The 42400-nt window shown below is 56.5% G+C and carries 37 protein-coding genes and 1 tRNA gene; 16 read left to right on the top strand and 22 right to left on the bottom strand.

The window, feature by feature from the left end:
* Nucleotides 1-300 precede the first annotated feature (300 nt).
* The 14 genes from HFD92_RS20845 to msrP form a co-directional block, all read right to left on the bottom strand.
* Entirely contained in the window at nucleotides 301-1062 is a 762-nt protein-coding gene (locus HFD92_RS20845) for an amino acid ABC transporter ATP-binding protein (RefSeq protein WP_009087542.1), read from the bottom strand.
* A gap of 8 nt (nucleotides 1063-1070) precedes the next feature.
* Nucleotides 1071-2171: an amino acid ABC transporter permease gene (locus HFD92_RS20840; RefSeq protein ID WP_009087540.1), complete on the bottom strand. Its 1101-nt coding sequence runs from the start codon at nucleotides 2169-2171 to the stop codon at nucleotides 1071-1073.
* Between the two features lie 15 nt (nucleotides 2172-2186).
* Complete coding sequence (locus HFD92_RS20835) at nucleotides 2187-3365, bottom strand: amino acid ABC transporter permease (RefSeq protein WP_046102627.1); 1179 nt, start codon at nucleotides 3363-3365, stop codon at nucleotides 2187-2189.
* Between the two features lie 68 nt (nucleotides 3366-3433).
* Nucleotides 3434-4459, bottom strand: a complete 1026-nt coding sequence (locus HFD92_RS20830; protein WP_009087536.1) for an amino acid ABC transporter substrate-binding protein — start codon at nucleotides 4457-4459, stop codon at nucleotides 3434-3436.
* A gap of 544 nt (nucleotides 4460-5003) precedes the next feature.
* A complete protein-coding gene (gene fis, locus HFD92_RS20825) occupies nucleotides 5004-5300 on the bottom strand; it encodes a DNA-binding transcriptional regulator Fis (protein ID WP_003855228.1) in 297 nt (98 codons plus the stop codon).
* A gap of 23 nt (nucleotides 5301-5323) precedes the next feature.
* Complete coding sequence (dusB, locus tag HFD92_RS20820; protein WP_009087532.1) at nucleotides 5324-6289, bottom strand: tRNA dihydrouridine synthase DusB; 966 nt, start codon at nucleotides 6287-6289, stop codon at nucleotides 5324-5326.
* A 367-nt stretch (nucleotides 6290-6656) separates the two neighbouring features.
* A complete protein-coding gene (gene prmA, locus HFD92_RS20815) occupies nucleotides 6657-7538 on the bottom strand; it encodes a 50S ribosomal protein L11 methyltransferase (RefSeq protein ID WP_167429633.1) in 882 nt (293 codons plus the stop codon).
* Nucleotides 7539-7554: 16 nt separating this feature from the next.
* Entirely contained in the window at nucleotides 7555-9000 is a 1446-nt protein-coding gene (gene panF, locus HFD92_RS20810) for a sodium/pantothenate symporter (RefSeq protein WP_046102624.1), read from the bottom strand.
* Nucleotides 8990-9232, bottom strand: a complete 243-nt coding sequence (locus HFD92_RS20805; protein WP_009087527.1) for a YhdT family protein — start codon at nucleotides 9230-9232, stop codon at nucleotides 8990-8992. The genes panF and HFD92_RS20805 overlap by 11 nt, the downstream gene beginning before the upstream one ends.
* 73 nt (nucleotides 9233-9305) lie before the next feature.
* Complete coding sequence (accC, locus tag HFD92_RS20800; RefSeq protein ID WP_009087525.1) at nucleotides 9306-10655, bottom strand: acetyl-CoA carboxylase biotin carboxylase subunit; 1350 nt, start codon at nucleotides 10653-10655, stop codon at nucleotides 9306-9308.
* An 11-nt stretch (nucleotides 10656-10666) separates the two neighbouring features.
* Nucleotides 10667-11128, bottom strand: a complete 462-nt coding sequence (gene accB / locus HFD92_RS20795) for an acetyl-CoA carboxylase biotin carboxyl carrier protein (RefSeq protein WP_009087523.1) — start codon at nucleotides 11126-11128, stop codon at nucleotides 10667-10669.
* Nucleotides 11129-11153: 25 nt separating this feature from the next.
* Nucleotides 11154-11606 carry a type II 3-dehydroquinate dehydratase gene (aroQ, locus tag HFD92_RS20790; protein WP_009087521.1) on the bottom strand — a complete coding sequence of 151 codons (453 nt, stop codon included), beginning with the start codon at nucleotides 11604-11606 and terminating at the stop codon, nucleotides 11154-11156.
* Between the two features lie 232 nt (nucleotides 11607-11838).
* A complete protein-coding gene (gene msrQ, locus HFD92_RS20785; protein WP_046102638.1) occupies nucleotides 11839-12441 on the bottom strand; it encodes a protein-methionine-sulfoxide reductase heme-binding subunit MsrQ in 603 nt (200 codons plus the stop codon).
* A gap of 3 nt (nucleotides 12442-12444) precedes the next feature.
* On the bottom strand, nucleotides 12445-13449 hold the full coding sequence (gene msrP / locus HFD92_RS20780) for a protein-methionine-sulfoxide reductase catalytic subunit MsrP (RefSeq protein WP_167429632.1): 1005 nt from the start codon (nucleotides 13447-13449) through the stop codon (nucleotides 12445-12447).
* Nucleotides 13450-13733: 284 nt separating this feature from the next.
* Between msrP and csrD the strand changes: the two genes are divergently transcribed.
* The 8 genes from csrD (at nucleotide 13734) to tldD (ending at nucleotide 26243) form a co-directional block, all read left to right on the top strand.
* Nucleotides 13734-15683, top strand: a complete 1950-nt coding sequence (gene csrD / locus HFD92_RS20775) for an RNase E specificity factor CsrD (protein ID WP_058956523.1) — start codon at nucleotides 13734-13736, stop codon at nucleotides 15681-15683.
* 311 nt (nucleotides 15684-15994) lie between these two features.
* Nucleotides 15995-17038, top strand: a complete 1044-nt coding sequence (gene mreB, locus HFD92_RS20770; RefSeq protein WP_003855260.1) for a rod shape-determining protein MreB — start codon at nucleotides 15995-15997, stop codon at nucleotides 17036-17038.
* Nucleotides 17039-17185: 147 nt separating this feature from the next.
* Nucleotides 17186-18208, top strand: a complete 1023-nt coding sequence (gene mreC, locus HFD92_RS20765; RefSeq protein ID WP_009087515.1) for a rod shape-determining protein MreC — start codon at nucleotides 17186-17188, stop codon at nucleotides 18206-18208.
* Nucleotides 18205-18693: a rod shape-determining protein MreD gene (mreD, locus tag HFD92_RS20760; RefSeq protein ID WP_009087513.1), complete on the top strand. Its 489-nt coding sequence runs from the start codon at nucleotides 18205-18207 to the stop codon at nucleotides 18691-18693. Before mreC ends, mreD begins: the two co-directional genes overlap by 4 nt.
* Before the next feature lie 8 nt (nucleotides 18694-18701).
* On the top strand, nucleotides 18702-19295 hold the full coding sequence (locus HFD92_RS20755) for a nucleoside triphosphate pyrophosphatase (RefSeq protein WP_167429631.1): 594 nt from the start codon (nucleotides 18702-18704) through the stop codon (nucleotides 19293-19295).
* The gene (gene rng / locus HFD92_RS20750; RefSeq protein ID WP_009087509.1) at nucleotides 19285-20754 is read left to right on the top strand and encodes a ribonuclease G; all 1470 of its coding nucleotides are present in this window, start codon (nucleotides 19285-19287) and stop codon (nucleotides 20752-20754) included. Before HFD92_RS20755 ends, rng begins: the two co-directional genes overlap by 11 nt.
* A gap of 148 nt (nucleotides 20755-20902) precedes the next feature.
* The gene (gene yhdP, locus HFD92_RS20745; protein ID WP_167429630.1) at nucleotides 20903-24733 is read left to right on the top strand and encodes an AsmA2 domain-containing protein YhdP; all 3831 of its coding nucleotides are present in this window, start codon (nucleotides 20903-20905) and stop codon (nucleotides 24731-24733) included.
* 64 nt (nucleotides 24734-24797) lie between these two features.
* Nucleotides 24798-26243 carry a metalloprotease TldD gene (tldD, locus tag HFD92_RS20740; protein WP_167429629.1) on the top strand — a complete coding sequence of 482 codons (1446 nt, stop codon included), beginning with the start codon at nucleotides 24798-24800 and terminating at the stop codon, nucleotides 26241-26243.
* A 33-nt stretch (nucleotides 26244-26276) separates the two neighbouring features.
* On the opposite strand, the gene aaeR is transcribed toward tldD, so the two are convergent.
* On the bottom strand, nucleotides 26277-27194 hold the full coding sequence (aaeR, locus tag HFD92_RS20735) for an HTH-type transcriptional activator AaeR (protein ID WP_009087503.1): 918 nt from the start codon (nucleotides 27192-27194) through the stop codon (nucleotides 26277-26279).
* 232 nt (nucleotides 27195-27426) lie between these two features.
* On the opposite strand from aaeR, the gene aaeX reads away from it, so the two are divergent.
* The 5 genes from aaeX (at nucleotide 27427) to HFD92_RS20710 (ending at nucleotide 32422) form a co-directional block, all read left to right on the top strand.
* Nucleotides 27427-27630 carry a p-hydroxybenzoic acid efflux pump operon protein AaeX gene (aaeX, locus tag HFD92_RS20730; protein WP_009087501.1) on the top strand — a complete coding sequence of 68 codons (204 nt, stop codon included), beginning with the start codon at nucleotides 27427-27429 and terminating at the stop codon, nucleotides 27628-27630.
* Nucleotides 27631-27637: 7 nt separating this feature from the next.
* Nucleotides 27638-28570, top strand: coding sequence for a p-hydroxybenzoic acid efflux pump subunit AaeA (gene aaeA, locus HFD92_RS20725; protein WP_009087499.1), 933 nt, complete (start codon nucleotides 27638-27640; stop codon nucleotides 28568-28570).
* Between the two features lie 9 nt (nucleotides 28571-28579).
* A complete protein-coding gene (gene aaeB, locus HFD92_RS20720) occupies nucleotides 28580-30532 on the top strand; it encodes a p-hydroxybenzoic acid efflux pump subunit AaeB (protein ID WP_009087497.1) in 1953 nt (650 codons plus the stop codon).
* Between the two features lie 113 nt (nucleotides 30533-30645).
* Entirely contained in the window at nucleotides 30646-32097 is a 1452-nt protein-coding gene (locus HFD92_RS20715) for an NAD-dependent succinate-semialdehyde dehydrogenase (protein WP_167429628.1), read from the top strand.
* Between the two features lie 55 nt (nucleotides 32098-32152).
* A complete protein-coding gene (locus HFD92_RS20710; protein WP_009087492.1) occupies nucleotides 32153-32422 on the top strand; it encodes a hypothetical protein in 270 nt (89 codons plus the stop codon).
* 53 nt (nucleotides 32423-32475) lie between these two features.
* Here HFD92_RS20710 and yhcN (HFD92_RS20705) read toward each other — a convergent pair whose 3' ends face one another.
* The 4 genes from yhcN (HFD92_RS20705) to argR form a co-directional block, all read right to left on the bottom strand.
* Nucleotides 32476-32739, bottom strand: a complete 264-nt coding sequence (gene yhcN, locus HFD92_RS20705) for a peroxide/acid stress response protein YhcN (RefSeq protein ID WP_009087490.1) — start codon at nucleotides 32737-32739, stop codon at nucleotides 32476-32478.
* A 91-nt stretch (nucleotides 32740-32830) separates the two neighbouring features.
* Complete coding sequence (locus HFD92_RS20700) at nucleotides 32831-33094, bottom strand: YdgH/BhsA/McbA-like domain containing protein (RefSeq protein ID WP_009087488.1); 264 nt, start codon at nucleotides 33092-33094, stop codon at nucleotides 32831-32833.
* Nucleotides 33095-33168: 74 nt separating this feature from the next.
* Nucleotides 33169-33432 carry a peroxide/acid stress response protein YhcN gene (yhcN, locus tag HFD92_RS20695; protein WP_058956518.1) on the bottom strand — a complete coding sequence of 88 codons (264 nt, stop codon included), beginning with the start codon at nucleotides 33430-33432 and terminating at the stop codon, nucleotides 33169-33171.
* Nucleotides 33433-33940: 508 nt separating this feature from the next.
* Nucleotides 33941-34411 carry a transcriptional regulator ArgR gene (gene argR, locus HFD92_RS20690; protein ID WP_009087485.1) on the bottom strand — a complete coding sequence of 157 codons (471 nt, stop codon included), beginning with the start codon at nucleotides 34409-34411 and terminating at the stop codon, nucleotides 33941-33943.
* A 428-nt stretch (nucleotides 34412-34839) separates the two neighbouring features.
* Between argR and mdh the strand changes: the two genes are divergently transcribed.
* The gene (mdh, locus tag HFD92_RS20685; RefSeq protein ID WP_009087483.1) at nucleotides 34840-35778 is read left to right on the top strand and encodes a malate dehydrogenase; all 939 of its coding nucleotides are present in this window, start codon (nucleotides 34840-34842) and stop codon (nucleotides 35776-35778) included.
* Between the two features lie 271 nt (nucleotides 35779-36049).
* On the opposite strand, the gene mscM is transcribed toward mdh, so the two are convergent.
* The 3 genes from mscM to rsgA all read right to left on the bottom strand — a co-directional run bounded on the left by mscM (nucleotide 36050) and on the right by rsgA (nucleotide 41515).
* Nucleotides 36050-39382, bottom strand: a complete 3333-nt coding sequence (gene mscM, locus HFD92_RS20680; RefSeq protein ID WP_167429627.1) for a miniconductance mechanosensitive channel MscM — start codon at nucleotides 39380-39382, stop codon at nucleotides 36050-36052.
* 14 nt (nucleotides 39383-39396) lie between these two features.
* On the bottom strand, nucleotides 39397-40296 hold the full coding sequence (gene asd / locus HFD92_RS20675; protein WP_009087480.1) for an archaetidylserine decarboxylase: 900 nt from the start codon (nucleotides 40294-40296) through the stop codon (nucleotides 39397-39399).
* Nucleotides 40297-40465: 169 nt separating this feature from the next.
* The gene (gene rsgA / locus HFD92_RS20670) at nucleotides 40466-41515 is read right to left on the bottom strand and encodes a small ribosomal subunit biogenesis GTPase RsgA (RefSeq protein WP_009087478.1); all 1050 of its coding nucleotides are present in this window, start codon (nucleotides 41513-41515) and stop codon (nucleotides 40466-40468) included.
* A gap of 101 nt (nucleotides 41516-41616) precedes the next feature.
* Here rsgA and orn point away from each other — a divergent pair, with 101 nt between their 5' ends.
* The gene (gene orn / locus HFD92_RS20665) at nucleotides 41617-42165 is read left to right on the top strand and encodes an oligoribonuclease (RefSeq protein ID WP_009087476.1); all 549 of its coding nucleotides are present in this window, start codon (nucleotides 41617-41619) and stop codon (nucleotides 42163-42165) included.
* Between the two features lie 154 nt (nucleotides 42166-42319).
* Nucleotides 42320-42395 (top strand) — tRNA-Gly (locus HFD92_RS20660).
* The last annotated feature ends 5 nt before the right edge of the window (nucleotides 42396-42400 follow it).

Raw genomic sequence — 42400 nt, 5'->3', positions numbered from 1 at the left:
CTCAGAAGTGAAACGCCGTAGCGCCGATGGTAGTGTGGGGCCTCCCCATGCGAGAGTAGGGAACTGCCAGGCATCAAATAAGAGAGAGCCCTTCGCGTATGCGAAGGGCTTTTTTCGTTGTGGCTGCAGAAAATGGAGCAGCGCCTTTTCCGGTTATCAATAGTGATAGAAAAAGCCTAGTCGCCTCAGCCTGTGCTCCTGTGCTACCCAGCCCGGCCCGAACCCCCTTTACTGACCTTTATACGGGCCATAAAAAACCCGGCACCAGGCCGGGTTGGAAACAACGAGCAGTAGTGCCGGTCAGTGAATAACCTGAGACAAGAACGCCCGGGTCCGCTCCGATTTAGGATTCGCAAAGAACTCCTGCGGCGGAGCCATTTCAACGATCTCACCGCGATCCATAAAGATCACACGGTCTGCAACGGTGCGGGCAAAGCCCATCTCATGCGTCACGCACAGCATGGTCATCCCATCCTCTGCCAGACCAATCATGGTATCCAGTACCTCTTTTACCATCTCCGGATCCAGCGCCGAGGTTGGCTCATCAAACAGCATAATTTTTGGCTTCATGCAGAGTGAACGGGCAATAGCAACGCGCTGCTGCTGACCACCCGAAAGCTGACCGGGGAATTTATGGGCATGTTCCGCAATGCGCACGCGTTGCAGATAGTGCATGGCCAGCTCATCGGCTTCTTTTTTAGGTATCTTTCTCACCCACGTCGGGGCCAGTGTGCAGTTCTGCAGGACCGTCAGATGCGGAAACAGATTAAAGTGCTGAAAGACCATTCCTACTTCGGTGCGCACGCGTTCAATGTTACGGATGTCATCGTTAAGGTGAATACCGTCAACAACAATACGTCCCTGCTGATGCTCTTCCAGATGGTTAATACAGCGGATCGTGGTCGATTTGCCGGAACCAGAAGGCCCGCAAAGCACAATGCGTTCACGCGGCTTAACCTGCAGGTTAATGTCTTTCAGTACATGGAATTGTCCGTACCATTTATTCACGTTCTCAAGCGAAATCATCAACGCGTCGGAAGAGTGTGTCATAGAGTCAGTCATGTAAAACCTCAGTGCGATGTACGCCCGGTGTGAAAGCGCTTTTCCAGATACTGGCTGTAGCGCGACATGCTAAAACAGAAGATCCAATAGACCAGTGCAGCGAAGACGTAGCCTTCGGTCGACATGCCCAGCCAGGTGGGGTCCACCGTGGCCTGCTGAACGCTGCTGAACAGATCGAAAAGACCGATGATGATGACCAGGCTGGTATCTTTAAACAGAGCGATGATGGTATTTACCAGCCCGGGGATGGTGAGTTTCAGTGCCTGTGGCAGGATCACCAGCATCTGGGTTTTCCAGTAACCCAGCGCCAGAGACTCAGCCGCTTCATACTGACCTTTCGGCAACGCCTGCAATCCCCCGCGTACCACTTCCGCTACATAGGCGGACTGAAACAGAATGACGCCAACCAGGGCGCGCACCAGCTTATCGATGGTGGTGCCTTCAGACATAAACAGTGGCAGCATCACCGACGACATAAACAGCACGGTAATCAGCGGCACGCCGCGCCAGAACTCAATAAAGATAACCGACAGCGTGCGCACCACAGGCATACGGGAGCGACGGCCAAGAGCCAGCAGAATCCCCAGCGGCAGTGCGCCCGCGATCCCAACCGATGCAATAATCAGCGTCAGCGTTAATCCACCCCACTGGCGTGTCTCAACGCGCTCCAGTCCCAGATAGCCGCCATACAGCAGAAACCAGACAATCACCGGATAGATGACGGCCCAGGCAGCAATATAGCGCCCGCGGAAGGGCAGGCTTTTCAGGAACATCGGCACAATCGACACCAGGCCAATGATCAGCGCCAGGTTGATACGCCAGCGCAACTCATGCGGATAGAGGCCATACATGAACTGACCGAAACGGGCATGGATAAAGACCCAGCAGGCGCCCTCTTTCGTACAATCGGCGCGGGTAGAGCCGATCCAGTTAGCCTGAAAGACCAGCCAGTTCAGCGCAGGCGGGATCACATGCCAGATTATCCAGATGCACAACAGCGTCAGTAACGTGTTAAACCAGCTGGAAAAGAGATTTTTACGCGCCCAAAGCCAGGCGCGACTGACCGGCGTCGTCGGGACGGGGGTCGTTTCATGCGTAGTTACAGACATAGTCATCCCGTTCTCTTAACGCTCAACCAGCGCAATTTTGCGGTTGTAGACATTCATAAGCAGTGATATCAGCAGGCTGATGATCAGGTACACGCCCATCGTGATAGCAATCGTTTCGATGGCCTGGCCGGTCTGGTTCAGGACCGAGCCGGCAAACAGCGACACCATATCGGGATATCCGATAGCCGCGGCCAGTGAGGAGTTCTTCACGATGTTCAGGTACTGACTGGTCAGCGGAGGAATAATCACGCGCATCGCCTGAGGAATGATCACCTGACGCAGCGTCACCGGATTCGGCAGACCCAGCGAACGTGCGGCTTCGTGCTGACCGTGCGGTACCGACTGGATCCCGGAACGAATCACTTCCGCAATAAACGACGAGGTATAGATCGACAGAGCCAGCGTCAGTGCCGCCAGCTCCGGTATCATTACCGAGCCACCACGGAAATTGAATCCGCGCAGCTGCGGCACATCCCAGTGCGTTGCGGCGCCAAACCCAAGATGCGCCAGAACCGGAAAAAGAATCAGCATCGCAACGGCGGCAGGCCAGGTGCGACGTAACTCGCCGGTTTTCAGCTGATGCTGACGGTTGAAGCGGTAGAGACCATAGCTGATGGCTACGGCCAGAAGCAGCGCGATAACAAACGGCCAGCTCCCCGGAGCATAGGTCGGCCACGGTACATAGAGCCCGCGATTACTGACATAGGCCAGGTCAAACGCATTCAGCGCCTGTCGTGGGCCAGGCAGATTGCGCAATACCGCAAAGTACCAGAAGAAGATCTGCAGTAGTGGCGGGATATTACGGAAGGTTTCGATATAGATGGTCGAGAGTTTCCGCAGCAGCCAGTTGTCAGAAAGGCGGGATAATCCCACCGCGAATCCGAGAATGGAGGCGAAAACGATACAGAGTGCCGAGACCAGCAGTGTGTTGGTTAAGCCAACCAGAAACACGCGCGCGTAGGTATCGTCCTCGGTGTACTCAATCAGATGCTGAACGATACCGAAACCGGCAGTGCGCTCGAGAAAGCCAAATCCTGATGTAATGCCGCGATTGGCAAGGTTGATAATGGTGTTATGCACCAGATAACCCACCACACCAAGCACTGCGATAACGGCAATGAACTGATAAATCCAGGCGCGAACCGTGGGATTACCAAATGAAAAATCCCTTTTCACGGTTGGGCGTTGTGACATGTTGAAACCTCAGTAACGAAAGCTGTGGCAGGGCACCGCAGAAGGCGGTGCCCGATTGGCGAGGTCTGTTAACGTACCGGCGGAGCGTACTGAATACCGCCCTGGTTCCACAGCGCGTTCTGACCGCGTGCGATCTTCAGAGCACTGTCTTTACCGACGTTACGATCAAAGCTTTCCTGATAGTTGCCCACCTGCTTGATGATGTTGTAGGCCCACTTATTATCCAGCTTCAGATCTTTACCAAAGTCACCCTCAGCACCCAGCAGATGCGCCATATCTGGCGTGGTCGGCTTGGCTGTCATCTGATCAACATTCTTCGAGTTGATACCCATCTCTTCCGCATTCAGCATAGCGAAGAGCGACCATTTCACGATGGTGAACCAGTCATCATCACCACGACGCACCAGCGGCCCCAGGGGTTCTTTGGAGATCACTTCTGGCAGCACAATAAATTCGTCTGGTTTGCCCAGCTTAATGCGCAGTGCGTAAAGCTGAGACTGGTCAGAAGCCAGGGTATCACAGCGGCCGCTGTCCAGCGCTTTGGCTGATTCATCTGAACGGTCGAAGGTGACCGGCGTGTACTGCATTTTGTTGGCTTTAAAGAAGTCCGCGACGTTCAGCTCGGTATCGGTGCCTGCCTGAATACAGACGGTCGCGCCATCCAGCTCTTTCGCACTTTTCAGGCCCGCTTTCTGGTGAGTCAGGAAGCCGATGCCGTCGTAGTAGTTCACGCCCGCAAACAGGAAGCCCATGCCGCCATCACGTGAGGAGGTCCAGGTGGTATTACGAGAAAGCACATCCACTTCGCCTGACTGCAGCGCGGTGAAACGCTCTTTCGCGGTCAGTGGGGTGTATTTCACTTTGGTTGCATCGCCAAACACAGCAGCAGCCGTTGCCCGACACACATCCACATCGATACCGGTGAACTTGCCGCTGGCATCCGCATAGGAGAAGCCCGGCAAGCCGTCACTGATCCCACATTGAACAAAACCTTTTTTCTTAATTGCATCCAGTGTGGCGCCGGCGTGTGCTTGCTGAGTAACGGCAACCAGCGAGGCGGCAGCGATCAGCGTAGAGAGCATCATCTTTTTCATAAAGCATCCTGTGTGGCGGGATCGTATTGTTATGTTTGCGCACTTTAGTGTGCGTTTTCCTGTCTGTGGCGGTCAGCCATTCACGACTCTGCAAAGCTGATGCCAGGTTTGCAGGAGCCTGAATTTGTATGAAAGAACGGTTAATAATCGGAAGCACTTAGAAAGTTCCGCTAATATGGCGCACCAAAAGGAAGCAAAGCGAGTCGACCCGATCACATTTAGTGCAAATAGTTTCACTATATGGAAGCAATGTGAGCCTTCGCGCAGGCAGGCATGTATGAAGGAGACACGTTACTTTTTTAATGCGCGGAAAGTCACACACCCGGAGCGGAAGGGCGCTGTCAGGGGGCAGGGCATTCAGGTCAGCCTGTAATCCCGGCTGGGAGGAGGAAAAAGAGAGGGCGAAATATCACGTCTGCGATTGCAACTATAGTTACCATATGAGAGGCAACTGTTTCATCCCTGAGGTCACCGCTTTGTGCCATACCGCACAAATAAAAACGCCAGCCCGAAGGCTGGCGTGATTAACAGACAGAACTCAGAATCAGTTCATGCCGTATTTTTTCAATTTCTTACGCAGCGTACCGCGGTTGATACCCATCATCAGGGCAGCGCGGGTCTGGTTGCCACGGGTATACTGCATCACCATGTCCAACAGAGGCTGCTCGACTTCAGCCAAAACCAGCTCATACAGGTCGCTCACATCCTGACCATTCAGTTGAGCAAAATAGTTCTTCAGTGCCTGTTTAACCGAATCACGCAAAGGTTTTTGAGTTACCTGATCCTGTGAGTTAACGGTAGAAACGGTCAGTACGTCAGAATTTACGCGTTGTTCGAACATAGTTCTTTCAGCTCTTTATTTCGTTACGCAAGATTTTCGAAGTATGCCTCCAACGCCTCCAGCTGTTCGCTGGCATCCTCAATGGCGTTGAATGTGCGCCGAAACTGGTCATTCGGGGCGTGCTCCTGCAGATACCAGGAGACGTGCTTTCGCGCTATACGGTATCCCTTGCCTGAACCGTAAAAGTCGTGCAGCTCACGTATATGCGAAACAAGCAAGCGCTTGACCTCTGCCAGTGGCAGCGGAGCAAGCAGCTCCCCAGTGTCCAGATAATGCTGGATTTCCCGGAAGATCCACGGTCTTCCCTGAGCAGCGCGTCCTATCATCAGAGCATCGGCCCCTGTATAGTCGAGCACCGCTCTGGCTTTATGCGGGTCAGTTATGTCTCCATTCGCGATAATCGGAATGGAAACACTCTGCTTAACTGTCCGAATGCTGTCATATTCAGCTTCTCCGTTGAACAGGCAGGCACGAGTGCGGCCATGTATCGTCAGAGCCTGTATACCGCAGCGTTCAGCCAATTGGGCAATCGCGACACAGTTCCTGTTTTCAGGATCCCAGCCAGTACGAATTTTCAGCGTAACCGGCACGTTCACTGCATTAACCACTGCGGAGAGAATGGACTCCACCACGGCGGGATATTGCAGTAAGGCTGACCCCGCCATTTTGCGGTTAACCTTCTTGGCAGGGCATCCCATATTAATGTCGATAACCTGTGCACCAGCCTCGACATTAATGCGTGCAGCTTGCGCCATTTCGCTGGGATCGCAACCGGCAATCTGCACGGCGCGAATGCCTGGCTCATCACTGTGAACCATGCGCAAACGAGATTTGTCACTGGCCCAGACTTCGGGGTTCGAAGACAACATCTCAGAAACTGCCATACCTGCGCCCATTTCGTGACACAGCGTCCTGAATGGCCTGTCGGTAATACCGGCCATAGGCGCCGCAATCAGTCGATTTCTCAGCTGGAGGTTTCCAATACGCATGAAGTCAGAATGGCCATACTGTGTCTGCAAGGCGGCGTATATTACGCATTTTTGCAGGAAGATGAAAGGCCAAACTTTGAACAATCAGCAAGAAAGATCAATGAAATCCGGGTGATGATCGGGTGTGTTTTTAATTACACTTTAATATCAATAATTTACTGATTTATGCTGAAATTGTGAACAAAAGTTTTTCCAGAAAAGTACGGCAATTCGCCAGATAAAAAACGTCACATGCCGTGATTAACGGTACAACTCTCCATGCCTGCCTGGAAAAGCCCGCAACTTACGCTGCGGGCTGGCTGATTGTGCTGTTTAGCCTCGATGTGCCGGCTAGCGGCATCGCCGTGAGCTACGGCGGAGGCGGACTTCAGGATTTGATGCCGGTAATCCGGCACCACTCCTCTTTCACCGCAACCGGGTCAAGCGTGAACTGACTTTCATAGGCTTCGCAGACACCTTCAGCCTGACTCTCCAGCACGCCTGACAGGCCGAGGTGACCGCCAGACTTAGGCAGCACGCTGATCAGCGGTGCCAGCTCACGCAGCGGACCGGCCAGGATGTTGGCGACCACCACATCCGCCTGCAGGTTTTCAGGCTGCTGGTGGGGGAGATAGAGCGACAGACGATCGGACACGCCGTTGCGCTCAGCGTTATCGCGGCTGGCCTGAATCGCCTGCGGATCGATATCAATACCGATTGCCTGAGCCGCGCCAAGCTTAAGCGCCGCGATCGCCAGGATCCCCGAACCACAGCCAAAATCGATCACCGTTTTGCCCGTCAGATCCAGCCCGTCAAGCCAGGTAAGGCAGAGGGAGGTTGTCGGATGCGTGCCGGTGCCAAACGCCAGGCCTGGATCGAGCAGGACGTTGACCGCGTCCGGATCCGGCACATCGCGCCAGCTCGGACAGATCCAGAGGCGCTCACCGAAGCGCATCGGATGGAAGTTCTCCATCCACTCGCGCTCCCAGTCTTTGTCTTCGATCTGCTCGATCCGGTGACGGAAATCGGCGCCTAACAGCGGATGCTGCGCCAGTTCGGCGGTAATCAGGCTCATATCGGTTTCAGCATCGAACAGGCCGATAACATCGGTGTCGCCCCACAGGCGGGTCTCACCCGGCAGCGGTTCATAAACCGGGGTATCGTGCGTATCCTGGAAGGTCACTGAAACTGCACCGATATCCATCAGGGCATCGCTCAGCGTTTCCGCGTGTTCACCTGAGCTGTTAATTTTGATTTGAATCCACGGCATAACGTTTCTCTTTCCGTCAATGTTGCGGCGCGTCGACCGGTTGCGGCGCGCGTCCAAACAGGTTGCCCACTAAAAATGCCAGCAGGCTAAGAAGCAGGGAGGGCACGATGGGGTGAAAGCCCAGAATCTGCAGTTTCAGGCTCGCCAGAAACGCATAGCAGCCACCACCCACCACCATGCCGGTGATGGCACCTGCGGCATTGGCGCGTTCCCAGTAGAGACCGAGAACCAGCGGCCAGAGGAAGACCGCTTCAAGACCACCAAAGGCCAGCAGGTTAAGCCAGATAATCATATCGGGAGGATTCCATGCCGCGATCAGCAGCAGGAGACCCAGGGCGAAAGTAATGGTGCCAGATAACAGTCGCAGCCGCGCCTCATTTTCCATCTGGTGCGGGGCGACCCGCAGATAGAGGTCTTTGATCAGCGTCGCCGACGCCTGAAGCAGCTGGGCATTAATCGTCGACATAATGGCAGCCATGGGCGCGGCCAGAAACAGTCCGGCCGCTAACGGCGGCAGCACGGTAATCATCAGGGTCGGAATGACGCTGTCCGGCACGGTCAGATTCGGCAGTACCGCCCGGCCAAGCGCACCGGCCAGATGCATGCCCAGCATCAGCACCACCACCACAATGGTGCCCAGAATGATCGCCCGATGGACAGCCTTACTGTCTCTGTAGGAGATACAGCGCACCGCCGTGTGCGGTAACCCGATAACACCAAAGCAGACCAGCACGATAAATGAGCTGAGGAAGGTTGGGGTGATAACCTCTCCCGGTCCCTGCGGTGAGAGCAGTGCGGGGTCGATGTCATGCAGTTTCTGAACCGCCGTGCTCAGGCCGCCCGCCTGATGAATCACCGCAAACAGCAGCAGGAAGGTGCCAATCAGCATCACAACGCCCTGCATGGCGTCATTAAGCACGCTGGCGCGGAAGCCGCCAAACGCGGTGTAGAGGGCGATCGTTCCACCAAAAATCAGCAGGCCGGTGTCATACGGGATACCGGCAGCGGTTTCGAGCAGCCGCGCACCGCCAATAAACTGTACCGTCATGGCGCCGATAAACGCGATCAGCAGGCTCAGACTCGCCAGCCAGATCAGCAGCGGGCTACGATAGCGCGCATAGAGCATGTCATTCAGCGTGACCGCATTGTGCTGACGCGCCAGGATGGCGAACTTTTTCCCCAGCACCCCCAGCGAAAGCCAGACAGCGGGTACCTGCACCATCGCCAGCAGCACCCAGCCCAGCCCATATTTATAGGCGGCACCGGGCCCGCCTATAAATGAGCTGGCGCTGATATAGGTCGTGGTGATGGTCATTGCCAGCACAAATCCGCCCATGGAGCGGCTGCCGAGGAAATATTCCGTCAGGAAACTGCCCTCACGCCGTTTGCGAACGGCAAATACCGACAGTGCGGCGATCAGCACCAGATAAATCAGCAGCGGCAGGATAATTTCACTGTTCATTTTTCTCCTCCAGCGGCATGTCGCGAAAAATCACCCGCACCATCAGCCAGCACAAAAAAATGAAGAACAGGGGGGCAAACAGGCAGGAGAGTTCAAACCAGCGCGGCAGACCGGTGATGCCGGTGTCATTACCACCCAGCCAGGCGGAAAGCCCCCAGACAGCGAGCCAGAGCAGGGTGAGATAGAGCGACCAGCGCGCCTCTTTATGTGCCTGTATAAAACGAGCATCCATGATTCAACCTTAACGCCCAGCGGCAAAAGAAAAAGGCCGGATTAACCGGCCTCTGACTGACTCAGCGTTGCAATTACTTCTCGTGCAAGCCGAGTTTTTTCTCCAGATAGTGGATGTTGGTTCCACCGTGCTGGAAATTCTCGTCGGACATGATTTTCATCTGCAGGTCGACGTTGGTCTTGATACCGTCGATGATCAGTTCCGCCAGGGCATTTTTCATGCGGGCAATCGCCACGTCACGCGTTTCGCCATAGGTGATCAGCTTGCCAATCATGGAGTCATAATAAGGCGGCACGGTGTAACCGGAGTAAATGTGCGACTCCCAGCGCACGCCAAAACCGCCTGGCGCGTGGAAGCGGGTGATTTTACCCGGACTTGGCAGGAAGGTTACCGGATCTTCGGCGTTGATACGGCACTCGACCGCGTGTCCGCGAATGATCACATCATCCTGTTTGATCGACAGTGGCTGACCAGCCGCAATGCGCAGCTGCTCTTTGATCAGATCGACACCGGTGATCATCTCGGTCACCGGATGTTCCACCTGAATACGGGTGTTCATCTCGATGAAGTAGAATTCACCGTTTTCATACAGGAACTCGAAGGTACCTGCGCCGCGATAGCCAATTTCGATACAGGCTTTGGCACAGCGGTTGCCGATAAAGCTGCGCAGTTCCGGCGTAATGCCTGGCGCTGGCGCCTCTTCGACTACTTTCTGGTGACGACGCTGCATGGAGCAGTCACGTTCGCCCAGATAGATGGCGTTGCCCTGACCATCGGCCAGTACCTGAATCTCGATGTGGCGAGGATTCTCCAGATACTTCTCCATGTAAACCATGTCGTTGTTGAAAGCCGCTTTGGCTTCCGCTTTCGTCATGTTGATGGATTGTTCCAGATCTTTGTCGCTGCGCACAACGCGCATACCACGACCGCCGCCGCCGCCGGATGCTTTGATGATGACCGGATAACCGATGCGCTGAGCAAAGGCACGGTTTTTTTCCATATCATCAGTCAGCGAACCGTCAGAGCCTGGGACGGTCGGGACGCCCGCTTTCTTCATCGCATTGATCGCAGAAACCTTGTCACCCATCAGGCGAATGGTGTCCGCTTTCGGACCGATAAAGATAAAGCCAGAACGTTCAACCTGCTCGGCAAAATCGGCATTCTCAGAAAGGAAGCCGTAGCCTGGGTGAATCGCCACTGCGCCGGTGATCTCTGCAGCAGAGATCAGCGCCGGGATATTGAGGTAACTTTTGACTGACTGCGCCGGGCCGATGCAGACGGTTTCGTCTGCCAGCAGCACGTGCTTCAGGTCACGGTCCGCGCTTGAGTGAACCGCAACAGTCTTGATGCCCAGTTCTTTACAGGCACGAAGAATGCGCAGCGCGATCTCACCGCGGTTAGCAATAACAATTTTATCCAGCATGATCTGCCCCGTTACTCGATGATAACCAGTGGCTCGTCAAATTCGACCGGCTGACCGCTTTCAACCAGAATGGCTTTCACCACGCCGGATTTGTCAGCTTCGATCTGGTTCATCATTTTCATGGCTTCGACGATGCACAGCGTATCGCCCGCGTTCACTTTCTGACCGACTTCCACAAAGGCTTTCGCATCCGGGCTCGGCGTGCGGTAGAAGGTGCCTACCATGGGTGAACGCACGATGTGACCGCTGATCTCAGCCGGTGCGGCTTCGGCAACGGCTGCAACAGGGGCCACAGCGGTGGCCAGCGCAGGCTGTTGTACCGGTGCAGCGTAAGCCTGCTGCATAACCGGGTAACCTGCGTTTGCAGGTGCGCGGCTGATGCGAACGGACTCTTCACCTTCAGAGATTTCCAGCTCAGAAATGCCAGACTCTTCAACCAGTTCGATCAGTTTTTTAATTTTACGAATATCCATGAGTGGGGTTCCGTACTCAGTTTGATTAATTAGTTTGAGACAGGCGTTTTACTGCCGTTTGTAAAGCCCATGTGTAGCCGTCAGCGCCAAGCCCGCAAATCACGCCAGCAGAGACATCAGAAAGATAGGAGTGATGACGGAAGGGCTCGCGTGCATGCACATTGGAGAGATGAACCTCGATAAACGGTATTTCTACCGCTAACAGGGCATCACGCAGTGCGACACTGGTATGGGTAAACGCGGCAGGATTAATGATGATGTAATCCACATTGCCTTTGGCCTCATGAATGCGATCAATAAGCTGAAATTCAGCGTTGGTTTGCAGGTGGCTCAACTCCACATTCAGCTGGTCTGCCTGATGCGTTAAATCGTCAACGATCTGACGCAGCGTGGTATGACCATACTTCTCAGGTTCACGCGTTCCCAACAGGTTCAGGTTGGGTCCGTTTAAAAGCAGAATATGTAATTTATGCGCCATCTTGCTGCCATCTCCCGCAATCATTGAGGCATCGCGTAAAATACCTTGCGAATCTCCATTTGTCACCTTTCACGGTGAAAAAGAAGACCCGACGAGCAATAAAGCCGGGCATTATATCCGTTTCGTGTCATTTCGCAGCAAAATACTGGTCTTATCTGCGAAGATGATCGGATGTGGCCTGCGGGCCACATCTTTTATCAGAAAACAGCAGCGGAAAACAACGGGTGAGAGCCTAGCGGGGCCACCATTTGAGAAACTTTTTGTAACGCCAGGCTAACAGTATCGCAGCAAGCAGGGCGTAGATAAGTGGCTGGGGTGACAGGATTTTTACCGACCAGATATAGTGAACCGGCACCAGGATCGCGACAAGATAGACCGCGTTGTGCAGGGTTTGCCAGCGTTTTCCCAGCCTGCGCTGCGCGCGCTGAAACGAGGTCACCGCCAGGGCCAGCAGGATAAACCAGCTGATGATGCCCAGCGTGAGATAGGGACGGGAGATCAGCTCGCTGCCCAGCAGACGCAGATTGTCCGCACCCAGCTCCAGCAGGTAATAGCTCAGCAGATGAAGTGAGGCCCAGACAAATGTCCAGACGCCCAGCAGGCGGCGGGTGCGGATTAACAGCGGCTGCCTGCCGTAACGCGCTAGCGGTGAGACCAGCAGCGTTCCCAGCAGCAGTTTCAGCGCCATTCGTCCGGTAAAATGCTGAATATCTTTCGCCGGATCGGCACTCAGCCCCCCCTGCATCGCGGCAAAAATCAGATAAACCAGCGGCAGCAGGGCCGCCAGATGCAGGATCACCTTTAAACCGGTTATCTGTTTTAACGACAGGCGCACCACCTAGTAGTTCTCCCGTAAATCCAGACCGCGATAGAGCGAGGCGACCTGCTCGCCATAGCCATTAAACAGCAGGGTCGGCTGACGCTCGACCTTCAGGCTGCCGCCAGGGCCGATAAAACGCTCGGTGGCCTGCGACCAGCGCGGATGATTAACGTGGGGATTCACGTTGGCGTAAAAACCATACTCATCTGCGGCAATCTGGTTCCAGGTGGTCGGCGGCTGATTGCTGGTCAGCGTGATTTTTACGATCGATTTGATCCCTTTAAAGCCATATTTCCACGGCACCGTCAGGCGAATCGGTGCGCCATTCTGCGGGGGCAGCGCTTTGCCATAGACGCCGGTCGTCAGTATCGTCAGTGGATGCATCGCCTCATCCAGACGCAAACCTTCGACATAGGGATAGTTGAGACCACCGCCAATAAAGCGATCTTTCTGGCCCGGCATCTGCTCAGGATCGTAAAGCGTCTGAAAGGCGACGAAACGCGCTTTGCTGGTGGGTTCGGCCAGCGAAATCAGCTTGTTCAGTTCGAAGCCAATCCAGGGCACCACCATCGACCAGGCCTCCACGCAGCGCATGCGATAGATCCGCTGCTCCATGGCGAACCGTTTAAAGATGTCATCCATATCCAGGGTCAAGGGCTTCGCCACTTCCCCATCGATGGTCAGCTTCCAGGGCTCGGTTTTCAGCGTGCCGGCATTGGCGGCCGGATCGGCCTTATCCAGGCCAAACTCATAGAAGTTGTTATAGCCGGAGACCTTATCCGCCGGGGTCAGGGTCAGATCGGCCTGATACTGCGCCGGTTTAGTAAAGTCCAGCGGGCGGCCTGCCGGCGCTGGCGGGCGATCGTTTCCCTTAAACCAGCTGAGAATGTCGGCGTTTGCCACGCCAGGCACGCCGATGGCCGCGGCGCTCAGCCCCAGCGTTTTCAGCACCTGGCGGCGCTTCATATTAAAGATGCTTTCCGGCGTAACGTCGGCTTCAGTCAGGCAGGGTGTACGTTTCATGGGCCTTCTCCAGACAGATTCTTATCGACCAGCATGATGACTATCGCTGATGTCGGCCACTTTCGCTGCGAAAATGTGAAATTTCCTGGCTGGGCGGGGCGATGAGAATGCACTGAAAAGTGCCGGGGTTCACGTCAGCGAGACAATCCCGACGATATACTTCGGCTTCTGGCGTCCGGGCACTGCCGTCAGCGGTAAATTATGCTATTTTGCTCGCGTTTTCGTCAGGCTGACGGTACAAGGTTGGGTGATCCGGTTATCACCGCAGTAATACAGGCACAGGGATGCGATTAACCACAAAATTATCTGCGTTTATTACCTTTCTTAGCCTGCTGGCCATGTCACTGATGCTGGCTGGCTGCGCATTCAGTTTTTTCTGGTTCAGTCATCAGCGCGTGGAACATCGGGCACAGATCCTGGCGGTCCAGGTGGATCAGGCGATGCTCACCCAGACCCCGGATCAGCTGCATACCTGGCTCACTTCGATCATGCCAATCATGAATGCGGAGCAGATTTTACTGCACAACGGCAGGCAGACGCTCCTGACGCTCTCCCGCCATGAAAACCCGATGCTGGAAGATGAACCCAACCGCTTTATCCAGTTCGAGGTGCCGCTGATGCATCAGACCGGCTTACAGCTGCGGGTTGTCACCCTCGATCCTGCCAAAACCTGGCTACGCTCCATCACCGGCACCTCGACGCTGGGCATTCTGTTTACCATCATACTGGTCATGAGTCTGATGCTGCTGATGATGCATCGCTGGCTCAGCCGTCAGTGGCGTGGCATGGAGCATCTCGAAGTGCGGGCCGAGGCGATTATCAACGGCGAACGCGGCGTCATGCCGAAGCGCGGCGTGGATGAGTGGCCGCCCAGGGCGAGCCGCGCGCTGGATCTGTTGCTGGTGGATGTGCAGGAAGCCGCCGAACAGCGCGTGCGTATCGACACGCTAATCCGCACCTTTGCCGCCCAGGATGGCCGGACCGGCCTCAACAACCGACTCTTTTTCGACAATCAGCTGGCGACGCTGCTGGAAGATCAGGAAGATGTGGGCACCCACGGCGTGGTGATGATGGTGCGGCTGCCCGATCTGGATACCCTGCAGGAAACACTGGAGCCCGCGCTGGTCGACGAGTACCTCTTTAACTTCGTCAACATGCTCTCTACCTTTGTGCTGCGCTACCCAGGGGCGCTGCTGGCGCGCTATTTCCGCAGTGATTTTGCCGTGCTGCTGCCGCATCGCAGCCTTAAAGAGGCGAACAGCATTGCCGACCAGCTGATCAACGCGGTGGATTCACTGCCGCCGATGCGTCAGGTGAACCGTGATGATTTGATTCACATCGGCATCAGCGCGTGGCACAGCGGGCAGACCGTGCCGCAGGTGATGGAGAATGCCGAAATGGCCACCCGCCGCGCGGCGTTACTGGGCGGCAACAACTGGACCAACGGTGCAGGCAATCCGCAGGACGCCGGGCGGGGGAGTGTACGCTGGCGTACCCTGCTGGAGAATACGCTCAGCCGGGGTGGTCCGCGGCTCTATCACAAACCTGCCGTCAATATTGAAGGCAAGGTGCAGCACCGGGTGATGCTGACCCGCATCTTCGATGGCGACAAAGAGGTGCTGGCCGCCGAATATATGCCGCTGGTGCAGCAGCTGGGTATGGCGGATGCCTGGGATCGCCAGCTGATGACCCGCATTGCGGCCCTGTCTGAACTCTGGCCGGAAGAGACCCTGGTCATCCCGCTGACGATGTCCTCACTCCTGCAACGACCCTTTGTGCTCTGGCTGCAGAACATGCTGCTGCAGTGCCCGAAAGGACAAAGAAAACGATTTTTATTTGAACTTGCCGAGGCAGATGTCTGTCAACACATCAACCGCTTAACACCAGTATTCCGTGCGCTTAAGGCGTTTGGTTGTCGGGTGGCGGTGAATCAGGCCGGTTTAACCGTGGTGAGCAGCGCCTATATCCGGCAGCTGCCGCTGGAGCTGATCAAGCTCGATGCCGGCCTGGTGCGCAACATTGAGCGGCGCACTGAAAATCAGCTGTTTGTGCAGAGTCTGCTGGAAGTCTGTAAATCCACCGGCATTCAGGTGTTTGCCACCGGTGTTCGCACCCGATCGGAGTGGCAAACATTAGTGTCGCTGGGTATAGCAGGCGGGCAGGGTGACTTTTTTGCCCCTTCGCTTCCGGTTAACAGTAACGTGAAGAAGTATTCCCAACGTTACCGTATTTGATGAATTGTCGTCCTGATGACGGCAATTAGCGCTTTTTTGTCATGTTAAGTCTCGTCTGAGCCCACAACCCGACTGCCGGAAATGTTAAATTTTATGTCGGGAATGGAAAGGCGAAAGGCGGAGAAAAGCAGGAGTGGTGGCGTCTGGTCGCCATTCTGCCGATTTCTGTTACGGGTTCAGATGACTTAAACGCAATCAGGCCTCTTTTTTCACCGAAGCAGAACGTTTTTGCGCCTTGTGGCAGCTTCGTGTGGTTGGTAAAGTAAGCGGATTTTATTTTCCGCCCCCAGCTTGCAGGATTATCCCTTAGTATGTTTAAAAAATTTCGTGGCATGTTTTCCAATGACTTGTCCATTGACCTGGGTACCGCGAATACCCTGATTTACGTAAAAGGACAGGGCATCGTGCTGAACGAGCCTTCCGTGGTCGCTATTCGCCAGGATCGTGCCGGTTCGCCGAAAAGTGTCGCGGCCGTAGGTCATGACGCCAAACAGATGCTCGGCCGTACGCCAGGCAATATCGCCGCTATTCGTCCGATGAAAGATGGCGTTATCGCTGACTTTTTCGTTACCGAAAAGATGCTGCAGCACTTCATCAAGCAGGTTCACAGCAACAGCTTTATGCGTCCCAGCCCACGCGTGCTGGTCTGCGTTCCCGTCGGTGCCACCCAGGTAGAACGTCGTGCGATTCGTGAATCCGCTCAGGGCGCAGGCGCGCGTGAAGTCTTCCTGATTGAAGAGCCTATGGCTGCCGCAATCGGTGCAGGCCTGCCTGTTTCCGAAGCGACCGGTTCAATGGTAGTCGATATTGGTGGCGGTACCACCGAAGTGGCGGTGATCTCACTGAACGGCGTGGTTTACTCCTCCTCTGTCCGTATTGGTGGTGATCGCTTCGATGAAGCTATTATTAATTATGTGCGTCGTAACTACGGTTCACTGATTGGTGAAGCGACGGCAGAACGTATTAAGCATGAGATCGGTTCAGCTTATCCGGGCGATGAAGTCCGCGAAATTGAAGTGCGTGGCCGTAACCTGGCAGAAGGTGTACCGCGTGGCTTCACGCTGAACTCCAACGAAATTCTTGAAGCGCTGCAGGAGCCGTTAACCGGTATCGTTAGCGCGGTGATGGTTGCCCTTGAGCAGTGTCCGCCTGAGCTGGCCTCGGATATCTCCGAGCGCGGCATGGTGCTGACCGGTGGTGGTGCGTTACTGCGCAACCTGGATCGCCTGCTGATGGAAGAGACGGGCATTCCGGTTGTGGTTGCTGAAGATCCACTGACCTGTGTGGCACGCGGTGGCGGCAAGGCGCTGGAAATGATCGACATGCACGGCGGCGATTTGTTCAGCGAAGAATAATTGCCTCAACCGGTTAAGAACGCAACGATCATGCAGGGGAGTAGCATGTGAACCGGCGAAATCTGGCCGGTACAGTGCGTTCAGCCCAGGGAAGCGCGGTGGTCAGCCGCCGCTTCCTTACCCGTTGTCGAGGATCACGCAGATTATATGAAGCCGATTTTTAGCAGGGGGCCTTCCCTGCAGTTGCGTCTTTTCCTGGCGGTTGTCGTGGCGATTGCCATCATTATCGCCGACAGTCGTGTGGGGTCTTTTACCCAAATACGCAACTATCTGGATACGTCGGTCAGTCCGTTTTACTTCCTGGCGAATGGGCCACGTCAGCTGCTGGACGGCGTCTCAGAGTCGCTGGCATCCCGTCAGCAACTGGAGCAGGAAAACAAAGCGTTACGTCGTGAGCTCTTCCTGAAAAACAGTAACCTGCTAATGCTGGGGCAATATAAGCAGGAAAACGCACGCCTGCGTGAACTGCTGGGTTCACCGCTGCGTCAGGATGAGCAAAAGATGGTGACGCAGGTGATCTCTACCGGCACCGACCCTTACACCGACCAGGTGGTGATCGACAAAGGCAGCGTAAACGGTGTCTACGAAGGTCAGCCGGTCATCAGTGATAAGGGCGTGGTGGGGCAGGTCATCGCCGTCGGGCAGTTGACCAGCCGCGTTCTGCTGATCTGCGATGCGTCCCATGCGCTGCCGATTCAGGTGCTGCGGAATGATATCCGTGTGATCGCCGCCGGTAACGGCTGCACTGAAGATCTTCAGCTTGAGCATCTGCCGGGCAACACAGACATTCGCGTCGGTGATGTGCTGGTCACCTCCGGCATCGGGGGACGTTTCCCTGAAGGTTATCCGGTGGGTGTGGTCTCCTCTGTTAAAGTGGATACCCAGCGCGCTTACACGGTGATTCAGGCGCATCCGACTGCCGGTCTGCAGCGTCTGCGTTATCTGCTGTTGCTGTGGGGAGCGGATCGCAATGGCGATATGCCGTTACCGCAGGATGAAGTGCATCGCGTCGCGAACGAGCGTCTGATGCAGATGATGCCGCAGGTCTTACCGCCTGCCGGGGAGATGGGTCCGCCTGCGCCTTCTGCACAGATGGGACCGCCGGCCCCTTCTGGTAGCAGCAGCGGACAGAGCAGCAGCACCACGCGTTCACGCGGGGGCCAGCCTTGAGTCGATATCGTAGCCAGGGACGTTGGGTCATCTGGCTCTCTTTCCTGGTTGCGCTGATCCTGCAGATCATGCCGTGGCCGGATGAGATCTACATGTTCCGCCCCTCATGGCTGCTGCTGATTCTGATCTACTGGGTGCTCGCATTGCCGCACCGGGTCAATGTCGGCACCGGATTTATGCTCGGTGCCATCATGGATCTGATCGCCGGGTCCACACTCGGCGTGCGTGCCCTGGCGCTCAGCATCATCGCCTACCTTATCGCCTTTAAGTTCCAGTTATTCCGCAACTTAGCGTTGTGGCAGCAAGCGTTAATGGTTATGGTGCTGTCACTGGCGATGGATGTCATCGTCTTCTGGGCTGAATTCCTGGTAATCAACGTTTCATTCCGACCTGAAATTTTCTGGAGCAGTGTTGTCGACGGTATTCTCTGGCCCTGGCTATTCTTGTTAATGAGAAAAATTCGTCGTCAGTTCGCTGTTCAATAAGGAAATTTATGGTAACCCTTTATCTTGCTTCCGGTTCACCGCGTCGGCGTGAGCTGTTAACTCAGCTTGGGCTGACCTTCGAGCGCCTTGTGACGGACGTTGAAGAGCAGCGTCAGCCGGATGAAGCGGCAGAGGCCTATGTGCGCCGTCTGGCCAATGACAAAGCACAGGCTGGCGTCAGACTGGCCGCCCAGGATCTGCCGGTGCTGGGCGCCGATACCATCGTGGTGCTGAATGGCAGCGTGCTGGAGAAGCCGCGCGATGCTGACGATGCCCGCGAGATGCTGCGCAAACTTTCCGGACAGTCGCACCAGGTGATGACGGCGGTGGCGCTGGCCGATCGTCAGCAGGCGCTGGACTGCGTGGTGACGACGGATGTGACCTTCCGCACCTTAACCGCCACCGACATCGACGACTATATTGCGACCGGCGAACCGATGGATAAAGCGGGAGCCTACGGAATCCAGGGCAGGGGCGGAAATTTTGTCCGCAAAATTAATGGAAGCTACCACGCGGTGGTCGGATTACCTTTGGTTGAGACAGCGGAGTTACTCAGCCATTTCCAGTCACTGCGTGCCGTAAGGGGTCACCATGACGGCTGAATTACTGGTTAACGTCACGCCTTCTGAAACGCGGGTTGCCTATATCGACGGCGGCATCCTTCAGGAGATTCACATTGAACGTGAGGCGCGGCGCGGCATTGTGGGCAATATTTACAAGGGACGGGTAAGCCGTGTACTGCCCGGCATGCAGGCCGCCTTTGTCGATATCGGCCTGGAAAAAGCCGCCTTTCTGCACGCCTCAGACATCATGCCGCACACCGAGTGTGTCGCGGGTGACGAAAAGAAAAATTTTGTTGTTCGCGACATCGCCGAGCTGGTGCGCCAGGGTCAGGATCTGGTGGTGCAGGTGGTTAAAGATCCGCTGGGTACCAAAGGGGCCCGGCTGACCACCGACATCACGCTGCCGTCGCGTTATCTGGTCTTTATGCCGGGGGCATCGCATGTGGGTGTCTCTCAGCGCATTGAGAGTGAAAAAGAGCGCGAGCGGCTCAAAGCGGTGGTGGCAGACTACTGTGACGACCTGGGCGGCTTTATCATCCGTACCGCCGCAGAGGGGATCGGAGAAGAGGAGCTGGCGCAGGACGCCGCGTTTCTCAAGCGTCTCTGGACCAAAGTCAGCGAACGTAAAAAGCGTAACCAGACCCGCTGCCTGCTCTACGGTGAGCTGGCGCTGGCGCAGCGTATTCTGCGTGATTTTGCCGGGGCCGCCCTGGATCGCATCCGGGTCGACTCCCGTCTGACCTGTGAAATGCTGGTGGAGTTTACTGCGGAATATATTCCGGAGATGGCGGGTAAGCTGGAGCTCTACAATGGCAAACAGCCTATCTTTGACCTGTTTGACGTCGAAAATGAAATTCAGCGCTCGCTGGATCGTAAGGTTGAACTGAAGTCGGGTGGCTATCTGATCATCGATCAGACCGAAGCGATGACCACCATCGACATCAACACCGGTGCCTTCGTCGGCCACCGTAATCTGGATGAGACGATCTTTAACACCAATGTGGAAGCGACGCAGGCGATTGCCCGCCAGCTGCGACTGCGTAATCTGGGTGGCATCATCATCATCGACTTCATTGATATGAATAATGAAGATCATCGGCGCCGGGTGCTGCATTCGCTGGAGAGCGCACTCAGCAAGGATCGGGTGAAAACCGGGATTAATGGCTTCTCGGCGCTGGGGCTGGTGGAGATGACGCGCAAGCGAACCCGCGAAAGCATCGAGCATATCCTCTGTCAGGATTGCCCGGTCTGTAAGGGACGCGGCACGCTGAAAACGGTTGAGACGGTCTGCTATGAGATTATGCGTGAGATTGTCCGCGTTCATCACGCCTACGATTCCGATCGCTTCCTGGTCTATGTTTCGCCGACGGTGGGGGAGGCGCTGAAAAGCGATGAGTCTCATGCCCTGGCGGAGGTCGAAATCTTTGTCGGCAAGCAGGTTAAAGTGCATGTCGAAGCGCTTTACACTCAGGAGCAGTTTGACGTTGTCATGATGTAACGCCGGCCCGCGCACTGGTTTCTCCGGCTGCCGGGCTGAAAAAACGCCCTTGTTTGGGATAAAATGCGTGTTTTACCGCTTTTGTCTGAAGACGGTCGGGTACGAGAGCCAACTATCCGTCGTTTGCGGAACACAAGGAGAGGCGTGAGTGAGGCAGTTGCCGAGGATTTTGTTACTGCTGGTCGCGGCAATCATCGTGATTGTCGCGCTGCTGGTCAGCGGATTGCGTCTGGTGATGCCGCATCTCGACAGCTATCGCAGCAACCTTCTGCAATTTATCTCCGATCGCAGCGGCGTTCCGGTCAGCGCCAGTCAGCTGCAGGGCAAATGGGAAAATTTCGGTCCCACCCTGCAGGTTCGCGATCTCAGCGTCGATCTCCACGAGAACGGCAAACTCACCATTTCACGCATCAATCTTGCCCTCGACGTCTGGCAATCCCTGCTGCACTGGCGCTGGCAGTTCCGCGACCTCACTTTCTGGCAGCTGCATCTCGACACCAATCGTCCCTTACTCGACAACGATAAAGAGAAAAACAGCTTCCGTCCGGCGCAAATCAACGAACTTTTCCTGCGGCAGTTTGACCACTTTGACCTGCGCGACAGCACCATCGGTTTCCGCACGCCGTCCGGTCAGCATGCCGAGCTGGCCATTCCGCGCCTGACCTGGCTGAATGAGAAAACCCGCCACCGGGCAGAAGGGGAAGTGAGCCTGTCGAGCTTTACCGGCCAGCACGGTGTGGTTCAGGTGCGGCTCGATCTCAACGACAGCAACGGTTTACTGAATGACGGGCGTATCTGGATGCAGGCCGACGATGTCGATGTGCGTCCGTGGCTGGGTCGCTGGATGCGCGACAATACCCGGCTCGACAGCGCCCGCTTCAGTCTGGCGGCGTGGGTAAACCTGCGCGATGGCGACATCTATGCCGGCGATCTGCTGTTGCGTCAGGGCGGTGCCAGCTGGCAGGGCGAGAGCGGACCACACCGGATTGAGGTTGACGGGCTGACTGCGCATCTGTCGCGCTTCCGGAATGGCTGGGTGGTCAATGTGCCGCAGACCCGCCTCAGCACCGACGGCCAGACCTGGCCCGCCGGTCACTTCTCCCTGCTCTGGCGTCCTGAGGATAAGCAGATGTCGGGCACTGACGGCCAGCCTGAGGTCCGGGTGCGCGCCACACAGCTGGTGCTGCGTCATCTTGCCCCTGTTATTCCCCTTTTCGCACCGCTCTCTCCGGCGCTGTTTGAAAACTGGCAGAAGTTACAGCCACAGGGCACCGTTGAGGGACTGGCGCTGGATATCCCGTTAGAACAGCCAGAAAAGACCCGCCTGCAGGTGAAATGGCACGATTTCAGCTGGCAGCAGTGGAAGCTGCTGCCGGGCATCAGTCGGTTGAGCGGGGAGGCTCGCGGCAGTCTGAGCAACGGTCAGGTCAGTGTGGCGATGGGAACCGCCACCGTCCCCTATGGTGACATGTTCCAGGCACCGCTGGAGATTAAACGGGTCACCGGGGCGCTGCGCTGGCTGCGCGATGAACATGGCCTGACGCTGGCGGGTGAGGATCTGGATCTGCAGGCGCGCTCACTCCGGGCGCGGGGCGACTTCAGTTATCAGCAGAACCGTGGCGCGGAGCCGCGTCTTGATATTCTGGCCGGTATCCGGGTCACTGATGCAGGCGATGCCTGGCGCTATTTCCCGGTGCCGCTGATGGGCAGGGGACTCACGCACTATCTGAGCGGGGCCGTGAAGGGGGGCAAAGTCGACAACGCCACGCTGCTGTTTGCCGGTAACCCGGCGCTGTTCCCGTTTAAACACAACGATGGCATGTTCCAGGTCTGGGTGCCGCTGCGCCAGGCAACCTACGCGTTTCAGCCCAAATGGCCGGCGATCAGCAATCTGGATATCGACCTCAACTTCCTGAATGACGGATTGTGGATGCATGCCCCGGTCGCCCGACTGGGCGACGTCGAAGCGCACAACGTCAGCGCGGTCATCCCTGACTATCTGAAAGAGAAGCTGATCATCGATGGGGATATCCATGGCGAAGGCCCGCAGGTCGCGGACTATTTTCAGCAGACTCCGCTGAAGTCATCGCTGGGTGCCGCACTGGAGCAGCTGCAAATCACGGGCGGCGTAGGGGGGCATCTGAATCTCGATATTCCACTGGACGGTAAGCAGGTGCACGCGCGCGGCAATGTCGATCTGCATAACAACTCGCTGTATATCAAACCGTTAAAAACGACTATCGCTAACCTCTCTGGCCGCTTCCGTTACGATAACGGCAATCTGGCCAGTGAAGATTTGCAGGCGAACTGGTTTGGTCAGCCCCTGGGCGTCCGGTTCAGCACCACCGAGAACCCGGATGATTTTGGCGTTAACGTCAAACTGCAGGGCGACTGGCAACCGGCCAGAATCAGCCCGATTCCGGCCGCCGTCAGTAAGCAGCTGGGCGGACATCTGCCCTGGCAGGGGAACGTCGATATCACGCTACCCCATCATGGCGGAGCGCGCTATGAAGTTGCCCTGAACGGCAATGCAAAAGAAGTGAGTAGTCGCTTACCTGCACCGCTCGACAAGAAAGCCGGTGAGACGATGCCGGTTACCATTGAGGCCAGCGGCGACCTGAACCACTTCGATCTCAGCGGCAGCGTCAGCGCAAACCACCGTTTTAACAGCCGCTGGCTGCTGGAGCCGACGCTGCGCGTGGATCGCGGCATCTGGCTGAATGATGCCCAGAAGAAACCCGGGCTGCCCGACCAAGCCGGAATGGTGCTGAATCTGCCTGCGCTGGATGGCGAAGCCTGGGTCGGGATGCTGGCAGCCGGAGGCGCGACGGGCGGCAGGTCGTCAGGTGGCGGCAGCGATTTCCAGACCGGCGGCGTGACGCTGCCCGGCAATATCACGCTGCGCAGTCCGGCGGTCACGCTGGCGGGGCAGCAGTGGCATGAGGTTGAGGCGACGCTGGCACAGCGTTCAGCCGGCAGTGGCAACGTCAGCGTCAGGGCGCAGGAGCTGCGTGGTGAGCTGTCGATGGCACCACAATCCCCGTGGCAGGTGAATCTGGATTACCTTTATTACAATCCGCAGTGGAACAGCGAGACGGCCAGAGGCAGCAAAGCGAGCACTCAGCAGGCCAGTAATATTAATTTCAGTCAGTGGCCGGCTCTGCAACTGCGCTGTAAGGAGTGCTGGGTACTGGGGCAGAAATATGGTCAGGTCTCTGCGATGCTGCAACCCAAAGGGGATACGTTAGCGCTTACTAACGGCAAGGTAGATACCGGCAGTTCACAGCTGAAAATCAGCGGAGAGTGGGTGAATCGCCCGAACGATCCGCGCACCTCGCTGAAGGGCACGCTGAAAGGTCCTAATATCAATAATGCGACCAACTGGTTTGGTGTGAATACGCCGCTGCGTGATGCGCCATTCGACATTGCCTATGACCTGCACTGGCGGTCGGCACCGTGGCAGCCCTCCGCAGAGACGCTGAGTGGCACCCTGAAAACACACTTTGGCAAAGGCCAGATTGCGGATGTGGACACCGGCACGGCTGGCAAGATCCTGCGACTGGTGAGCTTTGATGCACTGCTGCGCAAGCTGCGCTTCGATTTCAGCGACACCTTTACCAACGCGTTCTACTTCGATTCGATTAATGGCACGGCCTGGATCGAGAACGGCGTGATGCGCACCGATAATCTGCTGGTGGATGGGCTGGAAGCTGACATCGCTATGCAGGGCAATCTCGACCTGGTGAAACGTCAGATCGATATGGAAGCGGTGGTGGCGCCGGAGATCTCCGCCTCGGTGGGTGTCGCGACCGCCTTCGCGATTAACCCGGTGGTGGGCGCGGCGGTTTTCGCCGCCAGTAAGGTGCTGGCTCCCTTGTGGAACAGGATATCGTTGCTGCGTTATCACATCAGCGGGCCGCTGGATAAACCGGAAATCAATGAAGTGCTGCGTAAACCGCGTGAAACAGACAACAAGTGAATTTGACGCCGTACCGGAATTACCGCAGGCTATGATTATCTGAGCACATAATGAGTGAGAAACGATGACTCTGAACCTGGTAAGTGAGCAGTTACTGACTGCTAACGGCATTAATCAGCAGGACCTATTTTCCCTGTTAGGGCAGCTTTCAGAACGTCGTCTGGATTATGCCGATCTCTATTTTCAGTCCAGCTTCCACGAATCCTGGGTGCTGGAAGACAAAATCATTAAAGATGGCTCTTACCATATCGACCAGGGCGTGGGCGTTCGCGCGGTCAGCGGTGAAAAAACCGGCTTCGCCTATGCAGACCAGATTACACTGAATGCGCTGCGTCTCTCCTCTGACGCCGCTCGCAGCATTGTCCGTGAACAGGGCAACGGCAAGGCACATACGCTTTCTGCCGTCATGAACCGTTCGCTTTACCCGGCGGTCGATCCGCTAAACAGCCTGTCGCGCGAAGAGAAAATTGCGCTGCTGCATCGCGTTGACCAGGTGGCCCGTGCGGCGGACCCGCGTGTGCAGGAGGTCAATGCCAGCCTGACCGGCGTTTACGAGCAGGTGCTGGTGGCTGCGACGGATGGCACGCTGGCGGCGGATGTCCGTCCGCTGGTGCGTCTCTCTGTCAGCGTCCAGGTGGAAGATCAGGGTAAACGTGAGCGCGGCGCCAGCGGCGGCGGTGCACGCACCGGTTATGCGTTTTTCCTGGCCGATGAGAATGGCGAAGTGCGTGCGGACGCCTGGGCGCGTGAAGCCGTTCGCATGGCGCTGGTTAATCTCTCTGCCGTGGCGGCCCCGGCGGGCGCATTGCCGGTGGTGCTGGGCGCGGGCTGGCCTGGCGTGCTGCTGCATGAGGCGGTGGGACACGGTCTGGAAGGCGACTTCAATCGCCGTGGCACCTCCGTGTTCAGCGGTAAAATCGGTCAGCAGGTCGCGTCAGAACTCTGCACCGTGGTGGATGACGGCACCCTTGAAGGGCTGCGGGGTTCACTGGCGGTCGATGACGAAGGCGTGCCGGGTCAGTACAACATGCTGATTGAGAATGGCGTGCTGAAAGGCTACATGCAGGACAAGCTGAATGCGCGACTGATGGGCGTCAGCCCGACCGGTAACGGTCGCCGCGAATCCTATGCGCATCTGCCCATGCCGCGTATGACCAACACCTATATGCTGGCCGGCAAATCAACGCCGCAGGACATCATCGAAAGTGTTGAATATGGCATCTATGCGCCCAACTTTGGTGGCGGCCAGGTGGATATCACCTCCGGCAAGTTTGTCTTCTCCACCTCAGAGGCCTATCTGATTGAGAAGGGCAAGATCACCAAACCGGTTAAAGGTGCAACCCTGATCGGCTCCGGTATTGAAGCGATGCAGCAGATCTCAATGGTCGGTAATGACCTGGCGCTGGATAAAGGCGTGGGCGTCTGCGGCAAAGAGGGGCAGAGCCTGCCGGTCGGTGTCGGTCAGCCAACGCTGAAGCTGGACAAACTCACCATCGGCGGCACCGCCTGATGTGACCCCGACAACCCGCCCGCTGGCGGGTTGTCAGCTTTTACGGTGCAGCTGATACTGTTCCGCTACCTGCTCAAAATAGCCGGTCAGATAGTCGATACAGACCTGTACCTTGAGCGGCAACTTATCCTTCTCGGTATAGAGCGCATAGACCGGTCGCGGATCGGACTGATATTGCGGAAAGAGAATATCGACCTCACCTGCGGTGATCTCATCAATCACCCACATCATCGGCACATAGGCGATGCCGTTACCGGACTTCAGCCAGCGTAACAGCGTCAGCGAATCATTGGTGACAAACCGTCCCTGCGGTGCCAGCCGGGTGACGATGCCTTCTGGCGCAATCAGCTCGAAGTTGTTGTCGGGCCGAACGCTGTATTCCAGCCAGGAAAAGTTATCGATATCCCCCGGTTTCTCCGGCGTGCCATGCTGCGCCAGATAGCTCCTGGCGGCGCACACCACCATCGGCATTGCACCAAGGCGACGTGAAAACAGGCTGGAATCTTTTAAGGCCCCGACCCGAATCACCAGGTCCAGACCGTCCGCGATCAGGTCCGGAGCGGGGACGCCGGTCACCAGGTTTACGCTCAGCCCCGGATAGTCGCGCAGCATATCGCTGGTCATGCCCGCTAACACGTTCTGTGCCATGGTCGAGGAGCTGCCGATACGCAGCACCCCAATGGGCGTGTTGTTAAACGCATAAAGCTGTTCATGCACCTGCGTCGCTTCCGCCAGCATACGGCGGCAGCCCTGATAGTAGATTTTGCCCGCTTCGGTGAGCCCGATACTGCGGGTACTGCGATTCAGCAGCTTAACCTGTAACGTATCTTCCAGCTTCGCGACAATCTGGCTGATTGAGGAGACACTCAGATGAAGCTGACGCGCCGCAGCGGTAAACGAACCAAGTTCGACCACTTTGGCGAAGACAGACATGCCCTTCAGTCGTTCCATTATTTACTCTGGCTTAAAAGTGATTTAGATCACATTCTGTAGAAAACTTATAGTCAGGCGCGTTATTATAAGCGCGCCGGGGTATCTCCCGGTGACTCTTCATTGCCTGATGCCCTGTGATGATACGCTATTATTAAGCCAGCTGCGGTTTGTATCGCGCTGTCAGCTGGGTTTGCTGTGACAGCTGAAAAGGCAAAGGAGACTCCCGGCAAGGTTGAACTAAGGATTTCTGATGAGTGTGCTTCCGGTATTTGTCATGTTTGGGCTCTCGTTTCCGCCCGTATTCATCGAACTTATTCTCTCACTGATGCTGTTCTGGTTAGTGAAACGTGTGCTGACGCCGAGCGGTATTTACGATCTTGTCTGGCATCCGGCACTTTTTAATACAGCGCTTTACTGCTGTGTGTTTTACCTTGTCTCCCGTTTATTAGTCTGAGGTTTAAGTGAAAGCACTCATAAGAAAAATCGCGCGTTACGCGATTACGCTTCTGCTGGTTATCATTGCTGTGGTTATCATCTTCCGTGCCTGGGTGTTCTATACCGAATCCCCCTGGACGCGTGATGCGCGCTTCGCGGCAGACGTAGTGGCGATCTCACCTGACGTGACCGGCCTGATCACCGACGTTCCGGTGCACGACAACCAGCTGGTGAAGAAGGGCGACACGCTGTTTGTGGTTGACCGCCCACGCTATCAAAAGGCGCTCGAGCAGGCTCAGGCAGACGTGGAATATTACCAGGCGCTGGTGAGTGAGAAGCGGCGCGAAGCCGGCCGCCGTAACCAGCTCGGCACCTCGGCGATGTCGCGCGAGGCGATTGAGCAGTCCAACAACGATCTGCAGACCAGCGAACATCAGCTGGCGAAATCGGTGGCGACACGCGATCTGGCGAAGATCGATCTGGAGCGCACCACCGTGAAAGCGCCCTCCGATGGCTGGGTCACCAACCTGAATGTCTATCAGGGCGAGTTCATTACCCGCGGCTCTGTGGCGGTCGCCCTGGTGCAGCAGCACTCCTACTATGTGCTGGCCTATCTGGAAGAGACCAAGCTGCATGGCGTAGAGAAGGGCTTCCGTGCGGAAGTGACGCCACTTGGCAGCAACATTGTGCTGCGGGGTACCGTAGACAGTGTGGCGGCCGGTGTCACCAACAGCAGCAGCTCGGTCGACAGTAAAGGCATGGCAACGGTCGATTCCAACCTGGAGTGGGTCCGTCTGGCGCAGCGTGTTCCGGTGCGCATCCGTCTGGATCAGCAGCCCGGCAACCGCTTCCCGGCCGGGACAACGGCGACCGTGGTCATTACCGGTCAGGCCGATCGTCAGCCTGAGCAGGTTTCACCGATGGTCCGCCTGTTTAATCGCCTGCGTGAGTTTGGTTAAGAGGGCGATATGATTGAGTTCCTGCGGTTCCCGGTAAAGCTGACCTTTGCGCTGGTGTTAGCGCTGATGGTCGGCTTTCACTTCAACCTCGAAACGCCGCGCTGGGCGGTGATGACTGCCGGTATTGTGGCGGGCGGCACCGCGTTTGCAGCGGGGGGCGATCCCTATTCGGGGGCGCTTCGCTACCGTGGCGTTTTGCGTATTATCGGGACCTTTATCGGCTGTATCGCCGCGCTGACCATCATGATCGCCACCGTTCGTGCGCCGGTTGTGATGCTGCTGCTGTGCTGCATCTGGGCAGGGCTCTGCGTCTGGCTCTCTTCGCTGATCAAAGTTGAAAACTCTTACGCACTGGGACTGGCGGGCTACACCGCGCTGATTATCGTGGTGACCGCTGACGCCAGCGGCGGTCTGACCCTGGTGCCGCAATATGCGGTCGAGCGCTGCAGTGAAATCGTGCTCGGCATTCTGTGTGCCATTCTGGCCGACATGATCTTCTCACCACGCTCGATCAAAAAAGTGATCGATGCGGAGGTCGACTCGCTGCTGGTGGCGCACTATCAGCTGCTGCAGCTCTGCGTTGCCCACGGTGACAAAGAGGAGGTCGATAAAGCCTGGAGCGCGCTGGTCCGGCGCACCACCGCCCTTAACAGCATGCGCAGCCAGCTGATGATGGAGTCGTCACGCTGGAAGAACAGTAACCGCCGGCTGCAGATGCTTAATACCCTGTCGCTGACCCTGATTACGCAGGCAGCCGAAACCTTTCTGATCCAGAATTCGCGTCCGGACTACATCCCCCCTCAGTATCGCCTGATGATTGAGAAGCCCGCCACGACGGTTGATGAGGTGCACAAGCGGATGAAGGTGATGCGGCGGGTGATGGGGGCCAGAGACAAAACGGCCCCGGTGACGCTGAGCAGCTGGGTGGGTGCCGCGACGGAATATCTGCTGCTGCTGAAAGGCATCCGAAGTAACAGCCGGATCACGTCGCTGGAGGAGGAGATCCTGCAGCGCGAGGTGGTGATTCAGGCGCGCTCCGCCGAAACACACCATGCGATGATCAACGGTATCCGCACCTTTGTGGCGACCGCGCTGGGCTCTCTGTTCTGGCTCTACACCGGCTGGACGTCGGGCAGCGGCTGTATGGTCATGCTGGCGGTTATCACTGCGCTGGCGATGCGGATGCCTAATCCACTGATGATGGCAAAAGATTTTCTCTACGGCATGACGGTTGCGGTGCCGCTGGGCGCGCTCTACTTTATGTATGTGCTTCCCTCGACCCAGCAGAGCGCACTGCTGCTCTGCATCGCCATCGGCCTGCTGGGCTTTATCGGTGGCATCTTCATTCAGCGGCGTCAGCTCGGCACGCTGGGGGCGCTGATTGGCACGCTTAACGTGCTGGTTCTCGATAATCCGATGCAGTTCCACATCAATGTCTTTCTCGACAATGTGCTCGGCCAGGTCATCGGCTGCTTTGTGGCGATGATGGTTATCCTGCTGATTCGTGACAAATCGAAGGCCCGTACCGGCCGTAAGCTGCTGAACCGCTTTATGTACGCGGCGGTTTCAGCCATGACGACTAATCAGGCGCGTCGGCGTGAAAACCATCTGCCGGCCCTCTATCAGCAACTGTTTCTGCTGCTGAACCTGTTTCCGGGCGATATCAATAAATACCGTATTGCCCTGACGCTGATCATCGGTCATCAGCGTCTGCGTGACGCAGACATTCCGATCAACGCGGATCTCTCTGCTTATCACCGGCAGCTGCGCTATACCGCTGACCGGGTCATCTCTGCCAGCAGCGATGACAAGCGGCGCTACTATTTTGAACGCCTGCTGAAAGAGCTGGACCTCTATCAGGAGAAACTGGTCCATTACGAGGCACCAGTCAGCGTAACGGAACCGGTCAAACGACTGGCCGTGATGCTGGATAAGTACCAGAACACGCTCATCCAAATCTGAATCTGGCCGCTGCGATCGGCAGCGGCCTGCGCAATCCCCGCCCGTCACAAAACCTGTCGCTTTTGCCAACTATACTCTTCAGACGGAAGCGTAAAACTGACAGGAGCGAATCAATGACATCACTGCAACAGAGCGAGCTGTTTCAGACCGGCTATCTGGCAGACGGCCAGTGGCACCCGGCGGCATCCACCTTTGACATAACCAATCCGGCAACCGGCGAGGTCATTGCGCAGGTCGCAAAAGCGGGCAAGGCTGAAACGGAACAGGCGATCGCCGCAGCAGAACGCGCCTTTCCCGCCTGGCGTGCGCAGACGGCAAAAGCCCGTGCTGAGATTCTCACTCGCTGGTACCAGCTCATCATTGAGAACAAACGCTGGCTGGCCGAACTGATGACGACGGAACAGGGCAAGCCGCTGAAAGAGGCGGAGGGCGAAGTGGAGTATGCCGCCAGTTTTATCCAGTGGTTTGCCGAACAGGCGAAGCGAGCCAATGGCGAGATCATTCCGCCCGCCAAAGCGGGTTCCCGCATCCTGGCCACCCGTGAACCGATTGGCGTTGTGGCCGCCATCACACCGTGGAACTTCCCGATGGCGATGCTGACCCGCAAGCTGGGACCCGCACTGGCCGCGGGCTGTACCGGCATCATCAAACCCGCTAATAACACGCCACTCTCCGCCTTTGCCCTGCTGGCCCTGGCGAAACAGGCTGGCGTCCCGGATGGCGTGCTGAACGCCGTAGCGGGTGACACCCATGCCATCAGCGACGCCATTATGGCCAGCAAAGCGGTGCGGAAGATTTCGTTCACCGGTTCAACCCAGGTGGGCAAGCTGCTGATGCGCAATGCGGCCGAAACCATGAAGAAAGTGTCCATGGAGCTGGGCGGTAACGCGCCTTACATCGTCTTTGACGATGCCGACATTGATGCCGCCGTACAGGGTGCTATTGCGAACAAATTCCGCAATGCGGGTCAGGTATGCGTCAGCGTGAACCGTTTCTACATCCACAATCGTGTTTACGATCGTTTCACCACGCAGCTGGCCGCCGAGGTGAACAAGCTTAAGGTGGGTAATGGTCTGGACGAGGGCGTGATTGTCGGGCCATTAATTGAAGCGTCGGCGGTGGAGAAAGTGGAGCAGCACGTCAATGACGCGCTGGCAAAAGGCGGCAAACTGCTGGCAGGCGGCGAGCGCCATGCGCTGGGCGGCAACTTCTGGCAGCCAACCGTAATCGCCGAAGCACACGAAGGGATGCAGCTCGCGCAGGAAGAGACCTTTGGCCCGGTTGCCGCCTGCTTCCGCTTCGATAATGAAGATGAGGTGATCCGCCGCGCCAATGATACGCCATTTGGCCTGGCCGCCTACTTCTACACGCAGAATCTGCAGCGGGTGTTCCGCGTTTCAGCGGCGCTGGAAAGTGGCATGATCGGCATTAACGAATGTGCCGTTTCAACCGAGCTGGCACCCTTTGGCGGCGTCAAAGAGTCGGGTCTGGGCCGTGAAGGTTCGGTACTCGGCATGGAAGAGTATCTGGAGGTCAAAGCGCTGCATCTGGGCGGTTTGGGCTAGCAGAAGGGCACGGGCGGCGAAGGTCGCCCGCAGACGGAGCATGGGAGCCGTCAGCATGAAAACCGAGCGTTTTGATTTTAATGAGATTGTCGACCAGGCCCATTTTTTCCGCCAGTTCAGCGAGCGATTTGCGCTGGATGAGCGTCGCATCTGCGATCTGGATGGGTTATGGGATGTGGTGACGGGGGATCTGCTCCCGATGCCGCTGGAGATTGAGTTCATCAATCTGGGCAGAGGACAGCGACGGCGTTATGGGGCCCTGATTTTACTCTTCGATGAAGCTGAAGAGGAGCTGGAAGGTCAGCTTCACTTTAACGTCAGATGAAAAAAGGCCCCGGCGAGCGGGGCCAAAGGGTTCGTCATGATAGTGACGAGGAATTACTTATAAAGCTGTGCGGTGATGTGGTAGTTATCACCGGTGCGCGCCTCGATCACTTTATAGGCGCTGGCACCCTGTTCATCGGCTTTCTGAGACAGTTCAGCGCGATAATCCATCGGTGCGCCCGCGGTACCACTGATGGTTACGGTGCCCGCAGGCTGCAGGTTCTGCGTCTGATCGCCGGTTACCAGCTGCGCGGCGGAAGCGCCGAAAGCCATAACGGAAAGCAGACTGACTGTAGCGATGGTTGTTTTGATGTTCATGTTCGTCTCCTCATTACATTCAACAACCTGCGGTTAATCATTGGTGCGGGTCGTCGATATTTTCAACGCCACAAGGCGTCATCACAGTGAATTATTTGTACAGCTCAGCGGTCACATGCCAGGTATTGTCCTGGTTGTTTTCGATGATGCGATAGTGGCTTGCGCCCTGCGCATCCGCTTTCTCCGACAGGACCTGACGGATATGCGTCTGGTCGCCGTTACGGCCCGCAATGCTGATGGTCTGGTTCATTGACTGCAAACCCTGCGCCTGTTCATTAGAAACCAGGCTGGCGGCACTGGCACCTGCTGAAAACAGGGCGATGCTCAGTGCAGCGATGGCAAGTTTGGTTTTCATTTTCTGCTCTCCTGAAATTCTGCTTACGCTCTCCGGCACGCGGCTTATCGCATCAGCCGGAGTGGGGCGACGCCTTAGTTATAGAGCGCGGCGGTCGCGTGGTAATTGCCGTTGTTGTAAGCCTCGATGACGCGATAGGCTTTTGCGCCCTGCTGATCGGCTTTGTCGCTCAGTTTCTGTCGGATATCCATCGGTGAGCCCGCTACACCGCTGACACTGATGGTGCCGACAGCCTGCAGATCCTGTGCCTGAGAGGCGCTGATAGATTCTGCTGCCACAGCACCGAATGACAGGGCAGAGAGCACGCTAAGAGCAGCGATGGTAGTTTTTACGTTCATGAAATTTTCCTCGTCGTCTGTTTTTATCTTTTTAGTTAGTGTGATTTGCATCACGAAAAGAAGTATAGGACTAATAACGTCAGAAATTAATACCGCGCTAATAATGTTTTTTTGTGATTCTTTATCCTTATGGCTACTTTTAATAACCGGACGTTATAAAAACAGGGTGAAAAATGAGCTTTTCGTGTGTTTTAGCTGCAGAAACAAGGGGATAAATGACTTTAACGTTTCGTGCGAAAGAAGGTGGTATATCGGGCTGGTGTTTGATCTGGATCCGGGCAATGCGGCCGGATTAGTGATGTAAAGCAGTGTAAAATAGCGCAAAAGGTGAAGCAGACGACGCTATCTGACCATCAGCCTGCTGCCTGAAAGCGGGGGCAAGCCTTGCAGAACGGCAGTCACGAGAGGAGCGCGTAACGGGAAGAGGAGAAGCGCAAACCGCAGAGAAAGCGCGGGCAGAGAGATGAACTGACGACCAGGCGCAGGATGGCCGGCCGCCAGTCCGCGATCAGAGTTCCTGTTCAAACAGGTTAAGGATCGCGCTGTGCAGTTGCTTGACCGTGAAGTCACGCGCACGGGTAATAAAGATGGTGTCATCCCCGGCAATGGTGCCAAGAATTCCTTCCGACTTTCCTAATGAATCCAGCAGGCGTGCAATCAGCTGTGCTGCGCCCGGACTGGTGTGAATGACCACCAGCGCATCGTTGTAGTCGATATCCAGCACCAGGTTTTTTAACGGGCTGGTGGTCGTCGGCACACCCAGCTCGGCAGGCAGGCAATAGACCATTTCCATTTTGGCATTACGGGTGCGCACTGCGCCAAACTTGGTCAGCATCCGCGAGACTTTGGACTGGTTGATATTTTCAAAGCCCTCATCCTGAAGCGCCTGAACAATTTCGCCCTGGGAACTGAATTTTTCTTCTTTTAATAAGGCCTTGAAAGCCTTGATCAGATCGTCTTGTTTCGATGGGTTTCGCATAGGTTACCAATAAATAGAAAGAATAACCGCGCATCCGCCCGCGGCAGAGTGGTGATTATGCATTTAAATGCATTTTTATGCAATCGGTCGATTGATGAGCAGGGTTCGGGCGGCTAGCGGGCGGCGATAATAGCAAATAAATCCCTTCAGACCAAAACCCCTGTCACAGCCCCGAAAGGCGAAGGTTGCAAAGTTGTTATACTATTGGTGGTGTAGTAACAGAAATCGAACATAGCCGTTCTCTGTCTGACGACGGCACGGTTGTCGGTCATTCAGGCGACATGATAAGTAACTTTTGAATCCGGCGATTAAGTGTGAAAACACGTAGAATTAACAGCGGATTATCATTATCGCCTGAGCAGTTGATTAAGGTCTGACACAGATAGAATTTCGGCCCATCTCTGCCCCACCTTAATAAGGAGTCAAGAATGAAAGTTGCCGTTCTCGGTGCCGCTGGCGGCATAGGCCAGGCGCTCGCACTTCTGCTCAAAACCCAGCTTCCGGCAGGTTCAGCACTCTCACTGTATGACATCGCCCCGGTGACACCGGGTGTTGCCGTTGATCTCAGCCATATTCCCACAGCCGTCACTATTGAAGGGTTCAGCGGAGAAGACGCGACGCCAGCCCTGAAAGGTGCCGACGTGGTACTGATTTCAGCAGGTGTCGCACGCAAACCCGGTATGGATCGTGCGGACCTGTTTAATGTTAACGCCGGTATCGTCCGTAACCTGATAGAACAGGTGGCGGCAACCGCACCAAAAGCCCTGATCGGGGTGATCACTAACCCCGTCAACACCACCGTTGCTATCGCGGCGGAAGTGCTGAAAAAGCATGGCGTCTACGATAAGAACCGTCTGTTTGGCGTCACCACGCTGGATATCATTCGCGCCAATACTTTTGTCGCGGCACTGAAAGGCAAGCAGCCTGACCAGGTTGAAGTGCCGGTGATTGGCGGCCACTCTGGCGTGACCATTCTGCCGCTGCTCTCTCAGGTTAAAGGGGTGAGCTTCAGCGATCAGGAGGTGGCGGATCTGACCAAACGTATTCAGAACGCTGGAACCGAGGTCGTGGAAGCCAAAGCCGGTGGCGGTTCGGCCACGCTGTCGATGGGGCAGGCAGCTGCGCGTTTCGGGCTGTCACTGGTACGCGCGCTCAATGGCGAAGCGAACGTGGTGGAGTGTGCCTATGTGGAAGGTGAGGGCGAACATGCGCGCTTCTTCTCACAGCCGCTGCTGCTGGGTAAAAACGGGATTGCTGAACGCAAGCCGATCGGCACACTCAGTGCGTATGAGCAGCAGGCGCTGTCAGGCATGCTGGAAACCCTGAAGAAAGATATCGAACAGGGAGAGGCGTTCGTTAAGCAGTAGCAGACGTCACTGACTGAAAACGCCCGGCTTTGGCCGGGCGTTTTGCATTCATGACAATATCAAAACAGATGCCTCTGACCGCCACTGAGACGTTCAGAGTACAGGGAACACGGGCAGAAGAGGAAAGCGTCCCGCGCCATGGACGGCGCGGGCCGAGCGGCCAGGGATTGGCTTTAGCGCCTTTCCGATCTGCCCGTGTTCCCTGTGCAAGCTCGATCTTACCGCGACTCACCCTGTACTTCACTTCCCCGATTCTGCCAGGCATGCTCTCTTACAGGCCACCCGATTTATAGGCACGGGCCGCCGGTGTCCCGTTACTGGCAGGCAGCTTCTTACCCAGGGTCTCCATGCGCATCTGGAACGGCGGGAACGGCATCTCAATACCGTGCTGCTCAAATCCACGCAGGATCAGCTGATGCAGCTCGTGACGCAGGGGCATACGATGTCCCATCTCAGCGGCATGCACCCGGAGTTCAAACAGCTGAATCCCCTGCTGCAAATCGACCAGGAAGGCTTCCGGCTGCGGTGTATCCAGCACATAACTGCAGCGTTCCGCCGCCTGCGTCAGGATGGTGGTGACCTGTTCGCTGCTCACTTTGGCCGGGGCTGGGATGGTAAGCACTACACGCGTAACGGAATCGGAGAGCGACCAGTTAATAAACTGTTCGGTGATAAAGGCCTTGTTCGGCACGATAATCTCTTTGCGGTCCCAGTCGGTAATGGTGGTGGCACGGGTGTTAATCCGCGTAATGCTGCCGGTCAGGTCGCGAATCGTCACGGTGTCGCCAATACGAATCGGTTTTTCAAACAGGATGATCAGGCCTGAGATAAAGTTGGCAAAAATCTCCTGCAAACCAAACCCCAGTCCCACACCTAATGCGGCAACCAGCCACTGCAGCTTCGACCACTCGATGCCGATCATGGAGAAACCAATGAGTCCGCCAATCAGCAGCAGCAGATATTTGGTCAGTGTGGTGATGGCGTAGCCGGTGCCCGGCGTCAGATTAAGATGCTGTAACAGCGCCAGCTCAAGCAGGGCTGGCATGTTGCGCACCAGCTGAGTCGTGATGATAAACACCAGAATGGCAATCAGCACCGACCCCAGGGTAATCGGCTGAATCGACTCCACGCCCTGCACGGAGGTACTGACATCCCACAGCTGGATATTCTCCAGGAAGCCGAAGGCCGAGTGAATTTCCGACCACAGGACAATCACCGAGACCAGGGCGATCAATGTCAGAAGGGATCGCACCAGCCGCAGCGACTGCGCACTGATCGCATCCAGGTCGATCACCGGCTCCTCGACTTCAATCGCGTCGGTGTTCTGAGTGCCTTGCTCTTTCTCTTCTTCACTGCGCGCCCGGTTCGCCAGCATATCGGCACGGCGCTGACGGGCGCGATCAAAGCCCAGACGCCGCCGCTGAATCAGCATCCAGCGGCGAATGATGTGATAGATGACCAGCAGCAGGAACCAGATAGCGACTGAGGTTTCCAGACGGGCCAGCAGCGCCTGCGCAGTCGCCAGATACCCTACGGCAGAGGCGAGGGCTGCCATCAGCGGCATGGCGATCATCATGTTCCAGAGCATCCGGTTCACTATGTTATCGCCGTTTCCCTCTTTATCGAGATAGAGCGGGATGCCGGAACGCTTCAGGCTGACGGTGACGATGCTGATGGCCCCGCAGATCAGGATGAAACAGAGGCGGCCCAGCGATGCTGAGAACTTCCGGTCTTCAAGATTACCAAAGGCGATAAGCAACATGATCAGCGGCACAATCAGCCCGATACTCAGCGAGTAGTAGCGCATGGCGCGCGCGACCCGGTTCTGCGGCCAGCGGAAATGGACGATGAACAGTCCGTTGGGGCGGGCAAAGGCGGCGCTGATCATGAATGCCCACAGCAGCGGCAGCGTGGCGGTAATGCCATCACCAATCGCCACTGCGATAGGGTAGGGCCAGGCGTTCTGCAGGCCATACCCCAGCGTACCCCACAACACCGGCAGCGGCAGCGCCACCAGAATCGACCAGAACACGGTGCGGATGGTCAGACGGAAGCGATCCTGTGTCACTTTGCCGACTTTGCTGGCAGAACGATCCAGAAAAGCATTGAAGTGGCGTCGCGAGCTGATACTGAAGCCAACCAGCAGCAGCGCACCAATAATTGGCAGCACCGTGTTGCGACTGGTAAACATCATTGCTATCGCTTTCCCAAGCTGACCCAGCGTATCCAGCGACAGCAGCCGGGAAAGATCTCTCGCCAGGTCCAGCGGATAGCTTAACCCAATCGGGCTGACGTCGGCAGTCCAGAAGAGATAGCGGTGCGTCGCATCTTTGACTTCACTGAGCGCATCCTGAAGCTGTGTATTGCCGACCTTCAGCTTGGTGATCTCCAGAATCAGCGTGTCACAGCCGGAGATCAGCGAATTGAGCAGTTCACGCTGGGTGCGGAGCTGCGCATCGAGGATACGCTTCTGCTCGGCGGTAAAGGGCTGACCATTGGCCAGATGCCCCTTGCGCAGGGTTTCCTGCTGCGCCATCAGATCTTCGTAGTAGAGACGCTGCACGCGAAGTTGCGCCATCTCGCTGTCAATCTGCTGGGACTTTGGCATCTCGGGCAGTCGCGCAACCTGCGCCCGCAGCGCTTCACCCAGCAGGTTAGAGGCCCCCAGCCACTGCGACTGCTCACGCAGCGTCGAGAGAGCCTGACGAACCTGAATGATCTGGTTAGTGGCGAGACGCTGTTGCGACGCAACCAGATCCATCCGCTGCGCCTGCTGATTCAGGGCGACAGAGAGTTCACGGTTAACCCGGAACTGATCGCTGATGTCCTGCGGCAAATCACCGCTGTTTTCTGCCAGCTGCTCGGTGCGGGCCAGCGCAACTTCGGCTTCGCGTTGCCGCTGGTCATTGAGTTGATTGCGCAGCGCCTGCAGGTAGTTATCCAGCTGCGTTGCTTTACGCTGATGGGCTTCCGCCCGCATCCGCGCCAGTTCCTGACGGTTATTGGCAGAGAGTTGTGCCAGGTCAAGCTCATCGACGAGTGCTTTATTCGCCGCATTTTCCGCCTGGCGAGCCGCCAGCTGAAGCTGCCCCTGCGGCGAGCTGCTGTTGCTGGCACTCTGCAGACGACGCTCACTCTCCGTCATCGCCCGGCGGGCATCCGTCTGCTGCTGCGGCAGTTGCGACAGCGAATCACTGATTTCCCGCGCCCGATCCTGCTCCTGGCGCGCCTGCCGCCCCTCTTCCAGAAGCTGACTGCTGACCTGCAGGATCTCCTGATCCAGTTCGGCGCTGCTCATATTACTGCGCACTGTTTTTCCGCTGTCGCTGAGCGTGGCGATCTGCTGACGCAGCTCCCGCGCCAGACGCGGAAAATCATCAATGACCTGCTGATACTGCGCTGCGCGCTCCAGGGAGTCATCACGTTCAGAGAGGAAATTCAGGGCGGCTTCAATCGACTGGATCTGCTCTGCCTGCGCGGGCGAGCTTTTGGCCGATTTTATCTCTTCCAGCTGCTGTTTGAGCTGGCTGGCGTCAGGAAGGCTGGCCGCAAAGGCCGGGCTGCTGAGCCAGAGGCTCAGCAGCAGAAGGAGAATCGAACGCACGGAGGACACTCAATTTAGTCGACGATGACGTCGGAGAGGTCTGTCGCGACCGGCAGCGCCAGGGCCAGCGGTTGTCCCAGACGGGTTTTACTTTCCGCTTCCAGGCTTTCAGCCAGTTTGACGCGACCCGGTGCGAACAGGTTGATGACGGTAGAGCCGAGTTTGAAGCGACCCATCTCCTGACCTTTCAGCAGGACCACGGCGCCTTCATCATCCGCTGCCGGATAGTGCCAGCGCTTAATTACGCCTTCACGCGGTGGCGTAATCGTGCCTGCCCAGACGGTTTCGATACTGCCAACAATGGTGGCGCCCACCAGGATCTGCACCATCGGCCCGATATCGGTTTCAAAGTAGCAGATGACGCGTTCGTTACGGGCGAACAGATTCGGGATGTTACGCGCGGTCAGCGGATTGACCGAGTAGAGATCGCCAGGTACATAGATCATCTCACGCAGGATACCGTTGCACGGCATATGAACGCGGTGATAATCACGTGGGGCCAGATAGGTCGTGACGAATTCGCCCTCCACAAACCGGGCCGCCATTCGCTCATCACCCGCCAGCAGTGCCTCAAGCGAGTAGTGATGACCTTTGGCCTGGAAAATCTGGTCACCGTCGATGTGGCCGAGCTGGCTGATAGCGCCATCTGCGGGCAGGGCGATCAGGCTGGCGTCAGCATCCACCGGACGCGCATCCTCTTTCAGCGGACGCACGAAAAAGTCATTAAACGTCCGATAGCTGGCGGTGTCGGGCTTTCGTGCTTCCGCCATGTCGACTTTGTAAAACCAGACAAAGATGTCAATGACCAGTTTGGTCAACCAACCACCGCGGCGACTGGCGCCCCAACCGGCGAGTTCAGTCAGCCATTTCTTCGGGAGAATATGATTCAAACCGAGTTTTAAACGATCAAACACCTTAGCCTCCTGGCTATTTTATGACGTTGAAAAAAGGAAGCGGATTGTAGCAGTGCCCCGTTCTGATGGCGACTATACCTGATTCCGCGCATGCTGCACGGTCTGGATCGACGAACGGAAGGCACCTCGCAAAATCTTCTGGTCAGACCGGATCACGCGGTTATACCGGTTAACTCTCACCGTCAGGGAAATTTTTACGCGTTTTTACCTGCGCCATGCTCTCCAGGATACGGTGGTAGTTGTCGAAACGGGAGCGATGAATTTTACCGGCTTCCACCGCTTCGCGAATCGCACAGCCCGGGTCGCTGCCATGTTTGCAGTCGCGGAATTTGCATGCACCCAGGAAGGCGCGAAATTCGACAAATCCACGGGTAATCTGTTCCGGCTCCAGATGCCATAAGCCGAACTCGCGCACGCCGGGTGAGTCAATAACATCCCCGCCGTGCGGGAAGTGATAGAGCCGTGAGGCGGTGGTGGTGTGCTGACCTAAGCCGGAGCCGTCTGACACCTCGTTGGTCAGAATCGCGAGCTGCTCTTCTTTGTCAAAGCCGAGCAGGGCGTTCAGCAGGCTCGACTTGCCGACGCCGGACTGACCGGCAAAGATACTGACGCGATCGGTTAAGGCGGCTTCGAGATCGTCCAGGCCATTTTTCGCCCGGCTGGAAACCATCACTACGCGATAGCCAATCGCACGGTAGATATCCATCTGCTCATCGACCACGGCGCGCGCGCGCTCATCCAGCAGATCGGTTTTGTTGAGGACCAGTAGCGGCTCGATCTCCAGGGTTTCGCTGGCCACCAGATAGCGATCGATGATGTTAAGCGACAGCTCCGGCAGGATCGCAGAGACAATAATGATCTGATCGATGTTGGCCGCCATCGGCTTCACACCGTCGTAAAAATCGGGACGGGTCAGCACGCTGGTGCGTTCATGCACCGCTTCCACAATCCCTTTGCCGCCGCTGGTTGCCGGACGCCACAGCACCCGATCGCCGGTCACCAGCGAACGGATCGTGCGGCGGATATTGCAGCGGTGGGCAACGCCTGCGCTATCCTCAACGTCAGCGTGCATGCCGAAACGGCTGACAACAACCCCATCTGCGGCTTCCCCAAACAGGTTGTCGTCCGCTTCCGGGCGCTCTTTACGCTGATTGAGACGGCGATCGTGGTTAGCGCTTACGCGGCGTTGTTGGCCCTTCGACAGTTTATTTTTACTCACTCACCCTCACAGCATTAGCCAGATTTCGCCCGGCTGGGCAAAACGTCTATGATACACCTTATTCATTGTGAATGACGACTATAGCAACCGCAGGAAACAGCATGGCTACTGGAAATGAACAGAACCTGATCTGGATTGATCTTGAGATGACCGGGCTTGATCCGGCTCACGACCGTATTATTGAGATTGCGACCCTGGTGACTGATGCCAACCTGAACATTCTGGCGGAAGGGCCGGTGATCGCGGTTCATCAGTCTGACGCGCAGCTGGCGCTGATGGATGAGTGGAATGTCCGCACCCATACCAACAGCGGTCTGGTTGAGCGGGTGAAGGCGAGCACGATTGACGATCGCGCGGCTGAGCTGGCCACCCTGGAATTTCTGAAGCAGTGGGTGCCGGCGAACACCTCGCCTATCTGCGGCAACAGCATCGGGCAGGATCGGCGCTTCCTGTTTAAGTACATGCCTGAGCTGGAGGCGTACTTCCACTATCGCTATCTGGATGTCAGCACCCTGAAAGAGCTGGCCCGCCGCTGGAAACCCTCTATCCTGCCAGGCTTCAAAAAAGGCGGCACACACCAGGCGCTGGATGATATCCGCGAGTCAGTGGCGGAGCTCGCTTACTACCGCGAACACTTTTTGCAGCTTTAATCCGCGAAGGGTGCGCATGAAATCGCCAGGTTGCCGATTTAATCGGCAAACGCGCTGAAAACGAAAAATTCTGCTTTCAGACGCTTGCAGCAGCAACGATTTCTCGTATAATGCGCACCCCGTACCGGTGAAGAATTTAGTGTCGGTACAAGGCGCGGGAATAGCTCAGTTGGTAGAGCACGACCTTGCCAAGGTCGGGGTCGCGAGTTCGAGTCTCGTTTCCCGCTCCAGTTTT

Origin of the sequence: Pantoea sp. EKM101V (genome assembly GCF_011800325.1) — a bacterium.
Classification (GTDB): Bacteria; Pseudomonadota; Gammaproteobacteria; order Enterobacterales; family Enterobacteriaceae; genus Pantoea; species Pantoea anthophila.
This window is presented reverse-complemented; position numbering and strand designations above follow the sequence as displayed.

Excerpts from the sequence above, each read along its gene's own strand:
- HFD92_RS20845 (WP_009087542.1), bottom strand. The coding sequence starts at position 1,062 with ATGACTGACTCTATGACACACTCTTCCGACGCGTTGATGATTTCGCTT.
- HFD92_RS20840 (WP_009087540.1), bottom strand. The coding sequence starts at position 2,171 with ATGTCTGTAACTACGCATGAAACGACCCCCGTCCCGACGACGCCGGTC.
- HFD92_RS20835 (WP_046102627.1), bottom strand. The coding sequence starts at position 3,365 with ATGTCACAACGCCCAACCGTGAAAAGGGATTTTTCATTTGGTAATCCC.
- HFD92_RS20830 (WP_009087536.1), bottom strand. The coding sequence starts at position 4,459 with ATGAAAAAGATGATGCTCTCTACGCTGATCGCTGCCGCCTCGCTGGTT.
- fis (WP_003855228.1), bottom strand. The coding sequence starts at position 5,300 with ATGTTCGAACAACGCGTAAATTCTGACGTACTGACCGTTTCTACCGTT.
- dusB (WP_009087532.1), bottom strand. The coding sequence starts at position 6,289 with ATGCGTATTGGAAACCTCCAGCTGAGAAATCGACTGATTGCGGCGCCT.
- prmA (WP_167429633.1), bottom strand. The coding sequence starts at position 7,538 with ATGCCGTGGATTCAAATCAAAATTAACAGCTCAGGTGAACACGCGGAA.
- panF (WP_046102624.1), bottom strand. The coding sequence starts at position 9,000 with ATGAACAGTGAAATTATCCTGCCGCTGCTGATTTATCTGGTGCTGATC.
- HFD92_RS20805 (WP_009087527.1), bottom strand. The coding sequence starts at position 9,232 with ATGGATGCTCGTTTTATACAGGCACATAAAGAGGCGCGCTGGTCGCTC.
- accC (WP_009087525.1), bottom strand. The coding sequence starts at position 10,655 with ATGCTGGATAAAATTGTTATTGCTAACCGCGGTGAGATCGCGCTGCGC.
- accB (WP_009087523.1), bottom strand. The coding sequence starts at position 11,128 with ATGGATATTCGTAAAATTAAAAAACTGATCGAACTGGTTGAAGAGTCT.
- aroQ (WP_009087521.1), bottom strand. The coding sequence starts at position 11,606 with ATGGCGCATAAATTACATATTCTGCTTTTAAACGGACCCAACCTGAAC.
- msrP (WP_167429632.1), bottom strand. The coding sequence starts at position 13,449 with ATGAAACGTACACCCTGCCTGACTGAAGCCGACGTTACGCCGGAAAGC.
- csrD (WP_058956523.1), top strand. The coding sequence starts at position 13,734 with ATGCGATTAACCACAAAATTATCTGCGTTTATTACCTTTCTTAGCCTG.
- mreB (WP_003855260.1), top strand. The coding sequence starts at position 15,995 with ATGTTTAAAAAATTTCGTGGCATGTTTTCCAATGACTTGTCCATTGAC.
- mreC (WP_009087515.1), top strand. The coding sequence starts at position 17,186 with ATGAAGCCGATTTTTAGCAGGGGGCCTTCCCTGCAGTTGCGTCTTTTC.
- HFD92_RS20755 (WP_167429631.1), top strand. The coding sequence starts at position 18,702 with ATGGTAACCCTTTATCTTGCTTCCGGTTCACCGCGTCGGCGTGAGCTG.
- rng (WP_009087509.1), top strand. The coding sequence starts at position 19,285 with ATGACGGCTGAATTACTGGTTAACGTCACGCCTTCTGAAACGCGGGTT.
- tldD (WP_167429629.1), top strand. The coding sequence starts at position 24,798 with ATGACTCTGAACCTGGTAAGTGAGCAGTTACTGACTGCTAACGGCATT.
- aaeR (WP_009087503.1), bottom strand. The coding sequence starts at position 27,194 with ATGGAACGACTGAAGGGCATGTCTGTCTTCGCCAAAGTGGTCGAACTT.
- aaeX (WP_009087501.1), top strand. The coding sequence starts at position 27,427 with ATGAGTGTGCTTCCGGTATTTGTCATGTTTGGGCTCTCGTTTCCGCCC.
- aaeB (WP_009087497.1), top strand. The coding sequence starts at position 28,580 with ATGATTGAGTTCCTGCGGTTCCCGGTAAAGCTGACCTTTGCGCTGGTG.
- HFD92_RS20715 (WP_167429628.1), top strand. The coding sequence starts at position 30,646 with ATGACATCACTGCAACAGAGCGAGCTGTTTCAGACCGGCTATCTGGCA.
- HFD92_RS20710 (WP_009087492.1), top strand. The coding sequence starts at position 32,153 with ATGAAAACCGAGCGTTTTGATTTTAATGAGATTGTCGACCAGGCCCAT.
- yhcN (WP_009087490.1), bottom strand. The coding sequence starts at position 32,739 with ATGAACATCAAAACAACCATCGCTACAGTCAGTCTGCTTTCCGTTATG.
- HFD92_RS20700 (WP_009087488.1), bottom strand. The coding sequence starts at position 33,094 with ATGAAAACCAAACTTGCCATCGCTGCACTGAGCATCGCCCTGTTTTCA.
- yhcN (WP_058956518.1), bottom strand. The coding sequence starts at position 33,432 with ATGAACGTAAAAACTACCATCGCTGCTCTTAGCGTGCTCTCTGCCCTG.
- argR (WP_009087485.1), bottom strand. The coding sequence starts at position 34,411 with ATGCGAAACCCATCGAAACAAGACGATCTGATCAAGGCTTTCAAGGCC.
- mdh (WP_009087483.1), top strand. The coding sequence starts at position 34,840 with ATGAAAGTTGCCGTTCTCGGTGCCGCTGGCGGCATAGGCCAGGCGCTC.
- orn (WP_009087476.1), top strand. The coding sequence starts at position 41,617 with ATGGCTACTGGAAATGAACAGAACCTGATCTGGATTGATCTTGAGATG.